Origin of the sequence: Brucella sp. (genome assembly GCF_032066345.1) — a bacterium.
Classification (GTDB): domain Bacteria; phylum Pseudomonadota; class Alphaproteobacteria; order Rhizobiales; family Rhizobiaceae; genus Brucella; species Brucella pseudogrignonensis.
This window is the reverse complement of sequence record NZ_DAMBKZ010000011.1, coordinates 1-57,352: the sequence shown is the minus strand read 5'-3', so window position 1 is coordinate 57,352 and position 57,352 is coordinate 1. Positions and strand designations below refer to the sequence as shown.

Sequence of the window (57,352 nt, the reverse complement as noted above, 5' to 3'; positions counted from 1 at the left end):
CTGGAAACGCTTGATGCAGCCTCACCGCAGATCAAGCGCGAACTTGATCAGGGCCGCAACGAAGTGCGTATCATGACGGTTCATGCCGCCAAGGGGCTTGAGGGTGCTGTGGTGTTTCTGGTTGATCCGGGCAATGCCGTCTGGAGCGGAACACGCGCGCCCAAGCTGATCCCGTTTGATCTCAGCAATGACGGGCCACAGGTGAAAGGCTATCTCTGGCAGCCCAATGCTGGCTATCAGACCGGCTTTTTGGCATCGCAGATTGAAGGCTTGAAGGCCCGTGCCGAAGAAGAATATCGCCGTCTTCTTTATGTGGGCATGACGCGTGCTGAAGATAAGTTGATTGTCTGTGGCTATCGCGGTTCGCGTGAAAGCGGCGAGACGTGGCACAGGCTGGTTGAAGATGCGCTCACAACCAAGGCCGAAACATTTGTGCATCCGGTATCGGGTGTTGCCGCCCGACGCTATCGCAACACGCCGCGCGGTCTCACTGAGATTGCAGAGCCAGAAGTGGCGCAAGCAGCAGAGCTGCCGCCGCTGCCGCTCGACTATCTCAAGCCCATAAAGCCGGAACCGGGTCTGCCACGTCCGCTGGCGCCATCGGGTGCATCAGCACTGATTGAAGCGGATGAGGAGCCACCGCTTGATACGCTGTCGCCGGTTCTGGGACAGGGCGGCGAGACGTCTGCATTTGCTCTTCGTCGCGGTACGGCGATCCATATGCTGCTGCAATATCTGCCAGAAGTGGCCACGAATGAGCGCGAGAAGCTTGCACAGGATTATCTGGCACGCATCGCTGCCGACTGGCCGGAAGCTGAACGCGCGAAAGCCTGGGCGAGTGTTGCGACAATTCTGGCCGATCCAAAGTTTGCGCCGGTTTTTGCTCGCGGATCCCGTGGTGAAGTGGCGGTCATGGGCACGATCAATCTCGGCGGAAAAGACCATGCCGTCTCGGGTCAGATCGACCGCATAAGCGTTGATGAAAACCGCGTGCTGATTGTGGATTATAAAACCAATCGACCTCCACCAAAGACCGTTGAAGCCGTGCCTTTTGCCTATCGCGCACAGCTGGCGCTTTATCGGGAATTGCTTGCGCCTCTTTATCCGGGAAGGGTTGTTGAAGTGGCTTTGCTCTTCACGGAAGGCCCGTATTTGCTGCCATTGCCGGAAAACGTGCTCAATGAAGCATTGAAGGCTCTCAGTGACTCTCAAGGAAAGGTGAGCAACCAGAGCTTGACGAATGCGGGCTGACACGCCACATGATATGGTCAAATGAGCAGTTTCTCGATGAGTCTTATGCTCTCAAACAGATATGAGGATAGCCCTATGGCAACCGTAAAGGTCGATAACAGCAATTTTCAGTCGGACGTTCTTCAGTCGAGCGAGCCTGTGGTCGTTGATTTCTGGGCTGAATGGTGCGGTCCTTGCAAGATGATCGCTCCGGCTCTTGACGAAATCGCCGCTGAAATGGCTGGTCAGGTCAAGATCGCCAAGGTCAATATCGACGAAAACCCAGAACTCGCAGCACAGTTTGGCGTGCGTTCGATCCCGACGCTGCTGATGTTCAAGGACGGCGAACTTGCCGCCAACATGGTTGGCGCTGCTCCAAAGAGCCGCCTTGCTGACTGGATCAAGGCTTCTGCTGCTTAATCAGCTGAACGTCTATGATAAGAAAAACCCGGCCTTTGAGCCGGGTTTTTTGTTGCGCTCATGCAGCATCAAAAGCGTGTGCATTCAAGAAAGCTTCAATGAACTGAGAAAATCCTGTTACAAAGGAGGCCTATTTCCCCGTGCAGTCTCACAGCTGGTCATCGTTGATGCGGTGGTCGCCATCGTTCGGGGTAAAGAATGCTTATTAATCGTCGTCACGCATTAGGTCTGATGGGAGCCACCGCCGGCACCCTTATCCTTCCAAGCATCGGTCGCGCCAATCAGCGCCGTTCGATCACGATTGCCGTGCAGAAGATCACCAACAACAACACGCTCGACATCTGGAACGAGCAGTCGAATGTTGGCGAGCGTGTCTTCTTCCCGAATTTGTGGGAAGGTCTCATCCTGCGTGACTGGATGGGCAATCAGGGCCCTGTTCCGGGTCTTGCGACCGAATGGAAGCGTCTGGACGACAAGACCATTGAACTCAAGCTGCGTCAGGGCGTCAAGTTCCACAATGGTGATGAACTGACAGCTGAAGACGTCGTCTTCTCGTTCTCGGACGAACGCCTTTTTGCAGGCACTGAGCCTGCCGGTGGCAAGACGCTTTATGAGGCAAACTTCAAGCCGCAAACTGAAAAAGAACTTCCGGCTGCAATTCCAGGCATTTCGCGCCGTCTTTGGCCAGCTCTTCGCGGCGTTGAAGCTGTCGACAAATACACCGTGCGTTTCCACAACGCGACACCTGACGTCACCCTTGAAGGCCGTCTCTACGCCTTTGGTTCGCAGATCGCCAACAAGCGCGCCTGGAATGAAGCGAAATCCTATACTGATTGGGCACGCAAGCCGGTCACGACCGGCCCTTACAAGGTTGCCGATTATAAGCCTGACGTAGAACTCGTTCTTGAGGCCCACGACGAATATTGGGGTGGTCGTCCACCGCTTCAGCAGATCCGTTTCGTGGAAGTGCCAGAAGTAGCAAGCCGCGTAAATGGCCTCATTTCCGGTCAGTACGACTTCGCCTGTGATCTTCCACCTGACCAGATTGGCAATGTTGCCAACAATCCAGGCCTTGAAGTTCAAAGCTCGACCATCTGGAACCATCGTACAACGATCTTCAACACGCAGAACGAAGTCCTGCGCGATCCGCTCGTTCGCCGCGCGATGACCCATTCGATCGACCGTCAGGCAATCGTGGATTCGCTCTGGGCTGGCCAGACCGTTGTTCCGGCAGGTCTGCAGTTTGAAAGCTTCAGCACCTCCGACATGTTTATCGAAGGTTGGGAGCCACCGAAGTTTGATCCTGAACTGGCACGCGATCTGCTCAAGCAGGCCAACTACAAGGGCGATGCGATTCCTTATCGTCTGCTCAACAACTACTATACCAACCAGACGCCAACCGCTCAGGTTCTGGTAGAAATGTGGAAGCAGGTTGGTCTCAACGTCGAGATCGAGATGAAGGAAAACTGGGCGCAGATTCACGATCCAGCAGGCACAAAGGGTGTCCGTGACTGGTCGGCATCCAACAACATCAATGATCCGATCACACCAATGGTGGTTCAGTTTGGCCCGAACGGCGAAGTCCAGCAGAAGAAGGACTGGTCGAACGAAGAGGTCAACAAGCTGTCGGTTATCATGGAAACTTCGACCGATCGCGGAGAGCGCAAGAAGGCGATCAAGCGTATGCTTGAAATCTGCGAGCGTGAAGATCCGGTTTACAACATCCTGCATCAGAATGCCGTGTTTACCGGCATGAAGAAGGAACTGAAGTGGAAGGCTGCTCCGGCATTCGCCATGGATTTCCGTTCGAACAACTGGAACGTCTGATCCTGATGAATGGCTGACGCGTTTACGCGTCAGCCATTTTCCTCTTCATGAAATGCATCTGAAAAATCGCCAGTAACCGCGATTGACCGAGCGAAAGGAGAAGACGGTGGCATTCGTCTCCATTCGGGATTTAAAGGTTTCTTTCAGCGGTGTGCAGGTTCTGCACGGTATCAATCTCGACATCGACCGGGGTGAAACTCTGGGTCTGGTTGGGGAATCGGGGTGCGGAAAATCCGTAACCTGGCTGGCAGCTCTTGGGCTTTTGCCGGGAAAAACATCTGTTTCCGGTTCAGTGGTTGTTGATGGTCAACAGCTGATTGGTGCTCCCCGCCATGCGCAGGAAAGCGTTCGTGGCGGTCGCGTTGCAATGATTTTTCAAGATCCAAGTTCGTCACTTAATCCGGTCAAGAAAGTTGGCCCGCAGATTGTGGAATCATTGTCTCTTCATCGTGGATTGAAGGGCAGCGCAGCGCGGCTTGAAGCAGTCAAACTTATGGAGCGGGTTGGCATTCCAGATGCTGCGCGACGGTTTGATCTTTTCCCGCATGAATTTTCAGGTGGCCAGTGTCAGCGGATCATGATCGCTATCGCATTAGCGGGTGAACCGGATTTGCTGATTGCCGATGAGCCAACCACTGCACTCGATGTCACCATTCAGGCGCAGATACTCGATCTTCTGAATGAAATCAGGCTGGAAACCGGCATGGCAATCGTGTTCATCAGCCATGACCTTGGCGCGGTGAGTCAGATTTGCGAGCGCGTGTCAGTGATGTATGCGGGCCGGATTGTCGAAAGCGGACAAACTGCAGAACTGTTCGAGACGCCAAAACATCCATACACACTCGGTCTGTTCGACGCCATTCCAAGGCTCGATGGTGGTCGCGAAAGACTGCGAGCCATTCCGGGTACGGTTCCCGATCCGCGACACCTGCCACAGGGCTGCGCCTTTGCTCCGCGCTGCTCGCAAGTCAGCGAGCAATGTGAAAAACACATCCCCGATCTCCGTCAATTAAGCCGACAGAAAGTCGCGTGTTTCAACGCAGAAGACGTGGTGCATACCCATTATACGGATGCGGCAAATATAGCGGGTGCGCTAAAGGCAGAAGGAGCGACAGCATGAGTTACCTTCTGGAAGCACGCAATCTGGTCCGGACCTATCAGGCGGGTGGTATCTTCAGAAAAGCTGATCCGGTCAAAGCGGTTGATGGTGTCAGCCTGACGATCAAGCCCGGCGAAACACTGGGTATCGTAGGGGAATCTGGTTGCGGCAAATCCACCCTTGGCCGCATGTTGCTTGGCATTGATGATGCCAGCGAAGGGCAGGTGTTTTTTGACGGAAAGCCGTTGCCGCCGCGCAATACGCCTGAATGGCGGAAGCTGCGTGCGCAAATGCAGCTGGTCTTTCAGGACCCGCTTGCAGCGCTCGATCGACGGCTGACGATTGCCGCGCAAATCGGCGAGCCTTTGCAGATACATGGCATGGCCCGAGGCACAGAGCTTAAAGAACGTATCGAAGAACTGATGATATCGGTCGGTCTCCGCCGCGATCAGGGAGATCGCTATCCGCATGAATTGTCGGGTGGCCAGCGCCAGCGTGTCATCATCGCGCGGGCACTGGCAACAAGTCCACGACTGCTGGTCTGCGATGAACCGGTTTCGGCACTTGATGTTTCCATTCAGGCGCAGGTCGTCAATCTGCTGCGTGATTTGCAGGAACTCCACGGCGTTGCCATGGTTTTCATCAGCCATGATCTCAAGGTGGTGCGCAATATATGCGACCGCGTGGCGGTGATGTATCTCGGCAAGATCGTCGAGGAAGCAAGCTCCGGCGTCATTTTTGAAACGCCACAGCATCCCTATACAAAAGCGCTCGTTTCCTCCGTGCCTGTTCCCGGCAAACCGCTTGAACACCGAATGATCCTGAAGGGCGAACCACCCAATCCAGCCAATCGGCCGGATGGTTGTGTGTTCCATCCCCGTTGTCCGATGGCTGGGTTTCAGTGTCCGACCACAATGCCTGATCTTGAAGTTTCCGGTTACGACCGCAGGACGGCCTGTCACTTTGTCGAGCCGGTTAAAACTGCGGCGTGAGGCTTGAATGTTTTCTTATATAGCGTCCCGCTTTTTTCGTGCAGTGGTCACAGTGTTTCTGGTTATGACCTTCGCTTTCGTTGTTCTGCGCATGTCTGGCGACCCCGCGCAGATCATGCTGGGCCCCGATGCACCGCAGGAATCCATCAATGCTTTTCGCAAGGCATGGGGGCTGGATGACCCACTATGGGTTCAATATCTCTCTTACCTCAAAGGGATACTGAGTTTTGATTTCGGCGTCTCCATGCGCGACAAGGCATCGGCGATGGACCTGGTCTTGCAGCGCGTTCCGGCTACCCTTCAAATCACGATACCAGCACTGATCATCAAGCTCTGCCTTGGTATTCCTGCAGGCGTCTATGCCGCGTTGCATCGCCAGGGTTTTGCGGATCGTGGTGTTATCACGCTTTCCATTCTTGGTTTCACGGTGCCGTCTTTTGTTCTCGGTCTCGTGCTGGTTCTGATCTTCTCGATCCAGCTGGGTGTGCTGCCATCAGGTGGCAGCGATACATGGATACACGGCATCCTGCCAACGCTCACCATCGCGATTGGCGGCACGGCAATTCTCGCCCGGTTCTCGCGTTCAGCGATGATCGAGGTTCTGGGCCGTCCCTATATCCGCACAGCTTCGGCCAAGGGTGTAAGCTGGCATGATGTGGTGTGGAAACACGCCTTGCCCAACGCCTCTGTGCCCATTGTCACCATCGTGGGCTTCATGGTCGGCTCGCTGATTGCCGGTGCGGTTGTCGTGGAGACCATCTTTTCATGGCCGGGTGTTGGGCGTCTGCTCGTCGTCTCGGTTGCCAATCGTGACCTCGCAGTTGTGCAATGTCTTCTTCTGATGATCGCAAGCTGCATGGTTGTCTCCAATCTCATTGTCGATGTTCTCTACGGTGTTCTTGATCCGCGCCTGAGATCAAAGGCTGCGCATTAAGGGAGGTTGAGGATGACCGACACAGCTCTTCACAGCACGACCGCAATCCGGGCGCCGGGGCTTATTACCCGTCTGCGCAAGTCAGTACCGGCAAGCGTTGCATTCGCGATCCTCTGGCTTGCTTTTATGCTTTTTGTGGTGATTTTTGCCGATCTTCTCCGGCCCCATCCGATCACCAAAATGGATCTGATGGCGCGCCTTGTTCCACTTGGTACACCCGGTCATTGGCTGGGCACGGACGAGCTTGGTCGGGATGTCTACTCACGTCTTTTGCAGTCGATCCGTGTTTCCCTAATCATCGCATTTGGTGCCACGATCCTCTCAGCATTTTTTGGAACGCTGCTCGGCTTTCTGGCTGCACGCTTCCGCGGTTGGGTTGAGCAGGTGGTGCTGATGCTGGCCGATTTTCAGGCAGCACTTCCGTTCATGGTGCTGGCACTTGCCGTTCTGGCCTTCTTCGGCAACTCGATGACGCTGCTTATCTGTCTCATGGGGTTTTATGGCTGGGAGCGCTATGCGCGCATCGCGCGTGGTCTTGCGATTTCCGCCGGTGCCCAGGGTTATGCGAGTGCTGTTGTACAACTGGGGGCTACGCCTTTTCGCGTCTATTTTCACCATATCCTGCCCAATGTCGCCTCCACACTGATCGTGTCGATGACACTGACGTTCCCGGAAATCATTCTGATGGAATCGGGCCTCTCATTTCTCGGCCTTGGCGTGCAGCCACCTGAAAGCTCACTCGGAAACATGGTTGGCTTTGCGCGTGAATATCTAACGCAAGCACCATGGATCATGCTGGCACCTGCGATGGTCATCGTGCTGACCACCCTTTCAATCTCCCTGCTCGGGGACTGGCTGCGCGACAAGCTGGACCCAACCGTTCAATAGGAATATCGCAATGAAAAAGATCATGGCACATCGCGGCGCACGCAATCTATGGGCTGAAAATTCGCTGACAGGTTTCAGAAATGTGCAGAAACTCGACGTCGATAGCGTAGAGTTCGACCTTCATCTGACAAATGCCGGTCAGATTCTGGTAATCCATGACAGCACGCTTGAACGCACGACCGATGCGCAGGGCCATGTCCGCGAACTGGATGATGAGACCCGTCGGGCCGTTCATCTGAAAGATGAACAGGGCGTCGTCACCGACGATCATATCCCGACTTTTGAAGAAGTGCTGGATGTGCTCGCAGCCAAGCCTCAACTCGATCTCTATGTTGAGCTGAAGTCTGGCCCAGACGGCAAGCCATATGAAGGACTGGTTGAGAAGGCTGTCGAAATCATCAAGGCACGCGGCATCGAAGAACGTGTCGTTCTGCACTCTTTCGACCGCAGTGTCGTTGAACGCTGTGCGAACGTTGCTCCACAGATCAGACGTTTGATGTCACTCAACGCTGAATGGGTCGAGCGCAATGGTGGGCTGGAGCATTTCTTCACCAGTATTGAACCTCTGGTCGATTATGTCGGCGTTCATTACGCGCTGTTTGAAGCCGAATTTGAGCGCATCACCTCGCTTTTTCCCAAGGAACGCCTTGGCGTCTGGACACTGAATGATCGCGTGCTGATTGATCGCTGGATGCAGCGAGACGTCGCTTACATCACGTCTGACAGTCCTGATCTGGTTGTCGCATCGCGACATGCCCTTGCTGAACAACCCGCCTGACGATCTCAACTCCCCAAATCCATCCAGCTAAACGCAGGAAAAATCCCATGTCTGATCTGCCGCTGCTCGGCGCAGCCGTGCCTTTGTCCTATCTCGAAAACCATCTCGATTTTATCGTTTCTGAAAACCGCGATCTGGAAATCCAGGATTTCTTTGATGTCAGCCTGTTGAAGGGTGATTGGCAAACCCCTGCAAACCGCATCAAAACGCTTCTGGATGGCTATCAGGGACGCCTTGGCATCCATGGTCCGTTCTGGGGACTTAACATGTCGAACGCGGATGAAGACATTCGCAAGATTGTCCGCGAGCGCTACCTGCAAGGTCTGGAAGTCTGTGAATATATTGGCGCGACGCAGATGGTCGTACACAGCCCTTATAATTTCTGGTTCAACAATAATCGCGACAATGTGGCGGGCAGCGCTGAGGACATTGTTGACTATGCCCATGACACACTTGCTTCAGTCGTAAAACGCGCAGAAGAAATTGGCTGCACACTTGTGATCGAAAATATCGAGGACATTGATCCAGACCTGCGCCGTGTTCTGGCCGATAGTTTCCAGTCGAAGTCTGTAGCCGTTTCCGTTGATACGGGACACGCGCATTTTGCCTATGGCTCCATGGGCGCGCATCCGGTTGATTATTTCATCAGCCGCGCGGGAAATCGTCTTGAGCACGTTCATCTTCAGGACGCTGACGGCCATGCAGATCGCCATTGGGCAATCGGCGAAGGCACGATCCGCTGGCACGCTGTTTTTGCAGCTTTGTCGAAGCTGGAAAGCAATCCACGCCTTATTCTCGAATTGCGCGATAAGAACAAAATCCAGCAATCGGTTCGATATTTGTTAGCGGCAGGTTTGGCTCGCTAACCGCAACGATTCTGTCTTCTTTTGGCTGCTATGAATGGCAAATGCTTTGCCGCTCATGGCAGCTATTTTTTTATCCTGTCTGTTTTACGCGTCTCCTCAGTGGTTCGCCTATTTCCGATTTTCTGAAGAAAACATAATTAATTCAATGAGTAATGAACTTTGTAATCAACTGGAAAATCTTGTAAATCGCATATCTGATGTCTGATACATCAGATATTGACATATTTAATCAGCTGCTCCAAGATCGTGTAGTAATTTCGGATGACAAGCAGGTGCGCCCTTGCGTGACAGTGTTTCCCAATTTTCACCGATCAAGGTGAAGAGCCTTAGAGATCATGTGCATGACGATCTGCGGGAGGCGATCATTTCGGGTCGGCTGAAGTCCGGCGACAGATTGAATGAGCGACAGTTGGCTGCTGATCTGGGTATCAGCACCAGTCCTTTGAAAGAAGCGCTTCGCCAGTTGGAGGGTGAGGGGCTGGTACGCACGGAAGCGCGACGCGGTACGTTTGTTTCGTTCAATGCGCGACAGGCCGAAGAGATGACGCTGGCGCGTGCAGCGCTTGAAAGCATTATCGCGCGTCAGGCTGCAAAACACGGCGATGAAGAAGCTTTTGCCTTTCTTCGCGCAGTCATTGAGGAAATGCGGGCCGCTGTTGAATCCGGTGATGTGGATGCGCTGATCGAGCTCAATGAGAAATTTCATGATGCCATTCACGAGGCATCGGGATGCGAATATCTGCGACGGCTGCAAAATGCGCAGCGGATGTATGATCATGCGGCACGGGTAACGGTGCTGTCTCGCGAAGATGTGCGTCGACAATCATTTGGCGAACACGAAGCGATCATGCAGGCCATTACGGCCAGAAACGGGGATTTAGCCGAGCGATTGATGCGGGAGCACATCGTGAAAGCGGGGGATACACATATCGAACTGGTCTTCTGACCAGTACCTGGGAGGGTAATATGAATTTAGCGGAATACCGCGGGGTGCTGAGAGGCATCTCGGGCGTGCATGCGACTGCCTATAACACAGATGGCGAGATTGATGCCGCACTAACCACCGAAATTGTTGCGCGTATCGCAAAAGCTGGCGTGCATAACATCGTCACCGGCGGCAATACCGGTGAGTTCTACAGCATGACTGTGGATGAAGTGATCCGCCTGCAGGCAATCGCCGTCAAGGCGGTTGATGGCAAAGCTGCGGTAACAGCCGCAGCCGGACGCTCGGTCCGCGATGCAATCAAGGTCTCAAAAGCCGCACAGGCTGAGGGTGCGGATGGTGTGATGATCCATCATCCACTTGATCCCTTTGCTGCCCCTCATGCACAGGTCGATTACTTTATCGAGATTGCAGAAGCCACCGACCTTCCGATCGTTGCCTATATCCGCTCCGATCTGATCCCGTTGGACGAGATGGTCCGGCTTGCAACCCATCCGAAGGTTGCCGGTGTGAAATTCGCATCGCAGAACACGATGTTGTTCTTTGAATGCTGCCGCGCAACCAAGGGAACCGATGCGACGTGGATTTGTGGTCTCGCCGAAAGCTGGGCACTGCCGTTTTACGCATTAGGCGGGCGGGGTTTCACATCCGGTCTCGTTAATGTGGCTCCTGACCGCTCGCTGGCTGTGTGGGACGCGCTGGAAGCTGGTGATTACGCCCGTGCTCGTGCCGTTGTTGAAAGCATCGCCGATTTTGAAACCATGCGGACCAAATACCGCAATGGTGCAAACGTCACAGTGGTGAAGGAAGCACTGCAAATTCAGGGCCTTGCTGTTGGCGATGTGCGGTTACCGGGCCTGCCTAAACTTGAAACGGCTGACCGCAAGGCGCTCGAAAAGGTCGTTGCGGGTTGGGAGACCGATGCAATTGTCTGAAAAATAGAAAACCGGCGCGTACCGACAGGAGGAAGCGGTGTGTGCGGGACAAGTAAAAAAGGTGGAGGAGAACATGACCAAAGGAATTTCACGCCGCACATTTATGGCGGGGGCCGGACTTGCAACTGGCGCAGGACTTTTGCTGCCCAAGGGTGCTGCATGGGCACAATCGGCAAAGCTGCCATCATCGCCTGTCGCCCTGAATGTCATTGACGCGGCTGGCAATCTCGCGTTGACGCAGCCGATTTTCGACAATTTTGCTTCTGAACAAAAAGCGCTCGTTTCGCGCTTCACGTTCAACAAAGCACCAGCACCGGAACTGCCGGGCAAGATCAAGGCGCAACAGCGCGCCAACCGTATCGATATCGATCTGGTGATTATTGGCCCAGATGCGCTATCGGCAGGGCTTGCTGACGATATCTGGACCGATATCATTGCTCTTCCAGACAATGGCCTGCCAAAATTGCAGGATATCTATCTCGAGCCCGCCTGGCGTATGCAGGAAATGTCAAAGGGCAAAGGCGTTGTGGTTTCCTATTACCCGTCCGGTCCATTGCTCGAATATCACCCTGAGAAGGTCAAGACGCCGCCAAAGACGGCCGAAGAGCTTCTGGCCTGGACCAAGGAAAATCCAAACAAATTCATCTATGCACGTCCGGCAAATTCAGGCCCGGGCCGCACGTTCCTGATGGGCCTGCCTTACCTTCTTGGCGACAGCGATCCGAAAGATCCGGTCAAGGGCTGGGACAAGACCTGGGCCTATCTCAAGGAACTGCACAAGAATATCGAATATTATCCTGCCGGCACCGGCGCTCTGATGAAAGAGCTCGGCGAAGGCACGCGCTATATGACCGCAACCACAACCGGTTGGGATATCAACCCGCGTGCGTTGGGCGTTGTTCCAAAAGAAATGGCAGTCAGCAAACTGGAAGGTTTCCACTGGGTCTGTGACGCGCATTACTTCGCAATTCCGAAAGGCGTTTCCGAAGAAAAGGTCGCGGTCCTGATGGAGTTTATCAAGTTCGCGCTCAAGCCTGATCAGCAGGCCTATTCCTACGATGCGGGCTATTTCTATCCGGGTCCTGCGGTCAAGGATGTCACGATCGAGATGGCACCGAAGGAAAGCCAGGACGTGATTGCCGAGTTTGGTCGTCCGGAATATGCCGACTGGATTGCAAACAATCCGATTGAGTTGCCGCTTGAGCCGGAAGCTCTGGTAGCTGCTTTCCGGCGCTGGGACGAAGACGTCGCAGCCAGCTAAGGCTCCTCCAAAGCGTCAATGGCGGATCATACGGTCCGCCATTAGCCGCCTAAGATCACCACTCAATTTACGGTGCTTGCGTCAATGTCCTTTCAAGAACTTCGGCTTGATCGAATGAGCCGCTCATTTGGAACTTTCAATGCGCTGAGGGAAATCAACCTCACGATTGGAAAAGGTGAGTTCATTGCCCTTCTGGGCCCTTCAGGCTGCGGAAAATCCACGGCGCTCAACTGTATCGCAGGTCTTCTGGGTACGACCGGCGGCGGTATTTATATTGATGAAAAACGCGTCGATCAGCTTAAACCGGAAGATCGCGGTTTCGGCATGGTGTTTCAGAACTATGCCCTGTTTCCACATATGAACGTGCTGCAGAATGTTGGCTTTGGCCTCAAGATGCGCGGTCTTCCCAAAGCCGAAATAGACAAGCGGTCGCGAGCAGCGCTGGCACTTGTCAGACTGCAGGGGCAGGAAGCAAAGCTCCCAGGCCAGCTTTCTGGCGGGCAGCAGCAACGTGTTGCCATTGCGCGCGCTATCGTGATTGAACCGCCTGTCGTGTTGATGGATGAGCCGCTCTCTAATCTTGATGCAAAGCTGCGACTTGAGATGCGCGCTGAGATCAGACGTATTCATAACCAGCTTGGTTCGACGACAATCTATGTGACCCATGATCAGGATGAGGCCCTGTCTCTCGCAGATCGTATTGTGGTGTTGCGTGATGGGGAAATCCGGCAGGTCGGTAAGCCGCATGAGCTTTATGAAGCCCCGCGCTTTCAGGATGTTGCAGCCTTCATGGGCTTCCGCAACGCTTTAAGTGGCAAGGTTGTGCGCGTTGAAGACGGACAGGCAACAATCGACGTAACGGGCAGCGAACTGACCGGGCGCGCGATGGATACGCTGCAGCCTGGCAGTAGCGCCATTATCATGGCGCGTGGAGATGATGTTGTGTCGGGTGAAAAAGGCCGCAACACAATTGCTGCCACCGTCGAGACGATTGAATATCGAGGCCGTGAATATGTCGGCATAGCGCGGACTGAAAGCGGTATGGAAATGGTCTTTCATGGACCGCAGGAAGTTGCGCCGGGCGCAAAGATCACGCTCGGCATCGATGCAGGCCACGCGCTGGTCTTTGCGAGCGAGGCTTAGGCCATGGCGGAAGAACGATTTTCCGAACAGGCTTTGAGCCCCGGCCTGCGTCAAAGGCTCGCCAATCGCGGTTTCGATGGGGTGACACTGCTCATTCTGCCGGCGCTGCTCTTCATTATCGGCGTTTTCATTTACCCGTTTCTCTATGGCCTCGTCCTGTCTTTCAACCCGCTTGATGGCGGCGGAGCACTGGCTAATTATCGCAAGTTCTTCTCAGATCCCTATCTCTATAAAACCATAGGCGCGACACTCTGGCTGGCTATTCCGGTGACGCTTATCAGTGTCCTGTTTGCCGTTCCAATTGCCATGCGGGTCCGGCTGATGCCGCGGCAACGTCTTCTGACGACAATCCTGGTTCTGCCAGTCACTCTGGGAACGGTTCTGATTGCCGAAGGGCTTTTGAATTATCTCGGACCGCAGGGCTGGTTCAGCCGCACTCTGATTGCCTTTGGCCTGATCGATAATCCGTTGAAGCTCACCAATAATTACTGGGGTGTCTTTGCATCGCTCGTGATTACCGTGTTTCCATTCACTTTCCTGCTGACGCTTTCCTATATTTCCGGCATCGATCCGGCCTTGGAACGTGCCGCAGCAACGCATGGAGCAAACAGCTGGCAGCGCTTCCGCCATGTCATGTTACCGCTTCTGGTGCCGGGGCTTGTGGTGGCGGCATGTCTGACATTCGTGCAGGCTTTTGCGGTATTTCCTTCCGCGGTCCTTCTGGGGGCACCATCCGGCCCCACGCGTGTGATTTCCATTGCCGCGGCGCAGGCAGCTTTCGAGCAATATGATGACTCCATGGCATCATCCATTGCCATGATCATGGCGGCCGTACAGCTGCTTGTGGTGGGTGCTTTGCTCGGCCTTCGTTCGTTCTTCTATCGCGGTTCGACCGCTGGCGGGAAAGGATAGACCATGATCCGCGATACATCTGTCCTTTCAAAGCTCTGGATTACGGTTGTCTGGCTTGTAACGGGCTTCTTTGTCCTCAATGTACTGGCTGTCATTGCCGCGGTTGTCGTCTCGAGTTTTGGCACACGCTGGCTTGGCACATGGCTGCCCGATGCGCTCACAATACGCTGGTATGCCGCCGCATGGGCCGAATTCCAGCTTGATCAGGTGCTGCTGGTTACTTTCCAGGTCGTGTTTGCCGTCGTCATCCTTTCCGGATTTCTCGGAGTGACAGCAGCTTACGCCATGGCGCGCCGGGATTTTCCGGGCAAGAAAATCGTTCTGCTGATTTTCCTTCTGCCGCTTCTGGTTCCGCCCATTACATTTGGCATTCCGCTCGCGACAGTGCTCTACAAGTTTGGCGTTGGTGGAACTTTCTGGGGTGTGGTTCTGGCTAATCTTGTGCCGACGGTCCCCTTTGTCATCCTTGTGATGGTGCCGTTTATCGAGCAGATCGATCCCAAGGTTGAAGCAGCAGCGCGGGTCTTTGGTGCGGGCACCTTCAAACTGTTTCTGCATGTTTTGCTGCCAATGCTCACCCCGGGCATTCTTGCAGCCATGCTGCTGGTGCTGGTGCGCACGGTTGCCATGTTCGAACTGACCTTCCTGACGGCTGGCCCGACATCGCAGACGCTGGTGGTCGCGCTTTATTATTCCGTCTTTGCGGCAGGTGTCCGCTCGGTTCAGTCCATTGATGCAATGGCCGTCATCTACATGGTGACATCACTGGTCTGGCTTCTGCTGGCACTGCGCTTTGTTAACCCAACGCAGATTGTTGCGCGCAGTCGCCAGCCGTCTGCGCATTGATAGGGCCAAAGGTTTTACGCCAGAATTTATTCGGAGTGCATGATGAAAATTACGGCCATTGAAACCGTACAACTGCCGCACCTCAACAATATTTTGTGGGTGCAGGTCCATACCGATGAGGGGATCGTCGGCTTGGGCGAAACGTTCCGCGGGGCCAATGCGGTTGCTGCATATATTCACAGCGACATCGCTCCGCAATTGGTGGGCCAGAACCCTCTGGAAATTGATCGCATTTCAAAATTGTTGCTGGAGCCTTATGTCGGCTTCCGCTCTTCGGGTGTGGAGATACGTGCGGCTTCGGCCATTGATATCGCGCTTTGGGATATTTTCGGGCAACTGACCAATCAGCCGATCCATCAGTTGCTTGGTGGTCTCTCGCGTCCCTCGATCCGCACCTACAATACCTGTGCGGGCTATACCTATAACAAAAGCGGCGCCCGTCGTTATATCGGCGATCAGGATGACGCAAAGGAAGGCCCTTACGAAGATCAGCTGGCGTTTCATCGTGATGCCGGAGCGCTTGCGCAAAGCCTGTTGTCGGAAGGTATCACGGCCATGAAAATCTGGCCGTTCGACCCCTTTGCGGTGAGCAGTGGCGGCAATTACATTCACGCCACCGATCTCGACAAGGCGCTGGTTCCATTTCGCCAGATCCGCGATGCGGTGGGCGATCAGATGGAAATCATGGTCGAGTTTCATTCGATGTGGGATCTGACATCGGCACTGACGATTGCGCGTGAACTCAAAGCCTTCAGGCCCTTCTGGTCGGAAGATCCTATCAAGATGATGAACCCGCAGGCGCTGGCCGTTTATGCGCGTCAATCCGGCATTCCCGTCTGCGCCAGTGAAACTATGGCAACTCGTGCGCAGTTTCTCGATGTGCTGCGTGCCGACGCATCCGATTATGTGATGCTTGACATTTCATGGTGCGGCGGGCTTTCCGAAGCAAAGAAGATTGCAACCATGGCCGAGGCGTTCCAGCGCCCCATAGCGCCGCATGATTGTACTGGTCCGGTGGTTTTTGCAGCCTCGATCCATCTTTCTCTCAATGCGCCCAATGCGATTTTTCAGGAGTCTGTGCGCGCCTATTACACCTCATGGTATCGCGATCTGGTGACTGTGATGCCACGCATCGAAAAGGGTGTGATCTATCCGTTTGAAGGTGCCGGTCTGGGACTCAAACTCTCTGACTTTGTTCTTGAAAACCCAGATGTGGTCCGTCGTAAAACGGGGGCTGTGTGATGGCCCATTATCGCTGCATAGCCGATCTGCGCGGACAACTCACTGAAAGCCCTGTCTGGGATGACAGACGTAAAACGCTGTTTGCATGCGATATCAACGGGCAGAAAGTTTATGAGATTGATCTCGATAAAGGGCCTCTGCGCGAATGGTCTTTCGAGACTGCAGTTCCTTGTCTCGGGCTTGCGGAAAGCGGCCGACTGGTCGTTTCGCTTGCGCGCGAGATTATCCTTTTTGATCCCGAAACACTGGAACGCCAGACTCTTTGGGATGGTTATGACGAGCCGGAAACATCGCGCCTGAATGACGGCAAGATTGGACCGGACGGAGCTTTCTGGATCGGTAGCATGGATGCGCGTCCACAGCGTGAAGCCATTTCAAAACTCTATCGTGTGACTGCTGATGGCAAAGCCGAAATCAAGGCGGAAGGCTTTGAGATTTCCAACGGTCTTGCATGGACTGCCGATGCTGCAACGATGTTCCACACAGATTCCCGTGGGCCATGGATTGATCGCTATGATTTTGACGTCGAAACCGGATTGATAAGCAATCGTACCCGCATTGCTGATCTTGATGAAGAGACGGGGCGTCCTGATGGTGGCGCCTGCGATAGTGATGGCAATTACTGGAGTGCCGGGGTTTCTGCTGGTGTCCTCAACCGCTTTGATCGCAATGGAAAGCTGCTCGATCGCGTAGCGGCTCCCGTTCCTGCACCGACAATGCCATGTTTTTGCGGCCCGGATCTTACGCTTCTTGCCGTCACGTCTCATCGCCTGGGAGCATCTGAAACATTGGAAGCTGCACCGCAATCAGGTGGTATTCACCTCATGCAGGCGCCTGTTGCGGGTGCGAAAATTGCCAGAATGAAGGGAGTCTGAACGGATGAAACGTCTGCTTCTCACCGGCGCGTCAGGCAATCTGGGGCGTATGCTGGCTAAAAGACTGACACAGGCAGGCTATTGGCTGCGCTTGTCCGATATCGCACCGTTTCCCGATGTTATGCCGGAGAATGCCGAGTTCATTCAGGCCGATCTGATGGATGCCGGTGCCATTACCGATCTTGTGCGCGGTATGGATGCGATTCTGCACTTTGGTGGCATCAGTGTGGAGCAGCCCTATGATGCGGTTGCCAAAGCCAATCTGCTTGGTGTTACGCATGTTTTTGAAGCGGCAAGGGCTGAAAAGCAGCGCGTCATTTTCGCTAGCTCCAACCATACGATCGGCTTTTATCCTCGCGACAAGGCGCTTGGCGCGGATGAATCATATAGACCCGACGGCTATTACGGGCTTTCCAAGGCCTATGGTGAACTGCTGGGGCGCATGATGTTTGACAAGCACGGTATTGAAAGCGTGCATCTGCGTATCGGTTCCTGCGTGCCCGAGCCAACAGAAGCGCGGCATCTATCGACATGGCTTTCGCATGATGATCTGGTTCGGCTGCTGATAGCAGCTGTTGAAGCCCCAAAAACAGACGTTGCAATCGTCTGGGGCGTTTCCGCCAATGCCGCGCGCTGGTGGGAGAAGGATGATGCAGCGCTGATTGGTTATGTTCCGCAGGATGATGCTTCCCGCTACGGCGATCTGGCAGAAACCGGCGATGCTGTATCACGCAGATTTCAGGGCGGAACATTCACCGCCCATGACTACTCGCGTGAGGAATGAAGCTGTGGTGCCCATGGTTGTTGAACTCAACGCTTATAATTATCGTCTGAGGCTTGCCCCCCAATATGGTGCAACTTTGCTTGAGGCAGAGTGGCACCACCCGGATGGCTCATGGGTAGAATTACTTGAGCCACTCGCAACACCCGAAGCGGGCCTGAAAGCAGGGTGCTTCGTGATGGCACCTTTTGCCAATCGTATAGATGGTGGGCGGTTCGCTTTTGAAGGAAAAACTGTTCAGCTGCCGATCAATGCGCCACAGGAAGGCATGGCTATTCATGGCTTTTCGAGGATGCATAGCTGGGAGGTGGTGGAGACCAGCGACAATCGGGTGCATGTGCGCGATGAGGTTCACAGTGACGACCATCCCTACTCATACAGGCTGGATCAAATCATCGATATTGCGCCTGATGGCTTTCGCATATCGCTGAGTATCCAGAATGAAGGCGACAGCGCTCTGCCGTTCGGCATTGGCCTGCATCCGTGGTTTTCTAAAACCAACAAGGCAACGCTTGAATTTCAATCCAATGGCGCACCACAGCTTGATACACGCGGATTACCACAAGGTATCCCCGAAGCTATCGACTGGTTTACTCCGGGAAACACAATTGCTCTGTCAAAATTGTCGCTGGTGAATTGCTGTTTCACAAGCTGGAACCGTGAGGCGACAATACGCTGGCCGGAAACATCAACTGGCCTCCGGCTTAAAGGCGAGGGCGCGTTGCGGCATCTTCATGTTTTCAATCCACAGGATCGCGCAGTCTTTTGCGCTGAACCGGTAAGTCACCTGCCGGATGTTATCAATAGGCCAGCGCTTGGTGAGGATGCAGCTATGACAGTTCTCAATCCTGGAGAAGCGCTGACGGGTGCTCTCCTGTTCTCCGCTCATCTTTTGCCAGACAATGCACCTGGCATTTGCAGAAATTTGCGCAGCTCAAATACCGGGAAGGCCCTGAAATGACCAGAAAAGCATATGAAGATCTGCGTTCTGCGCGCTGGATGTTACCAGATGATCAGCGTTCTTCCGGCCATCGTTCAAGAACCATGCAGATGGGGTATGATCCGGTGGATTGGGAGGGCAAACCAATCATCGCAATCATCAATACCTGGTCGGATGCACAACCTTGTCATGCGCATTTCAAGGATCGTGTTGAGTGGGTGAAGCGCGGCATTCTGCAAGCAGGCGGTTTTCCGCTTGAGCTTCCCGCATTGTCGCTTTCTGAAAGCTATGTGAAGCCAACAACCATGCTCTATCGCAACATGCTGGCGATGGAGACGGAAGAGCTTTTGCGTTCTCATCCGGTTGATGGTGCTGTCCTGATGGGCGGCTGTGACAAGACCACACCGGCACTCATTATGGGCGCCACCAGTGCTGGCTATCCCTTCATCTTCCTGCCTGCAGGCCCCATGCTTCGTGGCAACTATGCTGGAAAGACGCTTGGATCTGGCACGGATATGTTCAAGTTCTGGGATGAACGTCGCGCAGGCACCATCGGTAAGGAAGAATGGCAGGGTATTGAAGGTGGCATTGCCCGCAGCTACGGCCATTGCATGACGATGGGTACAGCATCCACCATGACAGTGATTGCAGAAGCCATGGGGCTGTCGCTGCCTGGTTCATCATCAATTCCTGCGGCTGATGCCAATCATCAGCGCATGTCGACGCAATGCGGTCGCCGCATTGTCGAGATGGTGTGGGACGATCTGACGCCAGACCAGATTATCACACCGGCAGCGGTGAAGAATTCGGTAATTGTTGCAATGGCGACCGGTTGCTCCACCAATGCAATCATTCATCTGATTGCGATGGCGCGACGGGCAGGCGTTCCGCTTGAACTGGACGACCTTGATCGTATCGGACGAACAACACCTGTCATCGCCAATATCCGCCCCTCCGGTTCCACCTATCTGATGGAGGATTTTTATTATGCCGGCGGCATTCGCGCGCTGATGCGTCAGCTCGGCGACAAGCTTGATCCCTCAGCCATTACCATCACCGGAAAACCGCTGACCGAGGGGCTGGAAAAAGCGCAGATCTATAATGAAGATGTTATCAGGCCGTTGTCCAATCCAGTGTATCATGAAGGGTCACTGGCCGTCTTGAAGGGCAATCTCTGCCCGGATGGCGCAGTGATCAAGCCCGCTGCCTGCGATCCGAAATTTCATCGGCATACAGGCCCGGCGCTGGTCGCAGACAGCTATCCTGAGCTGAAGAAAATTATCGATGATCCTGATTATCCGCTGACGCCGGACACGGTTCTTGTGCTGCGCAATGCTGGTCCGCAGGGCGGACCCGGAATGCCCGAATGGGGCATGATCCCGATGCCGAAAGCTCTGCTGAAGCTTGGTCTCAGGGATATGGTGCGAATTTCAGACGCGCGTATGTCAGGGACAAGCTTCGGTGCCTGTGTACTGCATGTGGCACCGGAATCCTTTATCGGCGGACCGCTGGCCTTGCTGAAAACCGGCGATATGGTCGAACTCGATATTCCGGCGCGCAGTCTCAACATGCTTGTTTCTGAAGATGAACTGGCTGCCCGCCGTGCAGCTTGGGAAACGCCGGAACCCAAGTATGAGCGTGGCTATGGCTTCGTCTTTTCCAAGCATGTCGAGCAGGCCGACAAGGGCTGCGATTTTGATTTCCTGAAAACCGATTTTGGTCGTCCGGTTGACGAGCCGGTCATTTATTAAGAGGCAGACCGATGTCAGACTATATTCTCTCCGACGAAACCCGCGCAAAATTGAAGAAGGTTTCAACCGCATCTGTTGCCACCGCTCTCTATAAGCGCGGACTGCGCAACCAGTTCATTCAGGGCTCGTTTCAGGTCGCACGTAAACCGGAAAACATGGTAGGTCAGGCTTTTACGCTGCGCTATATTCCAGCGCGCGAAGACCGCAATCCGATCACTGTTTTCCGTAATCCCGATCACAAGCAGCGTGTGGCCATCGAAACCTGTCCTCCGGGCTATGTTCTGGTGATGGATGCGCGTAAGGATGCGCGTGCTGCGACCGCAGGTTCCATTCTGGTGACGCGCCTTGCTTTGCGGGGCGCTGCAGGGATTGTCTCGGATGGCGGTTTTCGTGATGTGACGGGCATTGGTGAACTTGATATGCCCGCTTACTGCGCCAAAGCATCGGCCCCGACAAACCTTACACTGCATGAAGCCATCGACATCAATGTTCCGATTTCCTGCGGAGATGCTGCGGTATTTCCGGGTGATGTGCTGGTGGGCGATGCTGACGGTGTCATGGTAATTCCGGCGCATCTTTGCGATGAAATTACTGATGAATGCGTTGGCATGGAAGTCTTTGAAGATTTCGTTCTGGAAGAAGTGAACAACGGCGCGGCAATTATCGGCCTCTATCCTTGCACCAAGGATGAGTGGGCTAAGAAATTTGAAGGCTGGAAAAACGAAAACAATCGTTAGAGCGAATCCCGAAAAGTGCGAAGCGGTTTTCGGAAAAAGATGCGCGTAAAAATAAATGGATAGAGCATTTCCAATGACTCAATCAAAACAGGAAATGCTCTAGAGCGCCGTGCGCCCTCCTGGGCGCATAAAGGTCGCTCTAACACTCTATATTTACAGCATAATTTTACCTTAAACTGATTCAAGTTTAGGGAATTATGCTCTAGAGCGCATTATGCCGCGATAAGAAAACACCGCCTCAAACGGGCGGTGTTCCATTGTCGCGGAGAACTTCGCCCGCAAGATAAAGCGAGCCACCGATCAGAATGCGTGGTGGCGCTTCATCATCGAGCCAGCTGTCATGCAAAATCTTGAGTGCGTTCTCGACCGAATGAACAGGCTCAGCCGAAAGTCCGGCCTTCTGTGCACTGATCGCCAGCTCATTATTCGGGATACCCGCATTACTTGATGGGATCGGCACGGTAAAGACATGGCGTGCCATGCCCGTAAAGGCCTCAAAATAGCCGACAGGGTCCTTTGTGTTGATCATGCCGGTGATGAGGAACAACGGTCGTGTAGAGCGTTCCTCGAGGTCGCCAAAGGCTTCCGCAATGACAACGCCTGCACCCGGATTATGTCCGCCATCAAGCCAGATTTCCGATGCAGCAGGCGCGAGATCGAAAAGCTTACCATGGGTGAGGCGCTGCATCCGCGCAGGCCAGTCCACGACCATCATGGCCTTTTCAGCGGCCTTGTCGGTAATGGTGAAACCAGCCATCTGCACGGCTTCAATGGCAGCGGCAGCATTGGCAAGCTGGTGACGACCCGGCAGGCGCGGCAATGGCAGATCGATCAGCCCATCTTCATTCTGGAAGACCATGCGGCCATGTTCCTCGAATGCGAAGAAATCCTGTCCATAGATCGACAGAGGGCAATCCAGGCGATCGGCGGTTGAGATCAGCACTTCGCGCGCCGCGTCAAAGGGCTGGAAGCCGATGACGACCGGGCAATCCTGTTTGATGATGCCAGCTTTTTCAACGGCAATCAGCTCAACACGGTCGCCCAGAAATGCCTGATGATCAACAGAGATCGGCATAATGAGGGATACGGCTGGTTCGGCAATGACGTTGGTCGCATCAAGGCGTCCGCCAAGACCCACTTCCATGATGACGACGTCAGCCGGATGCTCGGAAAACAGCACAAAGGCTACGGCGGTCAGGACCTCGAAAACCGTGATGTGTTTGCCGTCATTGGCCTGTTCCACGCGTTCAATGGCATCAGCCAGAACATCGTCGGAAACAAACTTGCCGCCATTCTTGGAGGCGAGGCGATAGCGTTCATGCCAGTTCACAAGATGCGGAGAGGTATGAACGTGAACGCCCAGGCCGCTCGCTTCCAGAAGCGCGCGGCAAAAAGCGCTTGCCGATCCTTTGCCGTTGGTGCCGGCAATATGGATCACGGGCGGCAGGTTAAGGTGCGGATTGCCAAGCTTTTCCAGAAGACCGCGGATGCGGTCTAAGGAAAGATCAAAACCTTTTGGATGCAATTGCATCAGCCGTTCGATAACGGCATCCGCTTTTCCTGTCACGATTACGCCGCCTTGCTGTCAGCTTCTGGCTTCTTTGGTGAAGGTGCTGCTACCGGAGCATCGGTATTGGCGGGCTGTCTGGTCATGATTTTGAGCAGACGTGCAATGGTTGACTTCAGCTCAAGGCGTGAGACGACCATGTCGACCATGCCATGTTCCATCAGATATTCAGCGCTCTGGAAGCCTTCAGGCAGCTTCTCGCGAATGGTCTGTTCGATCACGCGAGGACCGGCGAAGCCGATCAGTGCGCCCGGCTCTGCAATGTGAATATCACCGAGCATTGCGTAGGAAGCGGTCACACCACCCGTTGTTGGGTTGGTAAGAACGACAATGTAAGGCAGGCCAGCTTCTTTGAGCATCTCCACGGCAACAGTGGTGCGTGGCAGCTGCATGAGCGACAGAATGCCTTCCTGCATACGGGCGCCGCCCGATGCAGCGAAAAGAACCAGTGGACGCTTCAGCTCAATGGCCTTTTCAAAGCCCTGAATGATGGCTTCGCCAGCACCCATGCCGAGCGAGCCGCCCATGAAGCCGAAATCCTGAACGGTCGCGACAATCGGCAGACCTTCAATCGTGCCAAGACCATTGATGATCGCATCTTCCATACCGGTGCGCGACCGATAGTCCTTGAGGCGATCAATATACTTCTTTTCGTCGCGGAATTTGAGCGGATCGGTTGGAACCTTGGGGCTTTCCAGCGTCGTGTATTCGCCATTGTCGAAGAAGAAACGCAGACGGTCCTTGCCCTTGATACGCATGTGATGGCCCGAGCCGGGGATCACGAACTGATTGCTCTCAAGGTCTTTATGAAACACCATTTCACCGGTCGATGGATCTTTGATCCAAAGGTTTTCCGGCATCTCGCGACGTCCGAGCATCGAATTGATCTTCGGACGGACGTAGTTGGTGATCCAGTTCATGACGTTTGGTTCCGTTTCTTGTTCTTCAAAAAACTCTAAAGCTCGTCGCGTTTTATCGAATTCACACGACGCTCTTTAACTCGTTATCTCAACGCATGTCGTCACCGGAAAACCGGTTCCCACTTTTGGGGGACATGCTCTAACTTCTTAAATGGACGATTTATTGGGCAGCTTCAAGGCGTGTTGCGCGAACACTTGCTGCCAATGCACTGACAAGTTTGGTGACGGCAGCCGCCGGATCACCCTTCACCTTGCCATTTTCATCGAGTTCGCCCGCGACTGCTTTGACGATAGCGGTGCCGACAACAACGCCGTCAGCAGCCTCAGCAATGGCTGCAGCCTGTTCAGGCGTCTTTACACCAAAGCCCACACAGATCGGCAGATCGGTGCTCTTCTTGATGTGGCGCACAGCATCTGCAACTCGCGCCGTATCGGCAATTGCCGAGCCGGTGATACCGTTCATCGAGACGTAATAGACGAAGCCCGACGAGTTGGTCAGTACCTTTGGAAGACGCTTATCGTCGGTGGTCGGCGTGGTCAGGCGAATGAAGTTGAGGCCTGCCTCGGTTGCCGGAATGCAGAGTTCCTTGTCCATTTCGGACGGCAGATCGACAATGATAAAACCATCAACGCCGGACGTCTTGGCATCAGCGAGGAAACGCTCGACGCCATAGATGTAAATCGGGTTGTAATAACCCATCAGGACGATTGGCGTTGTGTCGTCCTCTTTACGGAAATCGGCTGCCAGTTGAAGGGTCTTTTTCAGTGTCTGCCCGGCTGCAAGTGAACGCAGACCAGCAGCTTCAATTGCAGGGCCGTCGGCCATCGGATCGGAGAATGGCATACCAAGCTCAATCACATCCGAGCCTGCTTTCGGCAAAGCCTTCATGACGGCAAGCGATGTCGCATAATCCGGGTCGCCGCCCATGAAATAAGTGACCAGTGCTGGACGTCCTTCGGACTTGAGCGCTGCAAATTTGGTGTCGATGCGTGTGGTCATACCGTGCCCCGTGGCAAAATGCGCGTAAGATAATCGGCGGTGGATTGGCCGGACATAACCGTCTCCATCCAGGCGCGCCGTTCAAAGTCGATGATCCCCAGTTCCCATACGCAGGCCATCAACAAAGGCTGTGCGGGCATGAAATCAATCTCGTCGCCGAGTTCAGACTGCCAGAGAATCTGTGTTGCGATGCCACCTTCCAGCCACCAGTGCAGAAGAAGCCACAGGCTTTCTTCACCCTGATGCAGAATAGCAAAACCAGCGCCGAGATGCGGCGTATGCTCGAGCTTTTCTGCAACCGATGCGATCTGTCTGCGGGCGATACCACGAGCCGCTTCTGCAAGCGGATTGGAAGGATCGGCTTCAATGATGCTGAGCTTGATTGTTGCCGAACCACACTCCGTCAGTCCGTCGAACCATGCGGCCCGCGGTCTGTAAGCATTGGTGTCGACAACAGCGTTGCTCATGCAATCCTCACATTTCCATGCCGAGCAGCTGCCCGACCGTGTGAACGTCCTTGTCGCCGCGACCGGACAGATTGACGATCATCACCTGATCCTTGCCCATGCTTGGTGCCATCTTCACGGCTTGCGCAATCGCATGAGCGGATTCAAGCGCTGGAATAATACCTTCAACGCGGGTGCAAAGCTGGAAAGCTTCAAGCGCTTCGTCGTCGAGGATCGGCACATAGTCAACGCGGCCGCTGTCTTTGAGCCATGAATGCTCAGGACCAACGCCCGGATAATCGAGACCTGCGGAAACCGAATGGCCTTCGAGAATCTGGCCATCTTCGTTCTGCAGCAGATAGGTGCGGTTGCCATGCAAAACGCCGGGGCTGCCCGCACTCATCGAGGCGCAATGCTCAACGCCATCAAGACCGCGACCGCCAGCTTCAACACCGACGATCTTGACCGATGCGTCGTCAAGGAACGGATGGAACAGGCCAATTGCGTTCGATCCGCCGCCGACGGCAGCAACGATCACATCCGGCAAACGGCCTTCCTGTTCAAGAATCTGCTTACGCGCTTCGACGCCAATCACCGACTGGAAATCGCGCACGAGTTCCGGATAAGGATGCGGACCAGCAGCGGTGCCAATCAGGTAATAGGTGTCTTCAACATTAGTGACCCAGTCGCGAAGTGCTTCGTTCATGGCGTCTTTGAGCGTGCCATTGCCAGCCGTGACAGGCTTTACTTCGGCACCCAGCAGTTTCATGCGGAAGACGTTTGGTTTCTGACGTTCAACGTCGGTGGCACCCATATAGACCACGCAAGGCAGGCCGAAGCGGGCTGCAACGGTTGCCGATGCAACACCGTGCTGACCAGCGCCGGTTTCAGCGATGATGCGGGTCTTGCCCATGCGCTTGGCAAGCAGGATCTGGCCGAGGCAATTGTTGATCTTGTGGCTGCCGGTATGGTTCAGGTCTTCGCGCTTGAAGTAAATCTTCGCGCCGCCCAGATGCTTTGTCAGGCCTTCAGCATAATAAAGCTTGGAAGGGCGACCGGCATAATAGGTCGAAAGATCGGAAAGCTCGGCCTGAAATTCAGGATCGCTCTTTGCCGTATCATAGGCTTCCTGCAATTCGAGGATCAGCGGCATCAGCGTTTCGGCGACAAAGCGTCCGCCAAAAATGCCGAACATGCCTTCTTCATCCGGGCCTGTCTTATAGGAATTGGGTTCAACCGGCTTGTTCAATGCTGCCACTCCGTCATGTGCAGGCTATTTGTCTGGCATCAGACACAGCCTGAAAGAATTCTCTAATAAGACGCACATCCTTTTCGCCAGGTGCGCGCTCTACGCCGGACGATACATCGATACCCGGCGCACGCGTATTTTGCAGCGCCTCGGCAATGTTGCCCGCGTTCAGTCCACCGGAAAGCATGTAATCGACACTTTCGTCAAGCGCGTCGAGCAATGTCCAGTCAAAGGATACACCATTGCCGCCGGGAAGGTCTGAACCTTTCGGCGGTTTGGCATCAAAGAGAAAGCGATCTGCGATGCCCTTATAAGGCGCGATCACTTCGAGATCGTGCGCGTCACGAATTGCAAAAGCCTTTATCACCGGCAGGCCATAGCGCTTCTTCACAAAGCCCACGCGTTCAGGCGTTTCATGGCCATGCAGCTGCAACATGTCAGGCTTTAATTCGCGAACGATTTCATCAAGCGTTTCGTCATCCGCATCAACGCTCACAGCAACCACTTTGGCGCGGCCTTTTGCTGCTTCACGCAGACGCCCTGCATCAGCGGGGGTAAGATGGCGTGGGCTTTTCGGAAAGAAGATGAAGCCAATATGCGTCGCCCCGCCATCGAGAGCAGCATTGACTGCTTCAGGCGTTTTGAGACCGCATATTTTTATATCAAAAACCATGGCGTTTCCGTCGCACATATTGCGACGGGACTCAAGCCGTTCCCGGCGCTGTTTCGGCTGGCGCGTCATCATAACCCTGTGCGATCAGGGTATCATACGCTTCCATGACCTCAAGGGGAACTGCCTGCGCAATCTGAAAACCCAGAGCCGGATATTCCAGAATGCGCCGCAAATCACCTGTCATTTCACGGACCAGCTTTTCGAACCCGTGAGCCTTTGTCGGCTGATCCTCGAAAGATGTAGCTGGTGCTGTGACAAAAGCCTTGGCTTCCGGCCATTGCCGGTCAACCGTTGCACGCACGCGGCGTTGCGTCTGTGGTTTGGTGACGAAAATCGGACTGATGGCACCTGGCACCATCTTTTCGCGCGAAAAAAGGATATTCTCGCCGATATTGGTCGCTTTTGGCTCAATGATGATGGCGCTTTCCGGCACGCCTTCAGCAATTGCGATTTCCGCAAAGGCTTCGGCCTCCGATGCCTTGTAGAGCCCTTTGGTCCAGTTACCGCTATGGCCTGTGAACATGAGCCAGGTGCCAAGGCCCTGCATGTAGAGATCGGCCGCATGTTTTGCGACGCGGGTATCATAGCTGCCTAAGCCGATAATGACATCGGCGGTCTGAAGTTCGTCATAGATGCAATGGTAATCCCATAGCACCCGGGCGGCATTTTGAATATTTGATGTCATGTAAAGTCGATAGCCTGTAATGCGCTGCCATTGCGCTTGAGCCATGCTTTGCAGCGCTCGGTATCGGGGCAAAGCTCTTGGCAGAGTTTCCAGAATTTCGGCCCATGGTTCATCTCGACCAGATGCGCCACTTCGTGGGCGACGAGATAGTTGATGACGGGCGGCGGGGCCATGCCGATGCGCCATGAGAAGGAAAGCACGCCATCGGAAGTACACGACCCCCAGCGGCTTTTGGTATCCTTGAACCGGACCGCCTTGGCTTTGCGGCCCACGGTTGCCGTATGACGTGCAACCAGTTGCTCGATGTCGCGTTTGACTTCGCGCTTGAGGTAATCGGCAACGCGCCGCGCAAGATGTGCGGGGTCGCCATGAACGAGCAGAATATTGCCTTCCAGCAAATCAACCGTGCCACGTCCGGGCTGATGGGTGATGAGATGCGGCACACCGCGAATGGGTATTTTCACACCCACACGAAGGCCAGCCTGATCGGGCAATTTTGCAATGCGGCTTTCAATCCAGCCTTCATGGCGGATCAAAAAACTCTGCACTTCACGGTCGGGCAAACCCGGTGGAATTGTAACACGCAGACCCTTACCGCCGGTCTCGATCCGAAGTGTCAGGCGTTTGGCGCGCGGGTTTTCAAGCACGCGCAAAGGCAATTCACGTCCTGCGACCGCATGAATGCGTTCGCTTCTGACTGTCGCCGACTGTTTAGCCTTCGATGAACGAAATAAGGAAAAGCCCATTCCTTAAAAATAAGTGATTCGCGAAAAAAGCCAGAAATTTTTGACGTTCAAAGCAAAACGACGCGGGTGAAGCATAATCCGACCGGAGTGGAACGAGGATCGATAAGATTATGCATTGGGTAAAAAAAGCTTAGAGCGCAGGTTTGATTCACTCAAACCGGGTTGCGCTCTAAGCCCGCGTCGCAACAGGTATTACAGCAATAATTTAGCGGTCAAATATCCGTGACATCGTTGCTGTCGGTCTTTGCTGGCGTGCGTTTGCCATTGGCGCGACGCTCATTCATGAAACGCTCGAACTCTTCCTTGTCACGGGCACGGCGAAGTTCCTGCGCATAGGCTTCGAAGTCGGCGCGGGCTTCTTCAAGCTTGCGGCGTTCTTCAGCCAGACGGTCGAGTTCTTCGCGGCGCCAGTCATCGAAAGCCGCATTGCCGGTCGTGCCGCCAAAGCCGAAGCTTTCACTTTTACCGCAGTTGCGGAAAGAGCCGAACATTGAGTCGGTCTTCTCGTTAACTTGGCGTTTGAAATCACCGAGGCGGTCGCCCCAGATGATATAGGCGAGCATGGCGAGGCCAAGCGGCCAGAAGAAGATAAAGCCCAGCACCATCAGCGCGATTGTCGCTGGTGTCCATGCGGGGCGGATCAATGCAGAATTTGTCATGGTCTACTCCGTTTAATTCAGGGCCGTTCGCTTAGTCTCGCGGCTTGAATTTGACGTGGTAAACCAATTGCGGCTTTTCAAGAATGTTGTGGGCCTGTTCCCGCCATGCGAGAGCTAAGCAATGTGATTATCTCGGAAATTTTTTCTGTAAATGTTCAAGCGTTGCCACTCCAAGACCTGCAATCAATGCCCAGAAGGCTGAACCGACTCCGAAAAAGGCAATACCGGAGGCGGTGACAGCGAAGGTTACGATAGCGGCCAGCCGTTCTTCTTCATGCTTGAGTGCCAGCGACATGGCATTGATGAACGGCCCCATGAGAGCAAGACCAGCGACCAGTGCAATCAGCGTTGCAGGCAGAACGGCAAAGATTGCCACCAGCGAAGCGCCGAATAAAGCGAAGACCACATAGAATGCCGCATAAACGGGCCCGGTCATCCAACGTTTGGTCGGATCGGGATGGGCATCCGGATTGGTACAAAGGGCGGCTGAAATGGCGGCAAGATTGCTGGTCCCTGCACCAAAGGGGGCAGTCAGCAGAGAGAAAAGCCCTGTCACCCTTAGGGCGGCGCTGGTTGGTGGCTCATAGCCGGATGCTCGCAATACGGCAAAGCCCGGCAGGTTCTGCGAAGCCATCGTGACAAGATAAAGCGGAAGCGCGATGCCGATCATGGCGCCGATGTGAAACTCTGGCCAGATCAGCGTGAGTGTCGAGATCTCTGGCGCAGGCAATTGCGGAATGCGTCCTGTCAACAGCGCATAAGCCATGCCGAGTACGAGCACGGCAATGACGGCGAGTGATGGATTGAACAGGCGGATGATGAAGAAAAGCGCTACCAGCGGCAGAACGAAACTCGGATCAAGCGAGACAGATTTTGCAGCTGCAATGACGAAGCTAAGCAACACTCCGGCCAGCATTCCCGAAGCAACCGATGCCGGAATGCGTGAAACAAGCGTTGAAAGCTGACGGACCAATCCGGTGAGGATCAGCGCAAGAGCTGTTACGATGAAAGCGCCCACGGCTTCAGGCATGGTAAAACCGACACTTGCGCCGATCAGTGCCAGACCGGGTGTGGACCACGCTGCGATGATCGGCATTTTGTAGCGCACACTAAGCCATGCGGATGAACCAGCAATAGCCAGACACACTGCCGTCACCCAGCTTGCTGTTTCGGCCTGCGTTGCGCCCAGCACATTGGCCGCCGCAACAATGAGCGCCAGCGTGCTGCCAAAGCCGACAATCGCAGCAACCGCAGAAGACGCAAAAACCGAAAAGCGCATGACTTAGTCTCCGAAAGATATACGTTCGGCGAGGGCCGATACGGTGCGGATCAGCAGTTCCAGGTCTTGCGGGCGCGAAAGACGATGGTCGCCATCGCGAACCAGCGTCAGCGTCACATCATCAACCGGCAGATGTTCGACGAGCTTAAGCGCATGTTGGTAAGGCACGGCCTCATCCTGCATCCCTTGCAGGATATGCACCGGACAACCGGTCTCGATAATGCCCTTAAGTACAAGATTGTTACGACCGTCTTCGATCAATGCGCGGGTATAGATGTAAGGGTTCGGCGAATATTCTGAAGGCTCTTCAAAATAGCCCTGTTCCATCAGATCGTTCTTCTGCGCTTCGGTCAGCGATGGTTCGACAAGCTCGGCAGTAAAGTCCGGGGCTGGGGCAATCAGAACGATCCCGGCAGGAGACTTGCCTGCTTTCTTCAGTTCCTGCGCCATGCGCAACGCAATCCAGCCGCCCATGGATGATCCGACAAGGATCTGCGGGCCTTCCGCATATTTGTCTAGAATCGTGAGGCTTTCATTCAGCCAACGTGAGATTGTGCCCTGATTGAAGTCGCCGCCCGACTCACCGTGCCCTGAATAATCAAGACGCAGAGCGGAATGCCCGGTCTTCTCTGCCCATTCATCAAGAACAACAGCCTTGGTGCCAAGCATGTCGGAGCGATAGCCACCAAGCCAGACAATGCCGGGAGCAACCTGTCCCGCACGGTTGCGGACTGCGATTTTAGCGCCATCGACATAAATAAAATCGGGTTCAGCTGCGCTCATGCTTGGTCTCCTGAATTGGCAGGCACTCTATCAAATTCTTTTCATTTGCCATTTCTGCCCGTCAGAGAAAACCTTTCGCCGGGTCACTCCCTTGAAATATTGAGGAATGTGACCGATATGTCGCTTTACACTCCCGAAATACTTCTTTCTTCGTCGGGGGTGATTTTCCCAGTCAAAGATGCTATTGACTTTACCGCTCGCTTGACCACATTTCCGCGTTAAACAGGGGTTTGATGGGGGAATGCCGTCGCGGGCAACGAAATTAAACCGCCTATGACGTTAATAATCAGGAGATAACGACCATTCGCCGACCGTTCAGAGCGACGCCGGTCCAGAAAGACGGACCGCGCTCCAACCGTGATATCCGGGTTCCCCGGGTCCAGCTTATTGATGCCGAAGGCCATAACCACGGCAGTATCCCGACGCAGGACGCCATTGCGATGGCAGAAGAAGCGGGTCTCGATCTCGTTGAGATCGTGCCAAACGCTGAACCACCTGTGTGCAAGATCGTGGATCTCGGCAAGCTGAAGTATCAGAATCAGAAAAAAGCCTCCGAAGCCCGCAAGAAGCAGAAAACGGTCGAAATCAAGGAAATCAAGATGCGACCGAACATCGACACTCATGACTATGAAGTGAAGATGAAGGCTGCACAGCGTTTCTTCGAAGAAGGCGACAAGGTCAAGGTAACACTTCGTTTCCGTGGCCGTGAAATGGCCCACCAGGAGCTCGGAATGAAGCTTCTGCTGCGTGTGAAAGAAGATACCGTCGAAATCGCCAAGGTGGAATCCGAGCCAAAGCTCGAAGGCCGCCAGATGATGATGGTTCTGGCTCCGCGCTGATTGTAAATTCCCGCCTTTGAAAAGCCGCCTTCGGGCGGTTTTTCTTTTTCCAGAATCACCCCACTTTCAGAGAAAACCATGAAAACATTGGGCGAACTGGGCAAATATCAGCAAAGACGCCGTCTTGCGATCGCTCTTCTTATCGGACTTCTTGTTGTCGCACTGTTCTTTGTGCGCTCGCGGTCAATTGGGCATTTGCATGAATATATCGAATCATTCGGCATAAGCTTGATTGTTGCAGCCATTCTCGGACGCATGTGGTGCACGCTTTATATCGGTGGTCGCAAAAGTGCCGAGATCGTGCAGACCGGTCCTTATTCGATGACGCGTAATCCGCTTTATGTGTTCAGCAGCATCGGCGCGATCGGTATCGGCGCGCAGACGGGCAGCATTATCATTGCGTTGGCCTTTGGTGTGCTTTGCTATCTGGCTTTTTCAACTGTCATTCGCACGGAAGAGAAGTTCCTCAAGGCCAACTTCGGCAAACCATACGAGGATTATTGCGCACGCGTGCCGCGATTCTTTCCAAGCTTTTCACTGTTCCGCGATGATGATGAGCTCAGGGTAAAGCCTGATCGACTGTATCGGACCTTTACGGATGGCCTGGTGTTCTTTGTGGCCTATCCGTTCTTTGAATTCATTGAGTACCTTCAGGACATCGGTACATTACCGGTTCTGCTGCGACTTTATTGAGTTTGAGGCACGATTCAGCCTGATTCACGTTGATTCAGGCATTGCGTTTTCTGACCTTTAAGCCTATAAGGCCGCGTTCGAACCGCCCGGCAGGGCATGCCGTGGCGGTTTCGTATGCTTTTCGGACTTGGTCTGTCCGGAAGTAAAACAAAGTTCCGGTCTTTTGCAGGACGGACGCTTTTTCAAACAAGAGGCGTGGAGTGCTGCAAGCACGACGGGGACTAAACAAAGGAGTAGCAAAATGCCCAAGATGAAGACCAAATCGGCTGCTAAGAAGCGGTTCAAAATTACTGGCACTGGCAAAGTTGTAGCTGCGGCTGCAGGCAAGCGCCATGGCATGATCAAGCGCTCGAACAAGTTCATTCGCGATGCACGCGGCACCATGGTGCTCTCGGACGCAGATGCGAAGATCGTAAAACAGTTCCTGCCTAACGGCCTCTAAGCCGTCTATCCTCTAAGGAGATCATATCATGGCACGTGTAAAACGCGGCGTTACCGCCCACGCCAAGCACAAAAAAGTTCTCGACCAGGCTTCGGGTTTCCGTGGTCGTCGTAAAAATACGATCCGCACTGCTAAGGCTGCTGTAGATCGTTCGAAGCAGTATGCTTACCGCGACCGCAAGAATCGCAAGCGTACGTTCCGCGCGCTCTGGATTCAGCGTATCAACGCTGCTGTTCGTGAACAGGGCCTGACCTATGGCCGTTTCATCGACGGTCTTGCTAAGGCAGGTATCGAAATCGACCGTAAGGTTCTTTCCGACATCGCAATCCATGAACCTGATGCATTCGGTGCGCTGGTTGCGTCGGCAAAGAAGGCTCTCGAGTACCTCAAGAACACCGAGACGCCAAACGCTTTTGAAGGCGCTGTTCGCTAAGCCAGCCCTTCCCAAGTGATATTTTGAATTTGGGGAACCCGCGCTGGCTCGGCTGGCGCGGGTTTTTCTTTCGTATCTGGCGCCAATGGCGCGACCAAGAGGCGTCGAGTGTCCCCTGGACACGAGAGGGATGTAAACCAAGAGGCGTGGAGCGCGTTCAGCGCGACAGGGATATAGACAATGAGCGATCTCGAACAACTCGAACAAACGATCATGGGCGAAATCGCTGCTGCCAGCGACGAGCAGGCGATTGAAGCGGTGCGCGTTGCAGCACTCGGCAAAAAAGGCACTATCTCTGAAAAGCTGAAGACGCTGGGCAGCATGACACCGGAAGAGCGTCAGGCGCAGGGTCCTGCCATCAACGGCCTGAAGAATCGCGTCACCGAAGCGCTCACTGAACGCAAGACAGAGCTGCGCAAGCAAGCCATTGCAGCGCGCCTTGAGCGTGAGAAAGTCGATGTGACCTTGCCGGTACGCGAAAGCGCCGCTGCGCGTGGCCGCATTCACCCAATTTCTCAGGTTATCGATGAAATCACCGCGATTTTCGCGGATATGGGTTTCTCGATTGCCGAAGGTCCGGATATTGAGACCGATTATTACAATTTCACGGCGCTGAACTTCCCTGAAGGCCACCCGGCGCGCGAGATGCACGACACGTTCTTCTTCAATCCAGACGAGAAGGGCGAGCGCAAGCTATTGCGTACGCATACCTCGCCGGTGCAGGTGCACACGATGGAGAAGTTCGCAGCCATTCGCGATAAGGAAGGCCGTGACGAACCGATCCGCATCGTCATTCCGGGCAAGACCTATCGCATGGATTCCGACGCTACCCATTCGCCGATGTTCCATCAGGTCGAAGGTCTGGTCGTCGATAAGTCGGCTAATGTCGCCAATATGAAGTGGGTGCTTGAAGAGTTCTGCAAGGCGTTCTTTGAAGTGCCAAACGTCACGATGCGTATGCGTCCGAGCTTCTTCCCATTCACCGAGCCATCGGTTGAGGTTGATATTCAGTGCGACCGTTCCGGCCCGCATGTGAAGTTCGGTGAAGGCACGGACTGGCTTGAAATTCTTGGCTGCGGCATGGTGCATCCGAATGTACTGCGCGCTTCGGGTTATGACCCGGACGTCTATCAGGGCTTTGCATGGGGTATGGGTATCGACCGCATCGCCATGCTGAAATACGGAATGCCTGATCTGCGCGCCTTCTTTGATGCCGATGTGCGCTGGCTCAACCATTATGGTTTCCGTCCGCTTGATCTGCCAACGCTGTTTGGTGGCCTGAGCGCATGACGCAACTGCCCGAACCTTATCGCGATGCCGTGACCTTCGCCTTTGGCGATTCGCCGGAACTCGCCGATGAGTTGCTCGCGCTCGTACTGGCAGGTCGCAAGATTGCGACCTGTGCCGCGCTTGCCTCGTTCGGTGAAGACGGCGAGCCGATGCCGGTCGTCGGACGTCGTGATGTGGTTCTGGATGGTCTTGGTCAACCTGCCGCGGTGATCGAAACAGTAGAGCTGACGGTCCGCCGCTTCGATGAGGTTGATGCCGCATTTGCGGAACAGGAGGGCGAAGGCCCGCTGGAAGAATGGCGAAAGGGGCACGAGGCCTATTTTCGCCGCAACGGCGGCTTCTCCCTTGATATGGAATTGCTTTGCGAGCGCTTTCGCGTGGTCGAAGTGCTCAAACGCTGAAATTTAGGAAAGAACACGATCATGAAATTCACGCTTTCCTGGCTCAAGGATCACCTTGAAACCGATGCGACGCTCGATCAGATCGTCGAAAAGCTGACCGATATTGGTCTGGAAGTGGACGGGGTTGATGACCGCGCTGTTTTCAGGGCATTCAAAGTTGCCAAGGTTTTGACGGCAGTTCAGCATCCGGATGCTGACAAGCTGCGCGTTCTCTCCGTTGATACGGGCGAAGGCCAGCCGGTTCAGGTTGTTTGTGGTGCTCCGAACGCGCGCGCCGGTCTCGTTGGTGTTCTGGGCCGTCCGGGCGATTACGTTCCGGGCCTTGATGTCACGCTTTCGGTTGGCAAAATCCGCGGTGTTGAAAGCTTCGGTATGATGTGTTCCGAGCGCGAGCTGGAACTTTCTGATGAACATAATGGCATTATTGACCTTCCGGACGACGTTCCGGTCGGCACGAGCTTTGCTGCCTATATGGGTCTTGATGATCCGATTATCGAAATCGGTCTGACGCCAAATCGTGCGGATTGCACCGGCATTCGCGGCATTGCCCGTGATCTGGCAGCCGCTGGTCTTGGCACACTCAAGAATACCCTGCCGGAAGTGGTGAAGGGTGAAGGCGAAACACCTGTTAAGATCATTCTCGATCAGGATGCCGAAAACCCGTTCTGCACCGGCTTCGCACTGCGCATGGTCAAGGGTGTCAAAAACGGCCCAAGCCCGAAATGGATGCAGCAGCGCCTGAAGGCTATCGGTCTGCGCCCGATCAATGCACTGGTCGACATCACCAATTATGTGACGTTTGATCAGGGCCGTCCGCTGCATGTTTTCGATGCGGCCAAAGTTAAGGGCAATCTGACAGTGCGCGCGGCAAAGGATGGCGAAACCATTCTCGGCCTCGACCAGCGCGAATATAAGTTCAAGCCGGGCATGTATGTGATCGCCGATGAAAACGGTCCCGAATCGATTGCCGGTATCATGGGCGGTGAGCATTCAGGCTGTGATGAAAACACTGTCGATGTCCTGATCGAATCCGCTCTTTGGGATCCGCGCACAATCGCACGTACCGGTCGCGAACTGGGCATCGTCACTGATGCGCGCTATCGCTTTGAGCGTGGTGTCGATCCGGAAATGATGGTTCCGGGTGCAGAACTAGCAACCAGGCTGGTGCTTGAACTCTGCGGCGGTCAGCCGACAGTTCTCGACGTGGTTGGTTACACGGCACCGACCGCGCGCGTCATTGATTTCCCGGTTACGGAAGTGAAGCGCCTTACCGGCATCGATGTTTCCTATGAGGCATCTTTCGACATTCTGAAGAGTCTTGGCTTCGGCGTTGAAGGCGACAGCAAGGTCATCAAGGCAACAGTGCCAACATGGCGTGGTGACGTGGAAGGCAAAGCCGACCTCGTTGAAGAAGTCATGCGTATCCATGGCATCAATCAGATCGAACCACAGCAGCTGCCGGGCCTTGGCACGGTGAATGGCCGTATTCTGACGACGTTGCAGATCCGTACACGTCTGGCACGCCGTACGCTTGCTTCGCGCGGCATGATGGAAGCTGTCACCTATTCCTTCATTTCCGAAGCGCAGGCCAAAGCCTTTGGCGGTGGCAAACCGGAACTGAAGCTGGCGAACCCGATCGCAGCTGATATGTCGGATATGCGTCCTTCGCTTCTGCCGGGCCTGCTCGCAGCCGCGCAGCGCAACGCAGATCGCGGTTTTGGCGATACGGCATTGTTTGAGGTGTCGGGCATCTATGAAGGTGACAAGCCGGAACAGCAGCGCCGCGTGGCCGGTGGTGTCCGTCGCGGCACGGCTGGTGTTGAAGGTTCGGGCCGTTTCTGGTCTGGTAATGCAGCACCTATTGGTGTTTTCGATGCCAAAGCTGATGCTCTGGCTGCCCTTGAAGCAGCTGGCGCGCCGGTTGATCGCATCCAGATCGAAGCCGGTGGTCCGGAATGGTTCCATCCGGGTCGTTCGGGCACGCTGAAGCTCGGACCGAAGGTGGTTCTGGGTTATTTCGGTGAATTTCACCCTGATACGCTGGAAGCGCTTGATGTTTCAGGCACGCTTTGCGGCTTTGAAGTCTATATTGATGCCATTCCTGAGCCGAAGGCAAAGGCAACCCGCACCAAGCCAGCTCTGAGCCTCTCGCAGTTCCAGAGCCTCAAGCGTGACTTCGCTTTCGTCGTGGATGCAAGCGTTGAAGCCGGTAACGTCGTGAAGGCCGTTTCGTCGGCTGACAAGAAGCTGATTGCCGGCGTGCAGGTGTTTGACGTCTTCACAGGCGCTTCGCTTGGTGAAGGCAAGAAGTCGATTGCGGTTGAAGTGTTGTTGCAGCCACAGGATCGCACGCTGACCGACGAAGATCTGGAAGCACTGGCAAAGCAGGTGATCGCAAATGTCACCAAGCAGACCGGCGGCGTTCTTCGCGGATAAGAATGAAACAAAAAGCCCGGCTTTTAGCCGGGCTTTTTTAACCTCGTAAACCGATACAATTGCCCCATGGGTCTTTGACCTGACACATGCGCATGTCGTCTTGAATATCGAGCGGCCCGCGATAAAGCGTGCCGCCAATGGCAATCAAATGCGCAAGCATTTCATCGAAATCCTCGACGTGCCAATAGACAACACTTCCCGCAGCACCCGATGAAACTTTTTCATCTGCCGGAACGATTTCCAGATCCACATCGCCGATCTGCAGATAGCTGAAATCAAACGCTTCAAGATGTTTGAGAACCGCCTGCGGAAAGGCTTTGAGATACCACTCGATTGCCGTCTCAACATCGCCGACGTGGATCAGAACGGCGGATATCGTGCCACTCATGCGGGGACAGCCGCACGCGCAGGCATGGCAAGCATGGCCATGTCGATAATCTTCTGTACGGCTTCGCGGGAGTTGCCATCACGGGCTTCAAAAGAAATGCTCTGCTGGATCATGTGATAAAATTCGGTCATTTGCGCAATGTCAGTTTGTTCTGTCAGATCACCTGCTGCAATGGCGCGTTTCAGGCGTTGCGAAAGCCGCTCATGATTTGTGTGACGAACACCCTGAAGGAACGCCTTCACATCGGCATTTTCAGGTTTGCACTGGATAGAGCTCACACTGATCATACATCCGCCAGCAGGACACGCAAAAGCGCTGTCGGCGCTTAGTTCCAGCCATTGCCGCATACCGTCCTGAATGGTGCGCGCATTTTCGAGTGCCTCGAAAGGAGTGGCGCCAATCGTGCGGCTATAATAGTCCACAGCTTCGCGAAACGCCTGCTCCTTGTTGCCAAATGCTGCGTAAAAGCTCGGCGGCGTGATGCTGATCGCCGACGTAAAATCGTTGATCTGGGCGCATTCATAGCCTTTTGCCCAGAAGACTTTCATGACTTTTTCCAGCGCAGTATCGCGGTCGAAACTGCGCGGTCGGCCGCGCGGAACCATTTTTCGCCCTTTCTGTAGTCATCCTTATATAATTTGCTTGACGCTCCGGAGCAAGGCGATATGAATTATGTAGTACTGACTATATAAATAGGATTCGTCCCATGAACGAAGTGTGTGATTCTGCCCTCACGGCGGAAGGGGGTTCTGCGTCTTCAAGCGAGGCGCGTGCGATCCCACTGGTGGTTTATTGCCTGACGCTTGGCGTCTTTGCACTGACCACTTCCGAGCTGATGATTTCCGGCATGATGCCAGCACTTCAGGAGGCTTTTGGCCGCTCGATTTCCGATATTGGTAATCTCATCTCGGTCTATGCTCTCGGCATGACGATTGGTGGTCCGCTGGTGACAATACTATTTCTGGCGCTGAAGATTGAAAATAAGCGCGGGCTGCTATTGCTTCTGATCCTTTATGCTGTGGGGCAAAGTGTGGCTGCCTCAACCAGCAATTTCCATGTGATGTTGGTAGCGCGTGTTTTCACCGGCATGGCAGCGGCGACAAGTTTCGGCCTGATGCTGGCGATCACTGCGCAGCTCGTCGTGCCTGAATTACGTGGTCGTGCATCGTCGCTGGTGTTTGCTGGTCTTATGCTGTGCACTGTTTTGGGTGTGCCGCTGGCAACCGCTATCACCAACGCTTTCGGCTGGCGGGCAAGCTTCTGGGCGATTGTGGTGCTGGTGCTGTTTTGTGCGTTGGTGATTGCGCTCAAAATCGAAGCAAAGCCAAATCATGCGGAAGTAAATCTGCGTTCAGAGCTGAATGAAATGCGCAAGCCACGGTTATGGGCAGCTTATGCAACCAGTGCCCTGGTGATCGGTGCCTCCTTCTCGGTTTATAGCTATCTTTCGCCAATTACTGCGAAACTGGCTGGCTTCCCGGAAGCGCAACTGCCTTATTTGCTGGCGGTTTATGGCGCTGCAAACATCACCGGCAATTACATTGTTGGTCGCTTTGCGGACCGTCATACGATTGCGACTATCTTTATCGGCATTCTGATCATGATGGCGGCAATGCTGATCTTTGCACTCTTTGCGGAGCTGAAATTTGCAACCATGCTGGCAATCGTCATGATTGGTCTTACGGGCATTGCGCTTAATCCCGCTTTCATTGCCCGTGTCATGCGGATTGCCCATCCGGGCGCGCTGGTCAATGCGATGCACGCATCAGTCATCAACATCGGTCTGGGCCTTGGCCCATGGGCTGGCGGCTTTGCGCTCTCAACGGGCTATAGCCTTCATGCACCGCTGTGGGTGGGCTTTATCATGACGCTTCTTGGTCTGTTGAGTCTCGCGCCCCGCGCGTTGCGTCGGATGTAATTTTCGACCTGCAAACAAAAAAGCCGGGGTTGATGCCCCGGCTTTTTGTATCGGAAGGGATGATTAATCCTTCGAGAAAATGGTTGCGCTCTGCGATGTCGAAACCATGGTGTTGTAATCACTAACAATCCACTGAAGATCAGAAGCGGCATTACCCTTGCGGGCATCGCCCTTGGTCTTTTCCAGCTTTTCCTGGAAGTCACGCAGCTTGCCCAAAAGGCTTGCAGGGCGGGATTCAAAAACATGGAACGAGTTAGGATGCTCGGTTGCGTAATCGTCCATTTCGCGAACGGCGGCCGCGTAAGTGTCCATGGCTTTGCCAAAGGCTTCCATATCGACAACTGGCTTTTCATTTTCCGGCAGCAGTTCAACAACTGCATTGGCACGCATCATGACATTGCGAACCTGCCAGTTGGCTTTTTTGCCTTCTGCCTTTTCAAGCGCATCAAGTTCGGCAAGATCGATTTTGGCCTTTTCCTCGCCTAACAGCGCATCGACACGCTTACGTTCTTTGGTGAACTCCGGCGCATATTCGGCGATCTGTTTGTGGAATTCCTTCGCACCAGCAAACTTGTCGGACTTATAGTCCTTGCGGTCGTAATATTTGCTCGCCTTTTCAACCACCGGGGCAAGCTTCTGATAAATCGCAATATAGCTCACCATCGCTTCATCAAGCGCCGGGAGTTTTGGGTCTGCCTTTGTGGCTTCTTCGGCTGCTTCAATTTCGCTGCGCACATCGTAAAGCGAGTACAGGCCGTAGACATTGCGCTCCTTGCCGGTCGGCCCCTTCTTCATGTCGACCCAGCTATCGTAGCGGTCGAGCGATTCTGAAGCGCGAATGGTGCGGTTGAGAAGCGAAACATAGGCGTTCATCTTTTCAATCGCAGCATTTGGATCGGCCTCATCGGCAGTTTGCGCGAAAGCTGCGGTCGGCAGAATGACCGCGAGAAGCGTGAACAGGATCGCACGAGGCGAGAAGCGTTTCATGTGGTTTTCCCTCATTGAGCACATTCTAAAAACGGTAAAATGATTGCAGTGCTTTCCTTTTCAAGGCCGGAAGTATGTCCCCGTCCGTCCTAATTATTCTCGGGCCAATCATTCTCTGGCCCATCATTGTCTGGCATCGTCAGGGAGCCAGTTGCTCCCGGAGCGATTTCTTATGACGGTGATGATTGTGGTGACGATTGAAAGCACGATCAGGTATTCGACAAAACGGAACGGAATCACAAACCAGCCGTTGATTGTGCGTTCGATTGCGCCATAGAGATTAACGATCTGAAACTCGTAATTCACGCCGGTACTACCGCCGCCATGACTGACGATTTCTTTGATTTGAAGATGACTGCCGGAGCTTCCGAACAGCCATACCAAAGGTTGGTTATAGACAGGGTTGCCGCGGCTGTCGAAAAACATGGCTGTAAACGACATGAACGAAATCATGATGGCTGCTGCTTCGGGCTTTCTCCAGTCGACTTTCGAGAGCCAGAATATCGCCGAGCAGACGGCAAGAAGAAAGACGCTCGCGACGCCATCGATAAAGATGACGCCATACATCCCATACATGAGGCCGAGCCCCACGAGGGAAAAGCAAGCAATAGCAGCGGCGGCGATGGCAAATATGCCAAGCACTTTCGTGATGGTTCCTGTTTGCATAGGGCGCAAAAAGCACGCACCCGCAAGAATGACAAGCCTTATTAGATTTTTCTACTTTATAAGGACGGTCATTTAAATCTTTGCGTTTGATTTATTCTGTGAACGCGAAAAGGCGGGGCTCCCCCCGCCTTTTCTTGCATAAAGTCAAAAGCTTTAGAGGCCGGTAGTTGCCAGCAATGCATCGGGATAGCGTTTGCCTGCAATCGTGTCAGAGCTGAAAAGCGTGTTCAGGCGATTTAGCTCGTCACTGCTCAAAGAAACATCTGCGGCCTTTGCATTGTCTTCGAGATGGTTGACCTTACGTGCACCGGGGATCGGTACGATGAAATCGCCCTGATGAAGAACCCAGGCAAGCGCGAGCTGCGCCGGTGTCACCTGCTTTTCACCAGCCATCTCGACAATCAGATCGACCTGCTTGTTGTTGGCTTCAAGGTTGCCGGGCTGGAAGCGCGGCAAGGTTTTGCGGAAATCATCTGCAGCAAAATCCGATTGCGAGCGAACTTTGCCGGTCAACATGCCACGACCAAGTGGGCTATAGGGCACGAAACCGATGCCAAGTTCGGCACAAACAGGCAGCACGTCATTTTCAGAATTGCGTTCCCACAGTGAATATTCGCTCTGAAGTGCCGCAATTGGGTGTACGGCATGGGCGCGGCGCAGCGTCTTTACACCTGCTTCCGAAAGGCCGATGGTCCGGATCTTACCCTCATCGATCAGATCTTTCATCGTGCCGATGACGTCTTCAATCGGCACATTCGGATCAACGCGATGCTGATAGAAAAGATCAATGGTTTCGATGCCGAGGCGCTTGAGAGAGGCGTCGGCCACGGCGCGAATATTTTCAGGGCGGCTATCGACGCCAACTGGCTTGCCATCCTCGATCTTGAAGCCGAATTTCGTGGCAATCGTTACTTTATCGCGAAATGATTTGAGTGCCTTGCCCAGCAGCTTTTCATTTTCATAGGGGCCATATACTTCAGCCGTATCAAAGAATGTGATGCCAAGATCAAAGGCACGGTGCAAAGTGGCAATGGCATCCTGTTCGTCCTGTCCGCCATAGGCATAGCTCATGCCCATGCAGCCGAGGCCGATTGCGGAGACAGTTAGTTCCTGACCAAGCTTGCGCGTTTTCATCGGTATTCCTTTCGGGGCGAGTTCTCAAATATGGGGAACTCGGAAACTCTGAAAACACAGGGTTTCCGGTAAGGCCGAAACTAACTCTCGAACAGGCGTTCGATAATACTGATTTATTTTCACGGGTTATTCTATATTTTAGAACAATGAATCGAAATCAGCTTTCCCAACTGGCTGTGTTGGCCGCTGTTGCTGCCCATGGCAGTTTCCGAGGGGCGGCGCGTGAATTGTCGATTGCGCCTTCCGCAGTCAGTCATGCGGTTGCTGCCCTTGAAGACAGTCTTGGCATCCGACTTTTGTCGCGCACCACGCGAAGCGTTGCGCCCACAGATGCCGGACGGCAATTGCTGGAACGGCTTGCTCCGGCGCTCGAGGAAATTCATCAGGCACTGGGTGCAGCAATTGAAGCGCGCGAGCACCCTGCAGGGACATTGCGCATTACGATGCCGCATATCGCAGCACAGTTTGTCATTGCGCCGCGATTGGGTGAATTTGCGGAAGCCTATCCCGACATTACGCTTGATCTGACGGTTGAAAGCGCATTCACCGATATTGTCGCAGCTGGCTTTGACGCCGGTATGCGGCTTGGCGAGAGCCTTGAGGCCGACATGATCTGCGCCCGCCTGACAAGCGATCTGCGTGCGGCGATTGTTGCCTCACCGTCCTATCTCGAAAGGACAACGATCCCCAGACATCCGAATGATCTGATGCAGCATCGTTGTGTGAGGCATCGCTTTGCAAGTGGTCGTATCTATCGCTGGGAGTTTGAAAAGGCGGGTGAAGAGCTGGAGATTGCCATCAACGGCGCACTTATTCTCAATGATGACCGGTTGATTCTCGATGCAGTCCTAAACGGCGCTGGTCTCGCTTATCTGTTCGAAGATCACGTTCGGGACGCGCTCACGGATGGAAGGCTGGCGAGGGTACTTGAAGACTGGTGCCAGCCTTTCGCGGGTCTTTACCTCTATTATCCAAGTCGTCGTCAGATGCGTCCGGCACTGCGCGCATTTATCGATTTCTTTCGCGGATCGTATGAGATGCAGCACCGCTTTCTGGGGGCGTGAACTTGGATCATATTCGCTATTCTGGCCTCCCGCAATCAGTACAGACAAAACGTTTTTGCAGAATAATCGAAGCTGTTCCAATCCTATCGGACGCACTGTCGCGCGCGCGCCGTCTCAACCTTCCAGATTGGTGGCTCGTTTCCGGTGCGCTTTATAATTCTGTATGGAATGTGCTGAGCGGACGCCCTCATGGCTATGGCATCAAAGACATCGACATCGCTTACTTCGATGGTTCTGATCTCTCATGGAGTGCGGAAGATTCGGCTATTCAAGCGGGCGCTATGGCTTTTGAAGGCTATACGCTGCCTGTCGAGATACGCAATCAGGCGCGCGTTCATCTATGGTTTGAAGAGCATTTCGGAAAGCCCTATCCGCCGCTTCGTTGCGCATCCGAATCGATTGAGCGTTACGTAGCAATAGCGCATTGCGTGGGCGTGAGATTGGCGAGTGATAACACGCTCAATATTTACGCTCCTTTTGGGCTGGATGACATTTTTTCGTTTCGTATTCGGCCCAATCATGCCATCGATAACCGCGAAACATATGAAATCAAGGCTCGCCGGGCGTTGGAATGCTGGCCTGAATTGACTATTCAGAGCTGGGACAAAGAAGGCTGAGACCATAATGAGCAAAGGGACTGGAATGTTTCGTTGGGGTATTCTTTCCACCGCCAAGATTGGCGTTACGCAGGTTATTCCGGCGCTTTGCGCTTCCGATAACGGCGTGGTCCATGCAATCGCCAGTCGCGATCAGGCGCGTGCGCGTGCTGTTGCCGATCGGTTTGGCGCACCGCTGGCCTTTGGTTCCTATGAAGAATTGCTGGCAAGTGATGAGGTGGATGGTGTCTATATCCCGCTGCCAACCTCGCAGCATATCGAATGGACGCTGAAGGCTGCAGAAGCGGGCAAACATGTTCTCTGCGAAAAGCCGATTGCGTTGAAAGCCGAGGATATCGACCAACTGATTGCCGCGCGCAACAAACATAAGGTGACAATCGCCGAAGCCTTCATGGTCTATTACCACCCGCAATGGATCAAGCTGCGTCACCTTCTCGCTGAGGGCGCGATCGGAACGTTGCGCCATGTGCAGGGCGCATTCAGCTATTTCAACAATGATCCTGGCAATATGCGCAATCAGCCGGAACTTGGCGGTGGCGCGCTACCGGATATTGGCGTGTATCCGACCGTTGTTACGCGTATGGTGACAGAGAAAGAGCCGCTCTCGGTTCAGGCATCGGTCGAGTTCGATCCGAAGTTCGGTACTGATCGTTACGCGAATGTGTCGGCACGATTTGATGGCTTCGACCTTACTTTTTATGTCGCAACACAGCTCGCGGCTCGTCAGACCATGGTTTTCCATGGTGACAAGGGCTTTATCGAAGTTCACGCACCTTTTAACACCGGCAAATATGGTCAGGGCCGCATTACGCTCTATAATGGCGGTCATACGGAAGCGACCGAATGGTCGTTCTCCGATACAAACCACTACCAGCTTCAGGCCGAAAACTTCGTGCGTGCCACGAAAGGCGAAGGCGTGATGCTGTTTTCTCTGGAAAACTCGAAGGCAAATCAGAAATTCATCGATGCTATATATCGTGCTGGTAAAAGCGACGGCTTCGTGAGTGTCTGATTTGTGTGACTGGAACAACTGTCAGGAAGAAATCTTTCTGTGTCACATAGCTTGTGACTTGCAGTGAAAAACCGCCTTTCTTATATACGCCTCGCACAGGGCTTTGATAAAAGGCCGGGCGGATTGAAAAATCCTTCCCGACATCACACCTTGAAGCAGGCATTGTGAAATCGATAGGAACCGCTAATGGAACGCTCGGTAGAGGTCTTTGCGGTTTGCTGAATGGAGAGAAATATGGCTAAAGTTATTGGTATCGATCTGGGAACGACCAACTCCTGCGTTGCCGTCATGGACGGAAAAAGCGCGAAGGTCATTGAAAATGCTGAAGGTGCTCGCACGACGCCTTCGATTATCGCTTTCAGCGATAGCGACGAACGCCTCGCTGGCCAGCCTGCGAAGCGTCAGGCTGTCACCAACCCTGAAGGCACTCTGTTTGCCGTAAAGCGCCTGATTGGCCGCCGCTTTGATGACCCAATGGTCACAAAGGACAAGGATCTTGTACCTTACAAGATCGTCAAGGGCGACAACGGCGACGCATGGGTTGAAACCCACGGCAAGAAATATTCGCCATCGCAGGTTTCGGCCATGATCCTTCAGAAAATGAAGGAAACCGCTGAATCCTATCTCGGTGAAACCGTTACGCAGGCCGTTATTACGGTTCCAGCATACTTCAATGATGCTCAGCGTCAGGCAACCAAGGATGCCGGTAAGATCGCTGGTCTTGAAGTTCTGCGTATCATCAACGAACCAACTGCTGCAGCCCTCGCCTATGGTCTCGACAAGAGCGAAGGCAAGACGATTGCCGTTTACGATCTTGGCGGCGGTACTTTCGACGTGTCGGTTCTCGAAATCGGCGACGGCGTGTTTGAAGTTAAGTCCACCAACGGTGACACGTTCCTCGGCGGTGAAGACTTTGACATGCGTCTGGTCGAATACCTCGTTGCCGAGTTCAAGAAGGAAAGCGGCATCGATCTGAAGAACGACAAGCTTGCTCTGCAGCGTCTTAAGGAAGCTGCTGAAAAGGCAAAGATCGAACTTTCGTCGGCTCAGCAGACTGAAATCAATCTGCCGTTCATCACGGCTGACCAGACCGGTCCTAAGCACCTTGCTATCAAGCTTTCGCGCTCGAAGTTCGAAAGCCTGGTTGACGATCTCGTGCAGCGCACGGTCGAGCCATGCAAGGCAGCGCTCAAGGATGCAGGCCTCAAGGCTGGCGACATCGACGAAGTGGTTCTGGTTGGCGGCATGACCCGTATGCCTAAGATCCAGGAAGTCGTGAAGCAGTTCTTCGGTAAGGAACCGCACAAGGGCGTGAACCCGGACGAAGTTGTTGCCATGGGTGCTGCAATTCAGGGCGGCGTTCTGCAGGGCGACGTCAAGGACGTTCTGCTGCTCGACGTAACCCCGCTTTCGCTCGGCATTGAAACGCTTGGTGGCGTATTCACCCGTCTGATCGATCGTAACACGACGATCCCGACCAAGAAGTCGCAGACCTTCTCGACCGCTGAAGACAATCAGTCGGCTGTGACGATCCGCGTTTTCCAGGGCGAGCGCGAAATGGCTGCCGACAACAAGATCCTCGGCCAGTTCGATCTCGTTGGCATTCCACCGGCACCACGCGGCGTACCGCAGGTTGAAGTGACTTTCGACATCGACGCCAACGGTCTCGTCAATGTGTCCGCGAAGGACAAGGGCACCGGCAAGGAACACCAGATCCGCATTCAGGCATCGGGTGGTCTTTCGGACGCCGACATCGAAAAGATGGTCAAGGACGCAGAAGCAAACGCGGAAGCTGACAAGCAGCGTCGTGATGCTGTTGAAGCCAAGAACCAGGGCGAAAGCCTCCTTCATTCGTCTGAAAAGTCGCTGAAGGAATATGGTGACAAGGTTTCGGCTGAAGACAAGCAGGCAATCGAAGGCGCAATCGCAGCCCTTCGTACCTCGCTTGAAGGCGACGATGCTGAAGATATCAAGGCGAAGACGCAGACCCTTGCCGAAGCTTCGATGAAGCTTGGTCAGGCCATGTATGAAGCAGCACAGGCTGCTGAAGAAGGTGGTGCTGCCGGTGGTGAGCAGGCTTCTTCCAACGATGACGTTGTTGACGCCGATTACGAAGAAATCGACGACGACAAGAAAAAGTCGTAAGCCTTGTCCGTAATGCTAAGGCCCGGGACGTCAGTCCCGGGCTTTTGCGAATTTTCGGGACGGTTGCACCGGACGGACAGAAACAACAAGAATAGTCCAGCAGTCATACCACTCGATCAGAGGTGTGATTTGTGTCAAACAGGACCGTGGAGACGCTACCGTAAAGACGGATGCGATCCAGCCGTCGGGATAACGAACTAATGAAGATCGATTACTACGAAGCTCTAGGTGTTGAGAGAACAGCAGACGATAAGGTGTTGAAGACCGCCTTTCGTAAGCTTGCCATGGAGTATCATCCGGATCGTAATCCGAACAATCCGGATGCTGAACGCAAGTTCAAGGAAATCGGCGAGGCCTATGAAACGCTGAAGGACCCGCAGAAGCGTGCAGCTTACGACCGCTTCGGTCATGCAGCCTTTGAAAATGGCGGCATGGGTGGCGGTGGTTTCGGCGGCGGCTTTGGTGGCGCTGGCGGTTTTTCCGATATTTTCGAAGACATCTTTGGCGAGATGATGGGTGGCGGTCGCCGCCGCTCAAATGGCGGACGCGAACGCGGCGCCGATCTTCGCTACAATATGGAAGTAAGTCTGGAAGAAGCTTTTTCCGGCAAGGCCGCACAGATCCGTGTGCCGACTTCCATCACCTGTGATGAATGCTCAGGTACGGGCGCTAAAGCCGGTTCGCAGCCGACCACCTGTACCATGTGCTCCGGTTCGGGCCGCGTGCGCGCAGCACAGGGCTTCTTCTCTGTTGAGCGGACCTGTCCGACCTGTAACGGTCGCGGTCAGATCATCAAGGATCCTTGCGGCAAGTGCCATGGTCAGGGCCGTGTTACGCAGGAGCGTTCGCTTTCGGTCAATATCCCGGCCGGTATCGAAGACGGTACTCGTATTCGTCTGGCTGGCGAAGGTGAAGCCGGAACGCGTGGCGGACCATCGGGCGATCTTTATATCTTCCTGTCGGTTAAGCCGCATGAATTCTTCCAGCGTGATGGGGCTGATCTTTACTGCAAGGTTCCAATCTCGATGACGACGGCAGCACTGGGTGGAGATTTTGAAGTTTCCACGCTTGATAGCACCCAGACTCGCGTGAAGGTGCCGGAAGGTACACAAAACGCCAAGCAATTCCGCCTTAAAGGCAAGGGTATGCCGGTTCTGCGTCAGCAGGCAGTGGGTGATCTCTATATCCAGATCGATATTGAGACGCCGCAGAACCTCTCCAAGCGGCAACGCGAGTTGCTTGAGGAATTTGAACAACTCTCATCCAAGGAGAACAGCCCGAAATCGGCAGGCTTCTTCTCCCGGATGAAGGAGTTTTTCGAAGGTATAGGTGAGTGATGAAAAGGGAGCCGCTTGGCTCCCTTTTTTTATACTTTCCTTATTGTCGCCTTGCCTAACTAATCCAATGCGGCATAAACTTGTCTGATAACGACAATGGGAGCAGTGAGAATGGCAGGACAGCTCGGCAGGAAACTGGCCGCTAAGTTCGATGAGGAAATCCGTTTTTTCAAAGGCTGGATAGACGGACCGAAGGCGGTTGGCGCTATATTGCCGACAAGTTCGATTACCGCGCGACGCATGGCGAGTGTTATCGATACGAAATCAGGCCTGCCTGTTCTGGAGCTCGGACCGGGAACAGGTGTTATCACCAAGGCTATTCTTGCGCATGGCGTGAAGCCTTCCGATCTTTACTGCGTTGAATATTCTTCAGATTTTGTCGAACATCTCGACCGGACTTTCCCCGAAGTGAACATCATCCAGGGCGATGTATTCGATCTGGATAGCGCTTTGGGCAATATGAAAGATCAGAAATTCGACAGCATTGTTTCAGCCGTTCCGATGCTGAATTTCCCAATGCCAAGCCGCATTCAGCTGATGGAAGATCTTTTGTCCCGAATTCCACGCGGCCGTCCTCTCATACAGATTACTTATGGTCCACGTCCGCCAGTGCCAGCTGGCAAAGGCAATTACACTGTGCAGCATTACGATTTCGTCGTGCGCAATGTTCCGCCCGCACAGCTCTGGGTCTATCGTAGTCCGCTCGTCTGACCTTTTACGGAGTATATTAATCAATGACGGCAAAGATCCTGATCTTTGCGGGTTCTACCCGCAAAGGCGCTTTTTCAGGCCATATGGCAGAGGCGGCTTCCAGAGAGCTGGCGGCACAAGGTGCGAGCATCACGCATATTTCGCTGGCTGATTATCCGCTTCCCTTCATGAATGAAGATCTGGAAGCTGAAGAGGGTATTCCAGAAAACGCCATGAAGCTTGGTCGTCTCTTTTCCGAGCATGACGGTCTGATGATCTGTTCTCCGGAATATAATGCATCGATCCCGGCGCTTCTCAAAAACACGATCGACTGGGTCAGCCGTATTTCGAAGGATGGCGATAAGCCGCTCAAGCCTTATGCGGGCTTGACTGTCGGGCTTTGTTCGACTTCCAATGGTGCTTTCGCCGGTATGCGTGGGCTTTATCACCTGCGCGCCGTTCTTATGAATGTCGGCACGCATATTGTGACTGAGCAGTGTTCCGTTAGCGGTGCCGCCGATGCTTTTAATGATGATGACACTCTCAAGAATGAGCGTCAGGCAAAGATGCTGAGCGCTGTATGCGCGAGCCTGATTAAGCACTCAGTCAATCCGGGGCGCTGATAATTGGCACTATCTGCACATTTCAGGGCGCGGTATCTTTCGTTCCGCGCCCTGTTGTGCGAATAGAATAATCCGACCGGAGCGGAGCGAGGATCGATAAGATTATGCTTCAAGTAAAAGACTTTAGAGCGCCGATCTGATTAAATCCGATCGAAACGCGCTCTAAAACTAAAAATCACAGCGGAGATTTCCATGACGACGAAAGACTTGCGCGATCAGTTGATCGTGGGCCTCGATGTGCCAACCGTTGCTGAAGCGGAAAAGGTAGTTGAAGAGCTGGGCGATGCGGCCACTTTCTACAAGATCGGCTATCAGCTTGTGTTTGCAGGCGGTCTTGATTTCGCAAAGAGTCTGATTGCGGCAAAGAAAAAAGTCTTTCTCGACATGAAGCTCCTCGACATCGACAATACCATTGCCAAGGGTGTGGAAAATGTCGCGAAGATGGGCGTTTCCATGCTCACCCTCCATGCTTATCCAAAGGCCATGCGTTCAGCTGTGGAAGCGGCCAAAGGCTCTGATCTTTGCCTGCTTGGCGTGACTGTTCTGACCTCGATGGATGATGCTGATCTGAAAGAAGCAGGCTATTCCGATACGCCGGAAGCACTGGTGCTCAAGCGTGCGCAACAGGCGCGGGACGCGGGCATGGGCGGGATTGTTGCGTCGGCTGCCGAAGCTTTTGCCATTCGTCAGGCCATCGGCCCCGATATGGCCGTCGTTACCCCAGGTATTCGTCCGGCGGGAGCCGAGAAGGGCGACCAGAAGCGGGTCATGACACCAGCCGATGCGTTAGAAGCCGGTGCAAGCCATCTCGTCGTTGCGCGACCAATTGTCGGTGCAGGCGATCGCAGGGCTTCAGCCCTTGCCATTCTGGAAGAAATGCGCTCGGTTGCCTAATCGGTTTCTGAGGAGGATGATATGACCAAAGCCTATTGGATCGCCCGCGTGGATGCCCGTGATACGGAGCGCTACAAGGATTATGTCTCGACCGCCAAGCCTGCTTTCGAGCGCTATGGTGCGAAGTTCATCGCTCGTGGCGGTAAAGCCGAAGCCGTTGAGGGTCCGGGCCGCGCCCGCAATGTCATCATCGAATTTGAAACGATGCAGCACGCACTTGATTGCTACAACTCGCCGGAATATCAGGCTGCAAAGGCCATTCGCCAGACTGTGGCGGACGGCGAAATCGTCATCGTCGAAGGTGTATAAGCATGTCTCCCAAAAGTGGGAACCGGTTTTGGGTTAAAGACATGCGAAAGACAAAGAACTAAAGCGTGTACGCTTTAATTATAGCCTGACCGGCGGATCATGACGTCCGCTGATCGAAAGATCTAGCAATATGACCTTGCCCGCATGTGGATCAGCATTGCGGGCATTTTCATTCATGCCTTCATGAGCGCTGGTGACGATCAGCACAGAGGCGTCTGCGCCGATAAAGGCTGGGCAGGTTGGCTGGCTAACAGGAAGCTTGATCGAGCGTATCAAACGGCCCTGCGGCGAGTAGGCATTGAGCGCACTGCCGCCCCAGCAAGCATTCCACAGTGTTCCTTCTGCATCTACCACCGAGCCATCGACGCCACCGTCTTCCACGCGATGATGGAACACACTTTTTTCCGAGACCGGCAGCCCGGTTTCGGGATCAGTATCGACCCGCCAGATGATATTGCGGTCAGTATCGGCAAAATAAGCGATCTTGCCGTCCGGCGAAAAACAGATCGAATTGGTGATCGTGATGCCAGAGAAAAGCTTTTTGACTTGCCCCTCGCGATACCACCAGATCGAGCCAGCATCCTTCTCGGCCTTTTTGCCCATGGTGCCGATCCAGAAGGAACCTGACGGATGCACACGCGCATCATTGGAGCGCGTAACGTCATTATCGGCTTCCAGCGGATGGTGCAGCGTCAGGCGTCCACTGCCACGCTCGCGAACAAACAGACCGTGTTCGCTGACGATCAGCTGCCGTTCACGATCAATGACTGCAAGCGCGCTGGCTTTCATGCCCAGATCATGCGTGCGGATTGCACCACTATCGTCTCGTTCAATCAGTCGCTGGCCGAGAATATCGAACCACCAGCACTGACCGGTCAGCGGATCATAGCCCGGACCTTCCCCCAGTTCTGCGATATGTTCGGCAAATATGGTTGTGTTGACTGCGCTCACCTGTTCCTCCCGGGCTTTGCCGTTTCAACATAATGAAGCAGGCCGATGCGATCCAGTTGCAAATATTTAAGTGATCAGAAAGTTCTATGTTGCTTGGCGAAACCGTTTTAAGTTCCGGCAACTGAGAATCGCGAGGAAATCATGTCGCTTAAAGTTGCGGTCCAGATGGACCATATCAGCACGGTCAATATTGCAGGTGACACCACTTTTGCTCTGTCGCTTGAAGCGCAAAAGCGCGGCCATGAGCTGTATCATTACACGCCTGATCGCCTTTCCATGCGTGATGGCGTTGTTACAGCGCGGCTTGAGAAGCTTGAAGTGCGCGACATCAAGGGTGATCATTTCACACTGGGCGAGCCTGAGCGTTGCAACATGCTGGATATGGATGTGGTGCTGCTGCGCCAGGACCCGCCATTCGACATGAACTACATCACCAATACGCATCTGCTGGAGCGCATTCATCCAAAGACGCTGGTGGTCAATGATCCGGCCTGGGTTCGCAACAGCCCGGAAAAGATTTTCGTTACCGAATTTCCCGACCTGATGCCGGAGACGCTTATCACCAAGGATCCACAAGAGGTTCTGGAATTCCGCCGTGAATTTGGAGATATCATTCTGAAGCCGCTTTACGGTAATGGCGGCGCAGGCGTGTTCCATCTCGCAGATGGTGACCGTAACCTGACTTCGCTTCTGGAAATGTTCGGCCAGCTCTTCAAGGAGCCGTTTATTGCGCAGCGTTACCTCAAGGATGTACGTGCCGGTGACAAGCGCATCATCCTGATCGATGGTGAACCAGTTGGCGCGATCAATCGTGTGCCTTCGGAAACCGATGCGCGCTCCAACATGCATGTCGGTGGTCGCGCTGAACAAAGCAAGCTGACGCCGCGTGAGCAGGAAATCTGCGCCCGCATCGGACCTTCGCTTAAAGAACGTGGTTTCATTCTCGTCGGTATCGACGTGATCGGCGATTATATGACTGAGATCAACGTGACTTCCCCAACGGGTATCCGTGAGATTGAGCGCTTCGACGGCACCAATATTGCCGCCCTCTTTTGGGATGCAGTTGAAGCTAAGCGCAAATAACACGCGTCTCTTCGGCGAAAAATTCATAGGGTCGGTCTGGAAATCAGATCGACCCTTTCTCTTGATTGCACCTATCGAAAGTGCTTAAATCCTATGGTTGTATTTAAGCACTTTCTCACGTTTGAGATGTGCTGCGTGTTATGCGGGGGCATATGGTAGCGCGGGTGGGGACGGTTGCCTTTCAGGGCATAGAGGCGGTGCCTGTCGATGTGCAGGTGATGGTGGCTCCGGGTAAAATGGGTATGTCGATTGTCGGCCTGCCCGATAAGGCCGTGGCTGAAAGCCGGGAGCGGGTGCAGGCAGCGCTCCATGCATCCGGGCTTTCCATGCCGACCAAGCGTGTGACAATCAATCTGGCACCCGCCGATCTACCCAAAGAAGGTTCGCATTACGATTTGCCGATTGCGGTCGGGCTGATGGCTGCCATTGGTGCTATTCCTGCCGATGCCATCCAATCATACATGGTGCTGGGCGAACTGTCGCTTGATGGCACGATCACGGCAGTTGCAGGCGTGCTGCCTGCAGCAATCAGTGCAAACCGCGAGGACAAGGGGTTGATTTGCCCACATGCCTGCGGCTCGGAAGCGGCATGGGCGGGTGCAGATGTTGATATCCTCGCGCCACGCAGCCTGATCGCGCTGGCCAATCATTTCAAGGGAACGCAGGTGCTGACACCGCCTGAACCCTCCATGCGCGTTTCAAGCGAAATGCAGCCTGATCTGGCTGACATCAAAGGGCAGGAGACTGCCAAGCGTGCTCTGGAGATTGCAGCCGCTGGTAATCACAATTTGCTGCTAGTTGGCCCTCCAGGATCAGGTAAGTCCATGCTGGCGCAGCGACTGCCTTCAATTTTGCCAAAACTCAGCCCGCGCGAGCTGCTTGATGTGTCGATGATTGCATCTATCGCTGGTGAATTGTCGGGCGGAAAGCTTTCTGACCGCAGTCCGTTTCGTGCGCCGCATCATTCCGCATCCATGGCGGCGATGGTGGGTGGCGGTTTGCGGGCGAGACCGGGCGAGGTGTCTCTCGCACATAATGGCGTACTATTTCTCGATGAGTTTCCCGAATTCTCGCCACAGGTTCTCGATTCGCTCCGCCAGCCGCTGGAAACAGGCGAATGCATGATTGCGCGCGTCAATCACCGCACCAGCTATCCGGCGCGGTTTCAGCTGATTGCGGCAATGAATCCATGCCGATGCGGTATGGCAGGAGAGCCGGGACATACATGCGCGCGTGGACCGCGTTGCCAGAGTGATTATCAGGCACGAATTTCCGGCCCCTTGCTGGATCGCATCGACCTGCGCGTTGATATGCCGGCTGTCTCGGCGCTTGATCTCATACAGCCATCGCAGTCTGAGCGAAGTGAGAGCGTCGCCAAGCGCGTGGCGCGGGCGCGGGCGATCCAGAGTGCGCGCTATGCAGCGCTCGGGCTCGATGCGTCGATGACCAATGCCAATTGCTCGGCAAATCTGATCGAGGAAGTGGCAAGACCCGACGCCGCTGGTGTTAAATTGTTGCGCGATGCCAGCGAGCAGATGCGCTTTTCCGCGCGCGCTTATCATCGCATTCTGAAAGTGGCCCGCACTCTGGCTGATCTTGACGGTGTCGATCAGATCAGCCGGATACATCTTGCCGGTGCGATTTCCTATCGTATGGGAGCAGAGAGGCTGTCTTCTGTGGCGTGAAAACCGCCACAGAAGTCCTGATCCTCATTGGTTCAGTTTGCGTGAAGTGTCACGGAGCCATTGTTGAGGAAACAGGCTTTGCTGAACAATGACAGGTCAAGTGGATTGGGAAGGCGTACGTCGCTTAAATCCGGGCAAGTTTTGATCTCAGCATCGAACGAGCGGTCGATCTGCGAGATGCAGAGAATGGTCATGCCTTTGTTGCGTGCAAAAGCCTCTAACGCTCGGATCTGCATCATCAGTTCCGGCGTCTCACGCTTCTGATCCAGGAGTTGAAGATAATCGATCACGATGCAGGTGCCATGCGGTTCGTCTTGCGCCTGACCGATTATGTAATCAGCACTGATTGCCTCGGATGTGTCGAACACGAACAGATCATTGAAGTCGCGCTCATCGACACCAAGCATGTCAAATCGCTTGGTAATGTCTTTTCGTGTGTAATCGAGAGAGTAGAACAGACCGCGCTGCTCCTTTCTCATCGCCTCAATGAGGATTTCAAGACTGAGCAGTGTTTTGCCATGGCCCGGACGTGCGCCCACCAGAACCAGATCGCCGGGATGCAGGCGTGCATATAGCGCTGCTGCTGAAACCTCGTCTGATTGTTTGTGTGTCAGCATACTCCAGCTTTTGAAGCCTTCGCGCGCTGCAATACGATCCAATGCAGCATGGAGAGGTATATTCTCATCACGCGACATAAGTTTCGCACGGCGTTTCAAGTGATAGATGGGAGCCGACAATTTCATCAAAACCTCCTATGCGAGCCATAATAGCAATCCCTCCTTATGCTTTCGCCCGAACAGTTGGTTCGATGGTTAGATTTCCCGCATGAATAATGCTTTCCCGATTGGAGGGGGGAGGCTTGGAAGCAGCCAGAATCAGAGCTTAATCCAGTTTTATTTTGCAGGAAATAGTTCAACGACAGACATGCGTTAAAAAGAAAGGGCCGGAGAGTAAAACACTCTCCGGCCCTGCGTTTCATACGATGTTCGTCTGCTTACTTAACCGAGCCAACCAGCAGATTGTCCTGAGATTCGATTGTGACCCAGCGACCGGTATTGTTTGCGGCCTGACGCTTCAGATAGGTGTAGTCGGTTTCATCCCAACGCAGAACTTCGTCAGTCAGATTGTCGAGAACGAAATCGCCACGATCTGTGCGAACGGTCAGAACCGCATGGCCTTCGCCGTCTGGCTTGCGAACAACCGTGATCAGCAGGTCGGTCATCGGAATGCCAGCCTTGGCCAGTTCACGCTGCTTGAGCAGAACATAGTCTTCGCAATCGCCAACAGTGGTCGGGTAAGCCCAATATTCCTCTACACCGTAGATTTCCATATCGGTCATCGGCTTGATGCGCTCATTAACCGAGAGATTGACGGTCTGAATATTCTGCCAGTTGGCGTTGTTGAGCAGAAGCGGGCGGGTATCGCGGCTCACGATGTTGCATTCAGCAGCTTCACGCTTGCAGAACTCGTAATGACCGATTGGCTGTGAGGTCAGTTTACCTGTCTGCATATAGGCTCCCGATGCAGCCTGAGCACCAAAGCTCGAGACGAGAGCAGCAATGCCAATGCTGGCAGCAGCGATAAACTTAATGCTCGAGCGAACTACGCAAAACATACTCAAAGCCCTTTTCACAGCCCGCACTGGGCATTTATTAACGAAAAGTTAAAATATGAAACATGGTCTGAGTCAATTGAGACTGTGGCGTCTTCGCCCAACATCTTAATTAATGGTTAACGCGGGTATGTATCTGTAAATACATCTATAAATTGTATCTATGGATGCAAAAAACCGCCGCTTGGAAGGCGGCGGTTAGGAAATTACTTATATAAAATATAGGCTTATGCGAAATCTGCTGCCGAAATGGAACAGCTTTTAAATAGGGGCTGGAGAATGACAGCCATCCTCAT

General features: G+C 54.0%; 60 protein-coding genes (1 of these 60 cut by a window edge). 40 read left to right on the top strand and 20 right to left on the bottom strand.

The annotated features are described in order from the left end of the window. From addA to RT142_RS14645, 21 genes are all read left to right on the top strand, one after another. A protein-coding gene (gene addA, locus RT142_RS14745; RefSeq protein WP_313029578.1) for a double-strand break repair helicase AddA crosses the window boundary here: on the top strand, positions 1–1,251 show its 3' end. The gene continues 2,280 nt to the left of window position 1, outside the view; the window shows 1,251 of its 3,531 coding nt (coding positions 2,281–3,531); the start codon falls outside the window, past its left edge; the stop codon is at positions 1,249–1,251. Positions 1,252–1,326: 75 nt separating this feature from the next. Continuing rightward, on the top strand, positions 1,327–1,650 hold the full coding sequence (gene trxA / locus RT142_RS14740) for a thioredoxin (RefSeq protein ID WP_007872546.1): 324 nt from the start codon (positions 1,327–1,329) through the stop codon (positions 1,648–1,650). Positions 1,651–1,848: 198 nt separating this feature from the next. Beyond that, on the top strand, positions 1,849–3,477 hold the full coding sequence (locus RT142_RS14735) for an ABC transporter substrate-binding protein (RefSeq protein ID WP_007872550.1): 1,629 nt from the start codon (positions 1,849–1,851) through the stop codon (positions 3,475–3,477). Between the two features lie 106 nt (positions 3,478–3,583). Then, entirely contained in the window at positions 3,584–4,597 is a 1,014-nt protein-coding gene (locus RT142_RS14730; RefSeq protein ID WP_313029574.1) for an ABC transporter ATP-binding protein, read from the top strand. Next, entirely contained in the window at positions 4,594–5,568 is a 975-nt protein-coding gene (locus RT142_RS14725; protein WP_313029571.1) for an oligopeptide/dipeptide ABC transporter ATP-binding protein, read from the top strand. Before RT142_RS14730 ends, RT142_RS14725 begins: the two co-directional genes overlap by 4 nt. Before the next feature lie 7 nt (positions 5,569–5,575). Further along, positions 5,576–6,502: an ABC transporter permease gene (locus RT142_RS14720; RefSeq protein ID WP_064322252.1), complete on the top strand. Its 927-nt coding sequence runs from the start codon at positions 5,576–5,578 to the stop codon at positions 6,500–6,502. Between the two features lie 12 nt (positions 6,503–6,514). Then, positions 6,515–7,390 carry an ABC transporter permease gene (locus tag RT142_RS14715; protein ID WP_313029569.1) on the top strand — a complete coding sequence of 292 codons (876 nt, stop codon included), beginning with the start codon at positions 6,515–6,517 and terminating at the stop codon, positions 7,388–7,390. A gap of 10 nt (positions 7,391–7,400) precedes the next feature. Beyond that, positions 7,401–8,168 (top strand): glycerophosphodiester phosphodiesterase family protein, encoded by a 768-nt coding sequence (locus tag RT142_RS14710; protein ID WP_200635654.1) that lies wholly within the window; start codon positions 7,401–7,403, stop codon positions 8,166–8,168. 47 nt (positions 8,169–8,215) lie between these two features. Next, complete coding sequence (locus tag RT142_RS14705; RefSeq protein WP_312470917.1) at positions 8,216–9,034, top strand: sugar phosphate isomerase/epimerase family protein; 819 nt, start codon at positions 8,216–8,218, stop codon at positions 9,032–9,034. Positions 9,035–9,371: 337 nt separating this feature from the next. Beyond that, complete coding sequence (locus RT142_RS14700) at positions 9,372–9,980, top strand: GntR family transcriptional regulator (RefSeq protein ID WP_007872579.1); 609 nt, start codon at positions 9,372–9,374, stop codon at positions 9,978–9,980. Between the two features lie 20 nt (positions 9,981–10,000). Further along, positions 10,001–10,912, top strand: a complete 912-nt coding sequence (locus tag RT142_RS14695; RefSeq protein WP_112804500.1) for a dihydrodipicolinate synthase family protein — start codon at positions 10,001–10,003, stop codon at positions 10,910–10,912. 73 nt (positions 10,913–10,985) lie between these two features. Further along, positions 10,986–12,173: an extracellular solute-binding protein gene (locus RT142_RS14690; RefSeq protein WP_007872585.1), complete on the top strand. Its 1,188-nt coding sequence runs from the start codon at positions 10,986–10,988 to the stop codon at positions 12,171–12,173. 84 nt (positions 12,174–12,257) lie between these two features. Continuing rightward, complete coding sequence (locus tag RT142_RS14685; RefSeq protein WP_112804502.1) at positions 12,258–13,316, top strand: ABC transporter ATP-binding protein; 1,059 nt, start codon at positions 12,258–12,260, stop codon at positions 13,314–13,316. Positions 13,317–13,319: 3 nt separating this feature from the next. Further along, complete coding sequence (locus RT142_RS14680; protein WP_007872589.1) at positions 13,320–14,228, top strand: ABC transporter permease; 909 nt, start codon at positions 13,320–13,322, stop codon at positions 14,226–14,228. A gap of 3 nt (positions 14,229–14,231) precedes the next feature. After that, on the top strand, positions 14,232–15,074 hold the full coding sequence (locus RT142_RS14675) for an ABC transporter permease (protein WP_112804503.1): 843 nt from the start codon (positions 14,232–14,234) through the stop codon (positions 15,072–15,074). 42 nt (positions 15,075–15,116) lie between these two features. After that, positions 15,117–16,316 carry a mandelate racemase/muconate lactonizing enzyme family protein gene (locus RT142_RS14670; protein ID WP_112804504.1) on the top strand — a complete coding sequence of 400 codons (1,200 nt, stop codon included), beginning with the start codon at positions 15,117–15,119 and terminating at the stop codon, positions 16,314–16,316. Further along, positions 16,316–17,191 (top strand): SMP-30/gluconolactonase/LRE family protein, encoded by an 876-nt coding sequence (locus tag RT142_RS14665; protein WP_313029560.1) that lies wholly within the window; start codon positions 16,316–16,318, stop codon positions 17,189–17,191. The genes RT142_RS14670 and RT142_RS14665 overlap by 1 nt, the downstream gene beginning before the upstream one ends. Positions 17,192–17,195: 4 nt before the next feature. Continuing rightward, positions 17,196–17,975, top strand: coding sequence for an NAD-dependent epimerase/dehydratase family protein (locus RT142_RS14660; RefSeq protein WP_079212489.1), 780 nt, complete (start codon positions 17,196–17,198; stop codon positions 17,973–17,975). Continuing rightward, positions 17,953–18,933, top strand: coding sequence for a hypothetical protein (locus RT142_RS14655; RefSeq protein WP_313029556.1), 981 nt, complete (start codon positions 17,953–17,955; stop codon positions 18,931–18,933). The genes RT142_RS14660 and RT142_RS14655 overlap by 23 nt, the downstream gene beginning before the upstream one ends. Continuing rightward, the gene (gene araD / locus RT142_RS14650; RefSeq protein WP_112804508.1) at positions 18,930–20,663 is read left to right on the top strand and encodes an L-arabinonate dehydratase; all 1,734 of its coding nucleotides are present in this window, start codon (positions 18,930–18,932) and stop codon (positions 20,661–20,663) included. Before RT142_RS14655 ends, araD begins: the two co-directional genes overlap by 4 nt. A gap of 11 nt (positions 20,664–20,674) precedes the next feature. After that, on the top strand, positions 20,675–21,400 hold the full coding sequence (locus tag RT142_RS14645; protein ID WP_064322262.1) for a ribonuclease activity regulator RraA: 726 nt from the start codon (positions 20,675–20,677) through the stop codon (positions 21,398–21,400). A 238-nt stretch (positions 21,401–21,638) separates the two neighbouring features. On the opposite strand, the gene RT142_RS14640 is transcribed toward RT142_RS14645, so the two are convergent. The 12 genes from RT142_RS14640 to RT142_RS24425 form a co-directional block, all read right to left on the bottom strand. Next, complete coding sequence (locus RT142_RS14640) at positions 21,639–22,931, bottom strand: bifunctional folylpolyglutamate synthase/dihydrofolate synthase (RefSeq protein ID WP_153223100.1); 1,293 nt, start codon at positions 22,929–22,931, stop codon at positions 21,639–21,641. Between the two features lie 38 nt (positions 22,932–22,969). Beyond that, the gene (gene accD, locus RT142_RS14635; protein ID WP_007872617.1) at positions 22,970–23,887 is read right to left on the bottom strand and encodes an acetyl-CoA carboxylase, carboxyltransferase subunit beta; all 918 of its coding nucleotides are present in this window, start codon (positions 23,885–23,887) and stop codon (positions 22,970–22,972) included. Between the two features lie 160 nt (positions 23,888–24,047). Continuing rightward, complete coding sequence (gene trpA, locus RT142_RS14630; RefSeq protein WP_007872619.1) at positions 24,048–24,887, bottom strand: tryptophan synthase subunit alpha; 840 nt, start codon at positions 24,885–24,887, stop codon at positions 24,048–24,050. Next, positions 24,884–25,354: a hypothetical protein gene (locus RT142_RS14625; protein WP_007872622.1), complete on the bottom strand. Its 471-nt coding sequence runs from the start codon at positions 25,352–25,354 to the stop codon at positions 24,884–24,886. The genes trpA and RT142_RS14625 overlap by 4 nt, the downstream gene beginning before the upstream one ends. A 7-nt stretch (positions 25,355–25,361) precedes the next feature. Next, positions 25,362–26,582, bottom strand: a complete 1,221-nt coding sequence (gene trpB, locus RT142_RS14620) for a tryptophan synthase subunit beta (RefSeq protein ID WP_007872625.1) — start codon at positions 26,580–26,582, stop codon at positions 25,362–25,364. A gap of 13 nt (positions 26,583–26,595) precedes the next feature. Further along, positions 26,596–27,255 carry a phosphoribosylanthranilate isomerase gene (locus RT142_RS14615; protein WP_007872628.1) on the bottom strand — a complete coding sequence of 220 codons (660 nt, stop codon included), beginning with the start codon at positions 27,253–27,255 and terminating at the stop codon, positions 26,596–26,598. A 31-nt stretch (positions 27,256–27,286) separates the two neighbouring features. After that, positions 27,287–27,940 carry a YdcF family protein gene (locus RT142_RS14610; protein WP_007872630.1) on the bottom strand — a complete coding sequence of 218 codons (654 nt, stop codon included), beginning with the start codon at positions 27,938–27,940 and terminating at the stop codon, positions 27,287–27,289. Continuing rightward, the gene (locus RT142_RS14605; RefSeq protein ID WP_112804510.1) at positions 27,937–28,686 is read right to left on the bottom strand and encodes a M48 family metallopeptidase; all 750 of its coding nucleotides are present in this window, start codon (positions 28,684–28,686) and stop codon (positions 27,937–27,939) included. The genes RT142_RS14610 and RT142_RS14605 overlap by 4 nt, the downstream gene beginning before the upstream one ends. A 212-nt stretch (positions 28,687–28,898) precedes the next feature. After that, entirely contained in the window at positions 28,899–29,345 is a 447-nt protein-coding gene (locus RT142_RS14600; RefSeq protein WP_007872634.1) for a DUF2852 domain-containing protein, read from the bottom strand. A gap of 127 nt (positions 29,346–29,472) precedes the next feature. After that, a complete protein-coding gene (locus tag RT142_RS14595; RefSeq protein ID WP_112804511.1) occupies positions 29,473–30,624 on the bottom strand; it encodes a benzoate/H(+) symporter BenE family transporter in 1,152 nt (383 codons plus the stop codon). A 3-nt stretch (positions 30,625–30,627) separates the two neighbouring features. Continuing rightward, on the bottom strand, positions 30,628–31,407 hold the full coding sequence (locus RT142_RS14590) for an alpha/beta hydrolase (RefSeq protein ID WP_112804512.1): 780 nt from the start codon (positions 31,405–31,407) through the stop codon (positions 30,628–30,630). 218 nt (positions 31,408–31,625) lie between these two features. After that, positions 31,626–31,817, bottom strand: a complete 192-nt coding sequence (locus RT142_RS24425; protein WP_374891498.1) for a hypothetical protein — start codon at positions 31,815–31,817, stop codon at positions 31,626–31,628. Here RT142_RS24425 and infC point away from each other — a divergent pair. The 7 genes from infC to pheT all read left to right on the top strand — a co-directional run bounded on the left by infC (position 31,770) and on the right by pheT (position 37,941). Beyond that, entirely contained in the window at positions 31,770–32,246 is a 477-nt protein-coding gene (infC, locus tag RT142_RS14585) for a translation initiation factor IF-3 (protein WP_374844440.1), read from the top strand. The two genes, RT142_RS24425 and infC, sit on opposite strands and share 48 nt — an antisense overlap. A gap of 78 nt (positions 32,247–32,324) precedes the next feature. Beyond that, positions 32,325–32,939 carry a methyltransferase family protein gene (locus tag RT142_RS14580; RefSeq protein ID WP_064322267.1) on the top strand — a complete coding sequence of 205 codons (615 nt, stop codon included), beginning with the start codon at positions 32,325–32,327 and terminating at the stop codon, positions 32,937–32,939. A gap of 241 nt (positions 32,940–33,180) precedes the next feature. Beyond that, positions 33,181–33,381, top strand: coding sequence for a 50S ribosomal protein L35 (rpmI, locus tag RT142_RS14575; RefSeq protein WP_007872654.1), 201 nt, complete (start codon positions 33,181–33,183; stop codon positions 33,379–33,381). Between the two features lie 28 nt (positions 33,382–33,409). After that, positions 33,410–33,814 (top strand): 50S ribosomal protein L20, encoded by a 405-nt coding sequence (rplT, locus tag RT142_RS14570; RefSeq protein ID WP_007872656.1) that lies wholly within the window; start codon positions 33,410–33,412, stop codon positions 33,812–33,814. A gap of 180 nt (positions 33,815–33,994) precedes the next feature. Continuing rightward, entirely contained in the window at positions 33,995–35,104 is a 1,110-nt protein-coding gene (gene pheS, locus RT142_RS14565; RefSeq protein WP_112804513.1) for a phenylalanine--tRNA ligase subunit alpha, read from the top strand. Continuing rightward, a complete protein-coding gene (locus RT142_RS14560; RefSeq protein ID WP_112804514.1) occupies positions 35,101–35,505 on the top strand; it encodes an ASCH domain-containing protein in 405 nt (134 codons plus the stop codon). Before pheS ends, RT142_RS14560 begins: the two co-directional genes overlap by 4 nt. Before the next feature lie 21 nt (positions 35,506–35,526). Next, positions 35,527–37,941, top strand: a complete 2,415-nt coding sequence (gene pheT, locus RT142_RS14555; protein ID WP_313029538.1) for a phenylalanine--tRNA ligase subunit beta — start codon at positions 35,527–35,529, stop codon at positions 37,939–37,941. Between the two features lie 37 nt (positions 37,942–37,978). On the opposite strand, the gene RT142_RS14550 is transcribed toward pheT, so the two are convergent. Together RT142_RS14550 and RT142_RS14545 are read right to left on the bottom strand one after the other, a co-directional pair. Continuing rightward, positions 37,979–38,329: a VOC family protein gene (locus RT142_RS14550; protein WP_079212502.1), complete on the bottom strand. Its 351-nt coding sequence runs from the start codon at positions 38,327–38,329 to the stop codon at positions 37,979–37,981. Continuing rightward, positions 38,326–38,934 (bottom strand): TetR/AcrR family transcriptional regulator, encoded by a 609-nt coding sequence (locus RT142_RS14545; RefSeq protein WP_112804516.1) that lies wholly within the window; start codon positions 38,932–38,934, stop codon positions 38,326–38,328. The genes RT142_RS14550 and RT142_RS14545 overlap by 4 nt, the downstream gene beginning before the upstream one ends. 101 nt (positions 38,935–39,035) lie before the next feature. On the opposite strand from RT142_RS14545, the gene RT142_RS14540 reads away from it, so the two are divergent. Then, positions 39,036–40,247 (top strand): MFS transporter, encoded by a 1,212-nt coding sequence (locus tag RT142_RS14540; protein ID WP_313029536.1) that lies wholly within the window; start codon positions 39,036–39,038, stop codon positions 40,245–40,247. Between the two features lie 63 nt (positions 40,248–40,310). Here the strand turns inward: RT142_RS14540 and RT142_RS14535 are convergent, their stop codons facing one another. From RT142_RS14535 to RT142_RS14525, 3 genes are all read right to left on the bottom strand, one after another. Further along, positions 40,311–41,234 (bottom strand): YiiG family protein, encoded by a 924-nt coding sequence (locus tag RT142_RS14535; RefSeq protein WP_007872692.1) that lies wholly within the window; start codon positions 41,232–41,234, stop codon positions 40,311–40,313. A gap of 123 nt (positions 41,235–41,357) precedes the next feature. Next, a complete protein-coding gene (locus tag RT142_RS14530; protein WP_313029535.1) occupies positions 41,358–41,876 on the bottom strand; it encodes a hypothetical protein in 519 nt (172 codons plus the stop codon). A 177-nt stretch (positions 41,877–42,053) separates the two neighbouring features. Then, entirely contained in the window at positions 42,054–43,034 is a 981-nt protein-coding gene (locus RT142_RS14525; RefSeq protein ID WP_113158766.1) for an aldo/keto reductase, read from the bottom strand. 146 nt (positions 43,035–43,180) lie between these two features. On the opposite strand from RT142_RS14525, the gene RT142_RS14520 reads away from it, so the two are divergent. The 9 genes from RT142_RS14520 (at position 43,181) to RT142_RS14480 (ending at position 51,725) form a co-directional block, all read left to right on the top strand. Beyond that, a complete protein-coding gene (locus RT142_RS14520) occupies positions 43,181–44,098 on the top strand; it encodes a LysR family transcriptional regulator (protein ID WP_313029532.1) in 918 nt (305 codons plus the stop codon). A 2-nt stretch (positions 44,099–44,100) separates the two neighbouring features. Continuing rightward, a complete protein-coding gene (locus RT142_RS14515) occupies positions 44,101–44,715 on the top strand; it encodes a nucleotidyltransferase family protein (RefSeq protein ID WP_313029529.1) in 615 nt (204 codons plus the stop codon). Positions 44,716–44,740: 25 nt separating this feature from the next. Continuing rightward, positions 44,741–45,727 (top strand): Gfo/Idh/MocA family protein, encoded by a 987-nt coding sequence (locus RT142_RS14510; RefSeq protein ID WP_112804522.1) that lies wholly within the window; start codon positions 44,741–44,743, stop codon positions 45,725–45,727. 234 nt (positions 45,728–45,961) lie between these two features. After that, a complete protein-coding gene (dnaK, locus tag RT142_RS14505; RefSeq protein WP_007872704.1) occupies positions 45,962–47,872 on the top strand; it encodes a molecular chaperone DnaK in 1,911 nt (636 codons plus the stop codon). 200 nt (positions 47,873–48,072) lie between these two features. After that, positions 48,073–49,209, top strand: coding sequence for a molecular chaperone DnaJ (dnaJ, locus tag RT142_RS14500; RefSeq protein WP_007872706.1), 1,137 nt, complete (start codon positions 48,073–48,075; stop codon positions 49,207–49,209). A 111-nt stretch (positions 49,210–49,320) separates the two neighbouring features. Further along, positions 49,321–49,920, top strand: a complete 600-nt coding sequence (gene pmtA / locus RT142_RS14495) for a phospholipid N-methyltransferase PmtA (protein ID WP_007872708.1) — start codon at positions 49,321–49,323, stop codon at positions 49,918–49,920. Between the two features lie 23 nt (positions 49,921–49,943). Continuing rightward, positions 49,944–50,522: an NADPH-dependent FMN reductase gene (locus RT142_RS14490; protein WP_112804523.1), complete on the top strand. Its 579-nt coding sequence runs from the start codon at positions 49,944–49,946 to the stop codon at positions 50,520–50,522. Between the two features lie 192 nt (positions 50,523–50,714). Continuing rightward, positions 50,715–51,416: an orotidine-5'-phosphate decarboxylase gene (gene pyrF / locus RT142_RS14485; RefSeq protein ID WP_112804524.1), complete on the top strand. Its 702-nt coding sequence runs from the start codon at positions 50,715–50,717 to the stop codon at positions 51,414–51,416. Between the two features lie 21 nt (positions 51,417–51,437). Beyond that, a complete protein-coding gene (locus tag RT142_RS14480) occupies positions 51,438–51,725 on the top strand; it encodes a DUF1330 domain-containing protein (RefSeq protein WP_007872716.1) in 288 nt (95 codons plus the stop codon). 78 nt (positions 51,726–51,803) lie between these two features. Here the strand turns inward: RT142_RS14480 and RT142_RS14475 are convergent, their stop codons facing one another. Then, positions 51,804–52,676 (bottom strand): SMP-30/gluconolactonase/LRE family protein, encoded by an 873-nt coding sequence (locus RT142_RS14475; RefSeq protein WP_112804525.1) that lies wholly within the window; start codon positions 52,674–52,676, stop codon positions 51,804–51,806. A 141-nt stretch (positions 52,677–52,817) separates the two neighbouring features. Here RT142_RS14475 and gshB point away from each other — a divergent pair, with 141 nt between their 5' ends. Both gshB and RT142_RS14465 read left to right on the top strand, forming a co-directional pair. Beyond that, positions 52,818–53,759: a glutathione synthase gene (gshB, locus tag RT142_RS14470; protein ID WP_313029521.1), complete on the top strand. Its 942-nt coding sequence runs from the start codon at positions 52,818–52,820 to the stop codon at positions 53,757–53,759. A 152-nt stretch (positions 53,760–53,911) separates the two neighbouring features. After that, a complete protein-coding gene (locus RT142_RS14465; protein ID WP_112804527.1) occupies positions 53,912–55,444 on the top strand; it encodes a YifB family Mg chelatase-like AAA ATPase in 1,533 nt (510 codons plus the stop codon). 32 nt (positions 55,445–55,476) lie between these two features. Here RT142_RS14465 and RT142_RS14460 read toward each other — a convergent pair whose 3' ends face one another. Further along, complete coding sequence (locus RT142_RS14460) at positions 55,477–56,187, bottom strand: DNA helicase (RefSeq protein WP_313029516.1); 711 nt, start codon at positions 56,185–56,187, stop codon at positions 55,477–55,479. A 251-nt stretch (positions 56,188–56,438) separates the two neighbouring features. Then, positions 56,439–57,059 carry a transglutaminase-like cysteine peptidase gene (locus tag RT142_RS14455; RefSeq protein ID WP_007872739.1) on the bottom strand — a complete coding sequence of 207 codons (621 nt, stop codon included), beginning with the start codon at positions 57,057–57,059 and terminating at the stop codon, positions 56,439–56,441. Between the last annotated feature and the right edge of the window lie 293 nt (positions 57,060–57,352).

Coding starts and splice junctions, on each gene's coding strand:
- RT142_RS14705 (WP_312470917.1), top strand. CDS start 8,216: ATGTCTGATCTGCCGCTGCTCGGCGCAGCCGTGCCTTTGTCCTATCTC.
- RT142_RS14605 (WP_112804510.1), bottom strand. CDS start 28,686: ATGGGCTTTTCCTTATTTCGTTCATCGAAGGCTAAACAGTCGGCGACA.
- RT142_RS14735 (WP_007872550.1), top strand. CDS start 1,849: ATGCTTATTAATCGTCGTCACGCATTAGGTCTGATGGGAGCCACCGCC.
- RT142_RS14465 (WP_112804527.1), top strand. CDS start 53,912: ATGGTAGCGCGGGTGGGGACGGTTGCCTTTCAGGGCATAGAGGCGGTG.
- dnaK (WP_007872704.1), top strand. CDS start 45,962: ATGGCTAAAGTTATTGGTATCGATCTGGGAACGACCAACTCCTGCGTT.
- RT142_RS14590 (WP_112804512.1), bottom strand. CDS start 31,407: ATGAGCGCAGCTGAACCCGATTTTATTTATGTCGATGGCGCTAAAATC.
- dnaJ (WP_007872706.1), top strand. CDS start 48,073: ATGAAGATCGATTACTACGAAGCTCTAGGTGTTGAGAGAACAGCAGAC.
- RT142_RS14640 (WP_153223100.1), bottom strand. CDS start 22,931: ATGCAATTGCATCCAAAAGGTTTTGATCTTTCCTTAGACCGCATCCGC.
- accD (WP_007872617.1), bottom strand. CDS start 23,887: ATGAACTGGATCACCAACTACGTCCGTCCGAAGATCAATTCGATGCTC.
- RT142_RS14560 (WP_112804514.1), top strand. CDS start 35,101: ATGACGCAACTGCCCGAACCTTATCGCGATGCCGTGACCTTCGCCTTT.
- RT142_RS14670 (WP_112804504.1), top strand. CDS start 15,117: ATGAAAATTACGGCCATTGAAACCGTACAACTGCCGCACCTCAACAAT.
- rplT (WP_007872656.1), top strand. CDS start 33,410: ATGGCACGTGTAAAACGCGGCGTTACCGCCCACGCCAAGCACAAAAAA.
- gshB (WP_313029521.1), top strand. CDS start 52,818: ATGTCGCTTAAAGTTGCGGTCCAGATGGACCATATCAGCACGGTCAAT.
- RT142_RS14680 (WP_007872589.1), top strand. CDS start 13,320: ATGGCGGAAGAACGATTTTCCGAACAGGCTTTGAGCCCCGGCCTGCGT.
- RT142_RS14715 (WP_313029569.1), top strand. CDS start 6,515: ATGACCGACACAGCTCTTCACAGCACGACCGCAATCCGGGCGCCGGGG.
- RT142_RS14665 (WP_313029560.1), top strand. CDS start 16,316: ATGGCCCATTATCGCTGCATAGCCGATCTGCGCGGACAACTCACTGAA.
- RT142_RS14655 (WP_313029556.1), top strand. CDS start 17,953: ATGACTACTCGCGTGAGGAATGAAGCTGTGGTGCCCATGGTTGTTGAA.
- RT142_RS14510 (WP_112804522.1), top strand. CDS start 44,741: ATGTTTCGTTGGGGTATTCTTTCCACCGCCAAGATTGGCGTTACGCAG.
- RT142_RS14645 (WP_064322262.1), top strand. CDS start 20,675: ATGTCAGACTATATTCTCTCCGACGAAACCCGCGCAAAATTGAAGAAG.
- trpA (WP_007872619.1), bottom strand. CDS start 24,887: ATGACCACACGCATCGACACCAAATTTGCAGCGCTCAAGTCCGAAGGA.
- RT142_RS14685 (WP_112804502.1), top strand. CDS start 12,258: ATGTCCTTTCAAGAACTTCGGCTTGATCGAATGAGCCGCTCATTTGGA.
- RT142_RS14490 (WP_112804523.1), top strand. CDS start 49,944: ATGACGGCAAAGATCCTGATCTTTGCGGGTTCTACCCGCAAAGGCGCT.
- pheT (WP_313029538.1), top strand. CDS start 35,527: ATGAAATTCACGCTTTCCTGGCTCAAGGATCACCTTGAAACCGATGCG.
- RT142_RS14690 (WP_007872585.1), top strand. CDS start 10,986: ATGACCAAAGGAATTTCACGCCGCACATTTATGGCGGGGGCCGGACTT.
- RT142_RS14540 (WP_313029536.1), top strand. CDS start 39,036: ATGAACGAAGTGTGTGATTCTGCCCTCACGGCGGAAGGGGGTTCTGCG.
- RT142_RS14675 (WP_112804503.1), top strand. CDS start 14,232: ATGATCCGCGATACATCTGTCCTTTCAAAGCTCTGGATTACGGTTGTC.
- RT142_RS14720 (WP_064322252.1), top strand. CDS start 5,576: ATGTTTTCTTATATAGCGTCCCGCTTTTTTCGTGCAGTGGTCACAGTG.
- araD (WP_112804508.1), top strand. CDS start 18,930: ATGACCAGAAAAGCATATGAAGATCTGCGTTCTGCGCGCTGGATGTTA.
- RT142_RS14480 (WP_007872716.1), top strand. CDS start 51,438: ATGACCAAAGCCTATTGGATCGCCCGCGTGGATGCCCGTGATACGGAG.
- RT142_RS14625 (WP_007872622.1), bottom strand. CDS start 25,354: ATGAGCAACGCTGTTGTCGACACCAATGCTTACAGACCGCGGGCCGCA.
- pyrF (WP_112804524.1), top strand. CDS start 50,715: ATGACGACGAAAGACTTGCGCGATCAGTTGATCGTGGGCCTCGATGTG.
- pmtA (WP_007872708.1), top strand. CDS start 49,321: ATGGCAGGACAGCTCGGCAGGAAACTGGCCGCTAAGTTCGATGAGGAA.
- RT142_RS14525 (WP_113158766.1), bottom strand. CDS start 43,034: ATGAAAACGCGCAAGCTTGGTCAGGAACTAACTGTCTCCGCAATCGGC.
- RT142_RS14695 (WP_112804500.1), top strand. CDS start 10,001: ATGAATTTAGCGGAATACCGCGGGGTGCTGAGAGGCATCTCGGGCGTG.
- RT142_RS14535 (WP_007872692.1), bottom strand. CDS start 41,234: ATGAAACGCTTCTCGCCTCGTGCGATCCTGTTCACGCTTCTCGCGGTC.
- RT142_RS14615 (WP_007872628.1), bottom strand. CDS start 27,255: ATGGTTTTTGATATAAAAATATGCGGTCTCAAAACGCCTGAAGCAGTC.
- RT142_RS14725 (WP_313029571.1), top strand. CDS start 4,594: ATGAGTTACCTTCTGGAAGCACGCAATCTGGTCCGGACCTATCAGGCG.
- RT142_RS14545 (WP_112804516.1), bottom strand. CDS start 38,934: ATGGTTCCGCGCGGCCGACCGCGCAGTTTCGACCGCGATACTGCGCTG.
- pheS (WP_112804513.1), top strand. CDS start 33,995: ATGAGCGATCTCGAACAACTCGAACAAACGATCATGGGCGAAATCGCT.
- rpmI (WP_007872654.1), top strand. CDS start 33,181: ATGCCCAAGATGAAGACCAAATCGGCTGCTAAGAAGCGGTTCAAAATT.
- RT142_RS14455 (WP_007872739.1), bottom strand. CDS start 57,059: ATGTTTTGCGTAGTTCGCTCGAGCATTAAGTTTATCGCTGCTGCCAGC.
- RT142_RS14610 (WP_007872630.1), bottom strand. CDS start 27,940: ATGACATCAAATATTCAAAATGCCGCCCGGGTGCTATGGGATTACCAT.
- RT142_RS14460 (WP_313029516.1), bottom strand. CDS start 56,187: ATGAAATTGTCGGCTCCCATCTATCACTTGAAACGCCGTGCGAAACTT.
- trxA (WP_007872546.1), top strand. CDS start 1,327: ATGGCAACCGTAAAGGTCGATAACAGCAATTTTCAGTCGGACGTTCTT.
- RT142_RS14520 (WP_313029532.1), top strand. CDS start 43,181: ATGAATCGAAATCAGCTTTCCCAACTGGCTGTGTTGGCCGCTGTTGCT.
- RT142_RS14580 (WP_064322267.1), top strand. CDS start 32,325: ATGAAAACATTGGGCGAACTGGGCAAATATCAGCAAAGACGCCGTCTT.
- RT142_RS14550 (WP_079212502.1), bottom strand. CDS start 38,329: ATGAGTGGCACGATATCCGCCGTTCTGATCCACGTCGGCGATGTTGAG.
- RT142_RS14600 (WP_007872634.1), bottom strand. CDS start 29,345: ATGACAAATTCTGCATTGATCCGCCCCGCATGGACACCAGCGACAATC.
- RT142_RS14710 (WP_200635654.1), top strand. CDS start 7,401: ATGAAAAAGATCATGGCACATCGCGGCGCACGCAATCTATGGGCTGAA.
- RT142_RS14595 (WP_112804511.1), bottom strand. CDS start 30,624: ATGCGCTTTTCGGTTTTTGCGTCTTCTGCGGTTGCTGCGATTGTCGGC.
- RT142_RS14660 (WP_079212489.1), top strand. CDS start 17,196: ATGAAACGTCTGCTTCTCACCGGCGCGTCAGGCAATCTGGGGCGTATG.